This window comes from Nioella sp. MMSF_3534, from assembly GCF_030732985.1.
GTDB lineage: Bacteria > Pseudomonadota > Alphaproteobacteria > Rhodobacterales > Rhodobacteraceae > Nioella.
In genome coordinates this window covers 1-43,098 of sequence record NZ_JASHJX010000042.1, presented here as the reverse complement: position 1 = coordinate 43,098, position 43,098 = coordinate 1, and the positions used below count along the sequence as shown (strand labels likewise).

The following is a 43,098-nucleotide window of genomic DNA, read 5'->3' as shown; positions in this document are numbered from 1 at the left end:
GTGATGGGGGGGGCTGTCGTGTCAGATTACGCCGCAGCCAAGGACCATGTTGCCGCCACGATCGCGGCCATCGAACCCCATGACAGCGAGGAACGATTCGAAGGGCTTGGCGTCAAGGTCATCCGCGAATTCGGGCGCTTCACCGGACATGACACCGTTCAGGCAGGTGAGACTGAGATCACCGCGCGCCGTTTTGTCATTGCCACGGGCTCGCGCCCCCTTGTGCCACCGATTCCGGGGCTTTCGGATGTTCCCTACCTGACCAATGAAACCATCTTCGATCTGCGCGAGCGGCCCGAGCATCTGGTCGTCATTGGCGGTGGTCCCATCGGTATGGAAATGGCGCAGGCGCATCGGCGGCTCGGGTGCGCGGTGACGGTACTGGAGGGGGCCAAAGCGCTCGGCAAGGACGACCCGGAGATTGCCGCCATCGCACTGGAGAACCTGCGCGCGGAAGGCATTCGGATCATCGAGGGCGCGATGGTGTCCAGCGTGTCCGGTGGCGACGGTGACATAACCGTCACCACCGAAGACGGGACCGTTCACAACGGCAGTCACCTGCTGGTGGCCGTCGGGCGGACCGTGAATATAGACAAGCTCGATCTGCACAAGGCCGGGGTGGAACGCGCAGGCGGCGGCGTGAAGGTCGATGCCTCCCTCCGCTCGCCCACCAACCGCAAGGTCTATGCCATCGGCGACGCCGCCGGTGGCCTGCAATTCACCCATGTGGCGGGCTATCATGCGGGGGTGATCATCCGGCAAATGCTGATGGGCCTGCCGTCAAAGGCGCGAACCGATCACATTCCATGGGCCACCTATACGGACCCTGAAATCGCTCAGGTCGGGCTGACCGAGGCCGAGGCCCGCGAGGCTCATGGCGACAAGCTGACCGTGGTGCGCTTCCCCTATTCCGGCAATGACCGCGCGATTGCCACCGGCCAGACCACCGGACTAATCAAGGTGATGGTGGTCAAGGGGCGGCCTGTCGGGGCCTCTATCGTCGGCGCGCAGGCCGGTGAGTTGATCCAGACATGGGCGCTCGCCATTGCCAACAAGCTGAAAATGGGCGCTATTGCCGCGATGGTTGCCCCCTATCCGACATTGGGGGAGATTAACAAACGGGCCGCGGGCGCCTATTTTAGCCCCAAACTGTTCGATAGCCCGTGGGTCAAGCGGATCGTGCGCCTTGTGCAGCGGTTCTGAGCCCGACGACGAGGGAAGGTAAACAAACCGCGTGCTCAACTCGCTCTCAGGCCGATTGCTGACCCTGACCGTCATCTTCGTGATGCTGGCAGAGATCATGATCTTCGTGCCCTCCATCGCGCGGTTCCGGGAGGATTATCTGCTCGCACGGATCGAGCGGGCTCAGATCGCCTCGCTGGCGCTCCTGGCCGATGATGCGATGATGATCGACGAGGCGCTGGAACAGGAGCTGCTGGACAATGCGGGCGTGCTGAACGTGGTGCTGCGCCGCGATGCGGTCAGCCAGCTGATCCTGTCCGTCGACCGAATACCCCCGATCTCCGGGCAATATGACCTGCGCGACGTGTCTGCCTGGACCTTGATCCGCGATGCCATGCTGCGGCTGGCCGAACCCGAGAACCAGGTGATCCGGGTCTATGGCAACCCGGTGCAGGATGCGGGCATGTTGATTGACGTGACGCTCTACACCCAGCCCATGCGCGACGCGATGATTGAGTATGGCCTGCGCATCCTTCTGCTGTCGGCGGTGATCTCGGTCATCACGGCGGCCTTGCTGTTCTTTGCCGCCCGCCGTGCCATCGTGATGCCCATTCAGCGGGTGATCGATTCCATGCGCGCCTATTCGGAACGGCCGGAAGACGCGACCCGTATCATCCAGCCGTCAGCCGGGGTGACCGAACTGCATACCGCCGAGGAAACGCTGCAAACGCTGCAAACCCAGTTGACCGCATCCCTGAAGCAACGCGAACGTCTTGCACAACTGGGCGAGGCCGTGGCCAAGATCAGCCACGATCTGCGCAATATCCTGACGGTGGCCACGCTGATGGCGGACCGGCTGGAGGGGTCTGACGACCCGACCGTTCAGCGCACCGCGCCCAAGCTGCTGTCGTCGCTGGCGCGTGCGGTGAACCTGTGCGAAGGCACCCTGGCCTTCGGCCGTGCAGAAGAGCCGCCACCGGCCTTGTCCCGATTCGAGCTTGGCCCGCTGCTGGACGATGTTGTCGAGCAGGAACAACTGGCCGTTTCCGGCGACGCGGTTCAGATTGAAGCCACCTGCGCACATGGGATGATCGTGCGTGCCGATTCCGAACAGCTGTATCGTGTGCTTGGCAATCTCTTGCGCAACGCGCGACAGGCCATTGCGGCCAGTGGCAAGCCGGGCCGGATCTCGCTGGAGGGGTGCGAGGACGCGGAAGGCTGGGTGATCCGGATCACAGATACCGGACCGGGCCTGCCAAAGCGGGCGCTCGATCATCTGTTCCAGCCGTTCCAGGGGGGCGCGCGCAAGGGCGGCAGCGGGTTGGGTCTGGCCATCGCGGCCGAGCTGATCCGGGGCCATGGTGGACGGCTGGATTTGAAACAGACCGGTCCGCAGGGAACCGTCTTCGAAATCCATCTGCCTGCCGGTCAAAAAGTCTGATTTCACCCTTGCGCCGGTCCGAGGACAGGTCTAAACACCGCCCTCACGCGCTGGTAGCTCAGTTGGATAGAGTACTTGACTACGAATCAAGGGGTCGGGGGTTCGAATCCTCCCCAGCGCGCCATTGAAAAGGCTCAGCGACCGATCGCTGAGCCTTTTCTTGTTTCTGGCGTCCTGCAACAGGCCCTGCCATTGGCGAGGTTCAAAACGCCTTGCGGGCGCGCAGCGCGGCCGAGATTGTTCCGTCGTCGAGATAGTCCAGTTCTCCGCCCACGGGCACGCCCTGCGCCAGAGAGGAGACGGTAACACCGCTGCCCTCCAGTTCTCCGGCGATATAGTGGGCCGTGGTCTGACCATCCACTGTTGCGTTGAGTGCGAGGATGATCTCGCTGATGCCATCTGACCGGATCCGGTCGAGCAGTTTGGGGATGCGCAACTCTTCGGGGCCCACGTCATCCAGCGCCGACAGGGTGCCGCCAAGCACGTGATAGCGGCCCTTGAACGCATGGCCGCGTTCCATGGCCCAAAGATCCGCCACATCCTCGACCACGCAAATCTGCCCATTTGCACGCTCGCTGTCGGAGCAGATCGAGCAAGTGTCGGAGGTGCCGATATTGCCACAGGTCAGGCATTCGCGGGCGGTGGCGGCGACCTGTGTCATCGCATCGGCCAGCGGCTGCATCAGAAGGGCGCGTTTCTTGATCAGGTGCAGCACGGCGCGGCGGGCCGACCGGGGGCCGAGCCCCGGCAGCTTGGCCATGATGTCGATCAGGGCCTCTATGTCTTCGGTGCCGCCAGCCATGCGCGGGGTGCCACCCTCAGAAGGGCAGCTTCATGCCTTCGGGCAGGTTCAGCCCCTCGGTCAGACGCGCCATTTCCTGCTGGCTGCGGTCTGCCGCCTTGGCCTGCGCGTCCTTGATCGCGGCGAGGATCAGGTCCTCGACGACTTCCTTTTCGTTTGGGTCGAAAATGGTGGGGTCGATATTCAGCGCGGTCAGTTCGCCCTTGGCGGTCGCGGTGGCGCGCACCAGACCCGCGCCGGATTCGCCTTCGACGGTCATGGTGGCCAGCTGCTCCTGCATCTCGGCCATCTTGCCCTGCATTTCCTGCGCCTGTTTCATGATCTTGGCCATGTCGCCAAGCTGGCCCAGTCCTTTGAGCATGTCGTCGCCTCCTGTTTGGCTTCCGTTGCCCTGCGACATAAGCCGCGCGGTTCGCTCAGGCAAGTTTGGATTGACTTGACAAAAACAGTCGGAATTGCAACACCCCTTGCAGGCACCGTGTGAGGCACCCAGTCGGATGAACCCACAGACACGGAGATATTCCATGTGCCCACGTAAACCAGTCCTTTTGACTGCCCTGATGATGCTGGCCCAGTCGCTGCCCGCTCATGCCGATCCCCTGCCGCCCGAAACGCTTGTCGAACGTCTGACGGAAGGGGGATATGTGCTCTATATCCGCCATGCGCAGACAGAGAGCGATTATGCCGATCAGGTGACCGCCGACCCTGAAAACTGCGCCTCGCAGAGGGTGCTGAGCCGCACCGGATGGGCGCAGGCCCGGGCCATCGGCGCAGCGATAGACGCGGCCGGTATTCCGGTGGCCGAGGTCTTGTCGAGCCAGTATTGCCGGGCATGGCAAACCGCGGATCTGGCCTTTGGATATCATGAGGAAACAGCAGCGCTGAACTTTGAACCGGCGGAGGACTACACCGATGTACAGATCGCGGCGATGCGGGACCGGGTGGCCCCGTTGGTATTGGCCGAGATGCAAGGCGGCAGCAATCGGGTCATTGTCGGCCATGATGACCCGTTCGAAGCGCTGACAGATATCTATCCCGAACCGCAGGGGGTGGCTTATGTGTTGCAGGTCCGTGACGGGGCAATCGAGGTGCTTGGCGCGATTGCGCCGGATGCGTGGCCGGGCATGTAGCCCCGGTCAGGAAACGGCCCCGCCCCGGATGTCTTGCCGGGGCGCGGTTTTCAGTCCTCCTCGAACGGGTCCCATTCGTCCTCGACCTCTGGCAAGGCCTGCAGTTCGGCCTGTGCATCCAGTTCCGCCCGGCTGCGGATTTCGGTGATTTTTGCCTGCGGGAAGGCCGCCAGAACCGCCTGCATCATCGGATGTTGCCGTGCGGCGTCTTCCAGTTCCCGCACCTTGGCATTCTCCACCTCTTCGATGGTCTCACCGCCGCCCTCATTGGCCAACGTCACGGTCCAGCGCACGCCGGTCCAGTTCTTCAGGCTCTGTGCCAGCCGGGGGGCGAGATCCCTGGGCGCGCGGTCCGTGGGTTGGAAGGTGATCCGACCGGGCGTGTAGGAGACGATGCGAACGCAGGTCTTCACCTCGATCAGCAGCTTGATGTCACGGTTCGACTCGATCAGCGCCACGACCGTATCGAAATTGTGGTAATGTGCGAGCGCCGTTTCGGGGGCCTCTGCCAGTGCTGTTGCTGCCCCACCCGATGGGCCACGCGGGGCGGAGGCACGCGGGGCGGGGCCGCTGCCGCCTTGCGGGGCAGGCGCGTGACCACCACCGCCGCCACCAGCGGGGGGCGGGGTCATGTCCTTGAGCTTGCGAACCAGATCCTCCGGCGGGGGCAGGTCGGCCACATGGGTCAGGCGGATGATCGCCATCTCGGCGGCCATCATCGCATTGGGGGCGAGCGCCACTTCCTCCAGCGCCTTCAGCAACATCTGCCATGTCCGGGCGAGAACCCGCATCGACAGCTTCTGCGCCAATGCCTGTCCACGGGTACGTTCATCGGGGCCGATCGTGGGGTCGTTCGCCGCCTCGGGCGTGATGTTGATGACCGAGAGCCAATGGGTCAGCTCCGCCAGGTCGCGCAGAACCGCCATCGGGTCGGCCCCGTCGGCATATTGCGCGCCCAGTTCATCGAGCGCGCCCGCCGCGTCGCCCGACATGACCTTCTCGAACAGGTCCATCACGCGCCCCCGGTCGGCCAGCCCCAACATCGCGCGGACCTGGTCGGCGGTGGTTTCGCCCGCGCCATGGGAAATCGCCTGGTCCATCAGGCTCATCGCATCGCGGACCGAGCCTTCGGCGGCGCGGGTGATCAGCGCCAGCGCATCCTCGTTGATCTCGGCCCCTTCCTTCTGCGCCACGCCCTGCAGATGGGCGATCATCACCTCGGGCTCGATCCGGCGCAGGTCGAAGCGCTGGCAGCGGGACAGGACCGTGACCGGCACCTTGCGGATCTCGGTGGTGGCGAAGATGAACTTCACATGGGCTGGCGGTTCTTCCAGCGTCTTCAAGAGCGCGTTGAAGGCGCTGTTCGAGAGCATGTGAACCTCGTCGATGATATAGACCTTGTAGCGCGCCGAGGCGGCCCGGTAGTGCACGCTTTCGATGATCTCTCGGATATCATTCACGCCCGTATGGCTGGCGGCGTCCATCTCGATCACGTCCACATGGCGGCCTTCGGCAATGGCCTTGCAATGGTCGCAGATGCCACAGGGTTCGGTTGTCGGTGTGCCGGTGCCATCCGGGCCGGTACAGTTCAAACCCTTGGCCACGATCCGCGCCGTAGTGGTTTTCCCGGTGCCGCGGATGCCCGTCAGGATGAAGGCCTGCGCGATCCGGTCCGCCGCGAAGGCGTTCTTGAGCGTGCGCACCATGGCCTCTTGCCCGATCAGATCGGCAAAGCTGGCGGGCCGGTATTTGCGGGCCAGAACCTGATAGCCTGTGTCGTTGGTCTCGGACATGGTGCCTCGCGTCGGGATGCGTTCGGGTCAGGTTAGAGCGTTTTGTCCGGGGGGTGAACAGGGGAGTTGAGCCTTGCGCGGGCTGAGAGGGCTGGACGCCTCCGGCGGGAGTATTTGGACCAAGAAGAAGGGGGCAGGGCGCCGCGTTAAGGTTAGGCAATTGTATATTTGACAAACCCACGTCTTGAGCGGGTATGTATCGTGCCCAAACGGAACGAACCAGACGCCCTCAGTCGTCTTGCTTCTCGTCCGGCTTCTGCTTCGCCAGCCGCTTCAACTTCTCGTCAAACCGTTCTTCGTCGTCGTTCGTCTCTAGCTGGCGGGCAGCTTCCTTGAACTTGTCGAGTTGACTCTTTTCTGTGTCGGGTGTTCCCATGTCATATGTCCAGTTGTTCAGAGCCTTATGAGTACGTGCTTTACATTGACGAGGCCGGAGACGATGGCCTTAGGCGAGTTAAGCCTATAGACCCAAACGGGGGAAGTGAATGGCTTTGCATTGGCGGCCTGCTTATTCGATCTCAATTTGAGACTGAAGCAGTGGATTGGGTCAAAGGTATCCGGACCGACATAAACGCCACTCAGGGTCCGGCACTTCATTATCGCGATCTATCTCCGACAAAGAGGAAGCGAGCCTGCGAACTCCTCGCAGAGCACCCATGTAGGCTATTTGCGGTTGCTTCGAACAAGAAAAACATGAGGGGGCACGACAACTCGCGCGCGGCGCGGCGTGGCGGGAAGCAATGGTACTACAACTACTGTGTTCGCTTACTTATGGAACGAGTTACAGATTTCTGCTTGCGCGATAGCTCTAAGCGCTTTGGGGGGCCGCGAAATGTTCGTGTCATATTCAGCTTACGAGGGGGGCACTCTTACGGCCAAACGAAAGCATACTGGGAACTATTGAAGGCTCAGGCGATAGGCAAAACGACATACCTCAACAAAAGGGAAATCGCCCATCAGGTGCTTCGCTTTGGCTTGGTAGAGTACGTTCCACACTATAGCCTTGCTGGTCTACAATTGGCTGATGTCGTCGCCAGTTCGTTTTATCAAGCCGCAGACGCCCTAGGCCCCAAATGGGCCATTGAGCCTGCCAAGGCCCTTGAGCCACGCATGGCGCGTGAATCTGGAGTGGTCGCTGACTATGGCCTAGTTTTGCAACCATCGCCACCTTGGAAGGCTGCACTCACCAACGATCAGAAGGCGATATTCTCGCACTACGGGTATATGTTCTAGGGGCGCGTGGGCCCCGGACCCAAGTTGCTTGGAGTCTAATAGGCTGTCATCCATATGGACAACCGTACTCCAAGCCGCCAGAGCCGCCTATCGCGCTCCAACATGGGTTATTCCCGGCGTATCCCACGCACTGAATCCTCGCATATATTGCGGAATCTGTCACGAAAATTCTCAGAAGGCGCGACATCTAGTCTTTATCTTCTTAGTCAAGCCTCGTTAGCCCGGTGATAGGTCAGACGTTTCCCTGCTGCCCCTGACAGCGCGATCACACTGCGCTCAGCATCCTCGACGCCGTTGGCCGAACGGTTGTTGTAGCGAAACTCAAACTCAGCCGCGTAGCGGTGCAGGTGCTTCTTGGCGCAGTGCTGGTAGACGCCCTTCATGCCGCGCTTGAAGATGCTGAAATAGCCCTCAATCGTGTTGGTGTGGATCGTGGCGTCACCCTTGCGGACATATTCGTTAGCGCGGTGCTGCACCGTCTGGTGATCTGCGAACTCCTTGCCGAGGGCCTTATACCAACCGGCCTCGTCGGTCATGATACGGGCTTCACGGGCAAGGTTTTCTTCAAGGATCGGGCGCAGGGTCTTCTGGTTGATGTTGTCCACGACGAAGTTGCGGGCCTGACCGGTGTTGCGGTCCACCAGCGTGACCAGCTTCATCTTGTGGTGATAGTGGCGCTGGTTCTTCTTCTTGCGGCGCTCGGGATCGTTGCCGATGAACGTCTCGTCAACTTCGACCATGCCGCCGCCAGCGCCGAAATCAAAGTCGCCATCGGTGCGCATCGCTTCGCGGATACGGTGAGACATGAACCACGCGGATTTATGGGTGATTTCCAGAACGCGGTGAAGCTGGTGGCTGCTGATGCCCTTCTTGCTGGACACCATCAGGTGGATCGCCTGGAGCCACTTGAACAGCGGGATATGGCTTTCTTCGAAGATGGTGCCCTTGCGGACGGTGAACTGCTTACGGCACTCGCGGCACTTCCAGAGGCCGTGACGCTCTTTGCCTTCCGGGTTCTTCTTGGAGGGCTTGGTGCGGACGCCCTCAAGGCGATAGGCGCGGTCTACAACACCGCAGTGAGGGCAGACTGGGCCATCGGGCCAGATGATGCTTTCAACGTGCGCAAAGGCTGCGGCTTCGTCGTGCATGTAAGGCTTGGACAGAACGGACATGGCGTTTCCCTCAACTTCTTGATGTTGATATGGGAATCCGCTATGGGTTTGTCAAGTATACAATCGCCTAAGGTTAACGTGTGGGGCGTTGTGATTTGGTAACCATGATGGGCTTGGCGCGGCGGATGCTATGAGCTAGGGTTGATCTGCCGCAAGGGGCGGCATCCAGGTCCGCGGAAAGCCGTCATCGGCGCCCCTGAACGATCGGAAGACCGAGCCTATCGGATTTTCTCATGCCCGGATCAGCGGACCGGCGGGCGCTATCGTGAGGAAACCGACGATGAAATCCCTCGACCAGTTGCGCCGTGACGCCAAGGCGTTGCGCAAGGCCCATGAGGCCGGTGATCCGCTTTCCCTGCAGCGGCTGAAAGTCCATCCGCCCCGCACCGGAGATGAGGCGCTCAAACATGCCGACTATCTGCACGTGATTGCCCTTGAATCCGGCTTTGCCAGCTGGCCCGCCCTGAAAGAGGCGCAGGAGCTTCAGGGGCTTGACCGGGCGGCGAAGCTGCAGAAGCTGAAGATGGCGCTGGCCCATGGTCAGAACGCTCGGGTGGACCGGCTGCTGGCCGATGTGCCGGATCTGGCGGAAGGTGTCTTTGGGCTGCAGGTGGCCCTGCTGAACCGCGAAACCGTGGAACGCATGCTGGCCGAAGACCCGGAGAGCGCAACGCGGGTTGTGGCGCATCAGTCGCCCCTGTGTTTCCTGGCCTTTTCCAAGCGCTTTCAGGCACAGCCCGAGCGGCAGGGCGATATGATCGCGATTGCAGAGCTGCTGCTGGCGCATGGCGCCGATGTGAATGACGGCCGCCCGGTCAGCCCGGACAGCGACCATCGCCTCTCGGTGCTCTATGGGGCGATCGGTCATGCCGGGAACATGGTTCTTGGCCAGTGGCTGCTCGATCACGGGGCCGATCCCAATGATGGCGAGTCGCTCTATCATGCGACCGAGCTTGGACATCACGACGGGCTGCGGATGCTGCTGGAGGCCGGGGCCGACCCCAAAGGCACCAATGCGCTGCTGAGGGCGATGGACTTCAATGATCATCAGGCGGTGCGGATGCTGCTCGATCATGGTGCGCGGGCTGATGATTTCGATGGCACCCATGTGGGGGGCGAAGCGCCCTGGGTGGTGCCGGCCCTGCATCAGGCGGCGCGGCGGATGTGCGATGCCGAGATGATCGACCTGCTGCTTGAGGCCGGGGCCGATCCGGGCCGGGTGTTCGAGGGCTGCACCGCCTATGGCTATGCGCGGGTCTTCGGCAATTCCGATCTGGCGCGCGCCATCGAAGCGCGCGGGGATGTGCCGGACCTGACCGAAGAGGAACGGCTACTGGCGATGGCGGCAGATGGGGAGGTGCCCGCGGGCGTCTATATTGACCCGGCGAAGTTGCCCGAGGCTTATCGCAATATCATCCGTATGATCCTGCACCTGCCCGGCAAGCTCGACCATGTGAAGCGGTTGGTTGCCATGGGGATGGAATATGACCGGCCGGACAACGAAGGACTGACTCCCGTACAGATTGCGGGTTGGGAAGGGCTGCCCGAGGTGATGGATTACCTGATGTCGCTCAGACCTGATCTTGCGCATGTGAACGGCTACGGTGGGACGCTGCTATCGACCATCCTGCATGGGGCGGATAATTGCCCTGCGCGGGCCGAGCGGGACTATGTCGCCTGTCTGCGGCTGGCGCTGGAACACGGGGTTGCCCTGCCCAAGGCCGCAATAGAGTTTGCCAATGAGGAAGAGATCGCCGAATTCCTGGCGGATTGGGCCGAGGCTCATCCCGGTGCGGTCGTGGATCAAGGAGCGTTCTGAACCATGGCAGGATTCTCAATATCAGAGCTGACGGCGGCGGGCGGGGTGCTTGGCATCTGCCCGCTGCCCGGACGGTTCCGGGACTATGGCACCGATCTGGCGGACATGCTGGACTGGCGGCCAGACGTCGTCTTGACCATGACAACCGTGCCCGAAATGGCGCGGCACGGGGCGGACCGGCTGGGGCAGGACCTGATGCAGGCCGGTGTTCGATGGGTTCACCTGCCAGTGGAGGATTTCGGGATTCCCTCCGATGATGTAGGGGCGATATGGCCGGATCTGGGTCCGGTTCTGGCGCGGGGCGGCCGGGTGCTGGCCCATTGCTACGGCGGCTGTGGCCGGTCCGGCATGGCGCTGCTGCGGTTGATGGTCGAGGCGGGCGAGTCCGGGTCGAAGGCGCTGTTGCGTCTGCGCGCTGCGCGGCCCTGCGCGGTTGAAACCGAGGCGCAGCGGGTCTGGGCATTCGCGGGAGGCCCGGCATGACGGCCTATATGATGCCGACGATGGAAGCGGGCGCAGCGCTGGCCCGGCGCGGGATCGAGGGGCCGGTCGTCATGCTGAACCTGCTGCGTCTGCGGGACGTGGCGGACTATTCAGCATCGCCTGAGCTTGCCCCGGAAACACCGATCTCGGGCCGGGATGCGTTCGACCTCTACATAGCTCATACCCTGCCATTGCTTCGGGACAGCGGCGGGGAGCTTTTGTTTTTAGGGGATGGTGGGGCCTTCCTGATCGGACCGCCAGAGGAGAAATGGGAGCTTGCCATGCTCGTCCGTCAGCATTCGGTCGAGCGATTCTTTGCCTTCGCTCAGGATGAGGCGATCATGGCAGGGATCGGCCACCGGACAGCCGCCATAAAGGACGCGCGCTTGCTGCCGCTGGTGGAAACCGGGTTGGCGGGGTAGGCTGTCGCCATGACGGGAACGCGACGACATACCGGCCTGAAACTCCTGCTGCTGCTTTGGCTTGCGGTCATGGCGGGATCGTTCCTGGCCTTTCAGCTGACAGCCGAAACGGGCGACGGGTTCACACGCGGCCTGAACCGGGTGCTGGCGTTCGTCGGCTGGCAATTCGCCGGGCTGATCATCGCGCTGATCTGCCTGTTTTTGAGGGCACGGGTAGAATGGGGCCGGCCCCTGCGCTGGATCGCGCTGGTGCCGGCCCTTGTGGCGGGGGCTCAGGTCTTGGCCTTCGTGGTCATGTATCTTGCGGCCTCTGCCGATATGCTCTGACCCAGGTCAGCGCCGGTATCGGTCTTTCTCCTGCTTCACGCTCTTGACGAGCTTGGCGAAGCTTTTATCCCGTGCGCGAGCCTCAGCCAGCGTTCGGGAATTGCGGGCGTCCTCGGCTTGCAGCTTGCGCCAGCGATTCAACCTCTCCGCATCCACTTGTCCCTCCTCGATGGCCGCCCTGATGGCGCAGCCCGGCTCGGTCTCATGCGCGCAATCGGAGAAGCGGCAGCTCTGTGCCAGATCATCCAGATCGGCAAAAACCGCGTCCACGCCGTCGCGCGCATCAGACAGGCGCAAGGCGCGCATGCCGGGCGTGTCGATCAGCCATCCGCCTGCGAGAGTCCGATGCAGGCCTCGCGCGGTAGTGGTGTGGCGGCCCTTGGCGTCATCCTCCCGAATGCCTGCGGTGGCGACGAGATCATCGGTCAGCGCATTGGACAGGGTCGATTTGCCAACGCCGGACGACCCGACAAGGGCCAGCGTCTGCCCGCCTTTGCACCATGGCGCCAAGAGTGCCGCATCCTCTGCGTCGGTGGCATTCAGCGCCACGGCCGTGACGAGCGGGGATAGGCGTTCGGCCCGCCGGACATAGCTGCGGGGGTCGTCCGTCTGATCGGCCTTGGTCAGGATCACCAGCGGCAGGCACCCGGCACTGGCGGCAAGCGCGAGATAGCGTTCCAGCCGCGCCTCGTTGAAATCGTCATTGCAGGACGTGACGATGCCGAGCGTATCGACATTGGCGGCAATCAGCTGCCTTTCCGCCCCGGTGCCTGCCGCACGGCGGGTCAGTTCCGTCAGCGGATCGAGGCGGCGGGTCACCTTCTGGCCGGTCGGGTCTGTCAGGACCCAATCGCCAACAGCGAACGCGCCGGTGGTCATGTCAGAGGGTGGCACCAGAAGGTGCTCCCCCGCAGGGGATAGGCCGGTCAGCCGGTCACGCGCGACCGAGGACAGGCGACAGGCAAGGGCGGGTTGCGCAGGATCATCGGCGATCTGCGCGGCGAAATGGGCCGACCATCCGAGGTCGGCAAGAGTCAGGTGTTTCAATGATCTGGTTCCCGGAACACACGTAAGACAAGCCCCAAGGGGCGGTTCGCTTTACGGCCGGGCGGACGGTGCCTAGGTCAGATCGTCTGACGGATCAGGCAGCGCGGGCCCGGAGGGATGTGACAATATCCATGAATCCTCCGGCGGCTGGTGTGGTGGTGAGAGGCTGGACATCGACCCAAGCGGGGCTCGTTGTGGCTGCTACCTTCCGGTCCTGACCAGGTTGGCGAGGCGCTTGCCCGCGCCAACCTCTCGACTCGGGATGTAGGCGATCTGAGATCGTTTCGCAAGGGCAGGGCTTCCCCGATTGCGCACCATGGCGCTAGACTGCCGCACGGTATTTGAGACAGGAGATTTCCCATGCGCCTTCGAGGAGTGACCCGCAGCCGCAACGTGATCGACAGGCGTGGCCGGGGTGGCCGGACCGCGGGCGGCATCGGTGGCGTGGGGCTGTTGGTGGTGCTGGCCATCGGCTATTTCACCGGCGTGGATGTGACGGGCCTGCTGGATCAGGCGGCCCCGTCGCAGCAATCGTCCGAAGTGCGTGAATTGACCGAGGCAGAGGAGCAGGCGGGCGATTTCGTTGCGCGGGTGCTGACCACGACGGAAACGGTCTGGACCGATGTTTTCCCCGACCAGCTTGGCCGCAGCTACCGTGCGCCGCAGCTGGTGCTGTTCAGCGAGGTCACGCAAAGCGGCTGCGGCGGGGCCTCGGGATCATCGGGGCCGTTCTACTGCCCGGCCGATCAGCGTGCCTATCTCGACACCGCGTTTTTCGGCTTCATGTCTCAGCGGCTCGGGGCCGGGGGCGATTTTGCCGCCGCCTATGTGATTGCCCATGAGGTCGCCCATCACGTGCAGAACGAGCTTGGCATTCTGGGGCAGGTCCACCAGCTGCGCGCCAGCATGAGCGAGCGCGAGGCGAATGCCCTGCAGGTGCGGGTAGAGCTTCAGGCCGACTGCCTGTCCGGGGTCTGGGCCTATCACGTCTCGGACCTGCTCGAGACGGGCGATCTGGAGGAGGCGCTGAATGCCGCAGAACGGATCGGGGATGACTACCTTCAGGCCCGCGCCGGTCGTCAGCCCAACCCGCATACGTTCACTCACGGCACCTCTGCGCAGCGGATGCGGTGGTTCCAGAACGGTCGTGCGTCTGGCGCGGTGGCGGATTGCGACACGTTCAGCGCCGCGCAGCTATAGGCGCGTCAGAGCGTCATTCCAAAGCGGTAGAACCCGTTCGGGGCGGGCCCGAGCGGGCGCAGGCCCAAAGCCGCCGCGCGGTCGGAATGCGCCACCGCGCCGGGTCCGGTGTCGTAAGTGACGTCCGTCCCGCCCAGGGGCGCGAAACGCCATGTCGGTTTTGCGTGCGGATGGATCGGAGAGGTGTCGCCGATATGGTCAGCCAGCAATTTGCGCACCGCAAGCGGGCTTTGCAGCACAGTCTCGCCCCGCGCCGCTGCGGGATGGTGCCCACCCCCCGCCGCGCGATAGCTGTTTGTGACGACAAGGAACTCATCCCCACGTGCCAAGTTCCGATCATTGTAGCGCAGGTCACGGATGCGACCGGGGCCGGGGAAGACCTGCTCCCCGTCTGCCGAATAGCGCGCGGGTTGTGAGACGTCGATGGTATAGCGCAACCCGACCAGCACGTCGAAATTGTAGCTGGAAAAGCCGGGGTCGAGCAGCGCCTGACCCTGCGCGCCGGGGGTGATCTGCAGAAAGGCGCTGGCGCTGCGTTCCAGCCAGTCGGTCAGGTCCGCGCCGGTCACGCGCAGCACCTGCAACGTGTTGGGAAAGGCGTAGAGATCGGCTGCGTTCCGGATGGTCAGGGGGCCTTCGGGGATGTCCGTGTAGTATCCCGGCCCGCCTCGCCCTCCACCCTTGAACGGGGCCACGGCGGACAGAAGGGGAAGACCGGCCAGCTTGTGCCCTTCCAGCGCGCGGCTGGCATGGGTCAGGGTTGCCTCTGCCATGAAAGCGAGCGTCGGGCTGTCCCCGGCCAGCGCGAAATAGGTTTCCAGCGGTGCACGGGTTTCCCCGATTGGCCGTCTTGTGTGGGCAAGCGTTAGTTCGTGGCGATCTTCTGACAGAGACAGGATGGCAGGCGAGGCCGGAACCGGCCCCTCCTTTGGCAAAACCGGATGAACGCAGGAGCAGGCATCGTTGATCTGCCAGCCGTCCCGGTAGATCAGATCGAGCGTGATCTGCCCCAGGTGCGACCCGAAAAACCCCGGCTGCACGACGGGCACGCCGTGGATCAGCCCCTTGTCCGCGCCATCGGGCCAGACCCGATGTGTGTGCCCCGCGACGATGGCATCCACCGCGCCCGAGGCGGCCAGGGGCAGCAGGGCGTTTTCCAGATCGGGCGCGTCCTGGTCCGGCCCCTGCCCGGAATGGCACAGCGCGACGACCAGATCGGCCCCAGCTTTTCGCAGGGTCTTTGCCTCTGCCCTCGCGGTCTCGACTATCGGGGATGTCCTGACCTTCCCGGTCAATAGCGTGCTGTCCCATTTCGTGACCTGCGGCGGTGTCAGACCGACTACGCCAATGCGCAGGTTTACGGTGCCGCCATCGGTTGCGTGCAATTCTGGGTTCAGGATGACAGAGCGGGGCATCAGGGATGTGCCGTCGGCCCGATCGACATTCGCAAGCACAACAGGGAAATCCGCACCTCTGACGGACGCCTCCAGAAACGGCAGCCCGTAGTTGAAATCGTGGTTGCCCACTGTCGCGGCGTCATAGCCCATGTGGTTCATCGCGGCGATCATCGGGTGCGGGGCGGTCAGGCCCCGTTCCTGCGCCACATCGCCCAGGGGGGTGCCCTGAAGCGTATCGCCATTGTCGAAGAGCAGACAGTTCGGTTCCGCCGCCCGCAGCCTGTCGACCAGCGTTGCGATACGGGCCAGGCAGGGGTCGTCCGCCTCGCCGTCGAGATAGTAGTTATAAGGGCGCAGGTTCGCGTGCAGGTCGGTTGTTGCCAGCACCACGAGCCGCAACTGCCGTCCCTCTGCCGGAATGGCTGGCCGGTCTGCCTCAGTCCGCATGAGATGTCTTTTCTGCTCGTCCTGTCCTCGGACCAATTAGACCAACTGGCCGGGAAATTACCAGCGACGCGCGGATACGGATTTACGGTTTGCGCCTGTTTCATGCATCTGCGACATTCCTGCCATAGCAACCTTAAAAAAGGTTAACGGATTCAAGCGGGAAGCAGGGATATGAAGCTTGCGGAGACAGTGACCTTCGGGGGATCGGGCCTCGATCGGTCGGCGCTGATGCGCGCGGATGAGGCCGGGCTTGCTGCGGCGCTGGAAAACGGGCGCGGCAGCGTTCTGCCCATCTGGCGCGGCAAACCGTTGATGGAGGAGCATGCGGGAGGCCAGCGGCTGGTCTGGCTGCCGGGGCAGCACCCGATGCTGGCCGATGCGTCTGCCGAACGGCTGTTTTTGGGAAATGACGACGGGGCGTTGCGCTTTGCCGCCGATATCTCTCGTTGGCAGCCGGAGGATCTGGATACGGACCAGCTGAATTCCTTCGCGGATCAGAGCCTGCAGGCCCATCCCGCCGCCTCAGACGGTCAGCTCTTCCGGGAACTGCGCCTTGCCATGACCCTGCTGACCCCGCGCGATGCGGAATTGGCGGCGACGGCCAAGGCGATGCTCAGTTGGCACCGGTCGCACCGGTTCTGTGCGCGCTGCGGGATCGAAAGCCGGATGACCCAGGCGGGCTGGCAACGGACCTGCCCCGATTGCGGCGCACATCACTTTCCGCGCACCGATCCGGTGGTGATCATGCTGATCACCCATGGCAACGACCTGCTGCTCGGCCGCTCGCCGGGCTGGCCCGAGGGCATGTATTCCCTGCTGGCGGGCTTCATCGAGCCGGGCGAGACGATGGAGGCCGCCGTGCGCCGTGAAGTGGCGGAGGAAACGGCGGTGAAGGTGGGGCGCGTGGGCTACCTTGCCAGCCAGCCCTGGCCCTATCCCTCGTCGCTGATGTTCGGATGTTGGGGTGAGGCGTTGAGCCGGGACATCACCATTGATCCGGCAGAGCTGGAAGACGCGATGTGGATCAGCCGGGAAGACCTGGCCGAGGCCCTTGCGGGCCGCCATCCGACCCTGCTGCCGGCCCGAAAAGGGGCGATTGCGCAGTTTCTTATGGAAAACTGGCTTGCGGACAGGCTGGACTGACGGGCAAACATTGACAGACTGACGATTGTAACGGGGACGGACCAGTATGATTTTCGAGACCAAAGAAGACGTTGATGTCCCCCGCGATTTCGCGTTCAGCCGCTTTGCGGATTTCACCCGCTACGAGGCATCGGCCCGCCAATACGGGGCCGATATCCGCCGCGTGAACGGGTTCACCGAGGTGGCCGAGGGGTGTTCGTGGCGCGGTTCCGCCGTAATCCGCGGCAAGGCGCGCGGGGTTGAGGCCACGGTCACCCGGTTGAATCGCCCGGAACATGCGCAGATGAGAACCACCGTCGGCGGCATGACCGTCGACGTGGATCTGTATTTCGATGACCTGGGGCCAGAGAAAACGCAGGTGCGGGTGACGGCTCACCTGAAGGCGACCACGCTGGCGGCGCGGCTGATCCTGCAAACGGTCAAGCTGGCGCGGCGCCAGATCCAGGGCAAGATCGATTCGCGGATCGTGGCGCTGGCCAACCAGTATGAAGACGAATACCGCCGTCAGCAGGGGCGCGGCTAGGCGTCAGTCGCGCAGCCGGTCCGCCGGGTAGGTGCCCAGAATGTGCAGATGCGAGGTGAAGTATTTCAGCTCGTCCATCGCAAGTTGCACATTGTGGTCATCCGGGTGGCCTTCGATATCGGCATAAAACTGCGTCGCGGTGAAGCTGCCGCCGACCATGTAGCTTTCCAGCTTGGTCATGTTCACGCCGTTGGTGGCGAACCCGCCCATGGCCTTGTAAAGCGCTGCCGGAATGTTGCGCACCTGGAAGACGAAGGTCGTCATCATGTGATCGGCACGGCGGGTCATGTCGGGCTGCTGCGACATGATCAGGAAACGCGTGGTGTTCTGGTCGTGATCCTCGATATGCCGCGCCAGAACGTCGAGCCCATAGATCTCGCCCGCCAGTTCCGAGGCCAAGGCCGCATGGGCCGGATTGCCCTTTTCCGCGATATCGCGGGCCGCGCGGGCATTGTCGGGGCTGACGCGCCCCTTGATCTGATGCTTGCGCAGGAAGCCCGCGCATTGCGGCAGCAGCACCAGATGGCTCCAGGCATCGGTGATATCGGCTATGGAACTGCCGGGAACCCCGAGCAGGTTGATATGTACCCGCACGAAGGCCTCGTCGACGATATGCAAGCCACTATCGGGCAACAGGCGGTGGATATCGGCGACCCGCCCATAGGTGGAGTTTTCCACCGGCAGCATCGCTTCGACCGCCGCGCCGCTGCGCACGGCCTCGATCACGTCCTCGAACGTGGCGCAGGGCAGGGCCTCCAGATGCGGGCGTGCCTGGTGGCAGGCCTGATGCGAATAGGCTCCGGGTTCTCCCTGAAAGGCGATACGAGCGGTCATTTCACTGACTTTCTTCAACAAGGGCGTTCTGTCGCGCTGACTACACCTTGCAAGCCGGGCAGGAAAGCCGGTAGATACCCGCCAACGCGAAATGTGGATGGGATAACCATGTTTGACACGATGACCCTCACCAAAGCCGTTGGCGGCGTCTGCGCAGCCTGGCTTGTTCTGCTTCTTGGCGGTTGGGCTGCTGACGGCCTTTATAGCGTCGGTGGCGGACACGATGCTCATGGCGAACATCTCGCCGGCTATGTGATCGACACCGGCGACGGCGATCACGCGGAAGAGGAAGAGGTGGAGGCAGTGCCCTTCTCCGAATACCTCGCCGCCGCTGACCCCGCCGATGGCGAAGGCGCGTTCCGGGCCTGCCGTAGCTGCCATTCGGTCGAACCCGGCCAGAACGGAACCGGCCCGTCGCTCTATGGCGTGGTCAACAGCGATATCGCATCGGTCGAAGGATTTGGCTATTCCGGCACCCTGGAAGGGCTGGAAGGCAACTGGACCCCGGAAGCGCTCAATGGTTTCCTAGAAAACCCGCGCGGATATGCGCCCGGTACCGCCATGTCCTATTCTGGTATGCGCGACGTGGAAGATCGCGCGGCGATGGTGGCCTACCTGGACTCGCTTGACGACTGATTCGTGACAGATGCGCAGGATTTGGCCGCCTTCCGGGCGGCCTTTTTCATTTCAGGGTCACGAAATTGTAATTCGCCTTGAACGAAGGTGGGGCTGGTCCTTAGGGTATCTGCACCCATAACTATACAAAGCAGGATATTTCGCAGTGGAGCGCAGCATGACCCGAACCCGCCAAGCGACCCGACCCGCCGTTTCCTGGTGGATGGCTTTGCCCCTGCTGGCCGCGTCCGTTCTGGCCACTCCCGGTTTTTCGCAGGAGGACGATCTGATCGTCACCCACGGCGTCTCGACCTTCGGCGATCTGCGCTATGGCCCCGATTTCGAACATCTGGACTACGTGAACCCTGATGCCCCGCAGGGCGGAGAGTTTTCCTTCGCGTGGTCAGGATCGTTCGATTCGATGCATCCCTATACCCGGCAGGGCCGCCCGGCGGTTCTGGCCTCGATCTTCTTCGAGTCGATGCTGGAGGGCACGTCGGACGAGATCGGCAGTTCCTACTGCCTTCTTTGCGAAAGCATCGCTTACCCCGAGGACCGGTCCTACGTGATTTTCACCCTGCGCGAGGAAGCGCGCTTTTCCGACGGCACACCAGTTACCGCCGATGACGTGGTGTTCAGCTATGAGATCCTGCGCGACGAGGGGCTGCCATCCTTCCGCGCCTCGATCGGGCTGACCATTGCCGGGGCGGAAGTGCTGGATGATCGCCGCGTTCGTTTCGATTTCAACCCCGAGGCCCCGCTGCGCGGCCGCATCGACAATGCCGGTGGCCTGCCGGTTTTCAGCCGCGCCAGCCATGAAGCATCCGGGCTGGATTTCGATGAAAGCCGGTTGGAGCCGCTGATCGGATCGGGCCCCTACATTGTGGGCCGTATCGAAGTGGGCGAGCGGACCGTGTTCCGCCGCAATCCCGATTACTGGGGAAATGATCTGCCGATCAACCAGGGCCGCCATAACTACGATGCGATCCGAATCGAGTATTACGGCGACGCCATTGCCGCATTCGAAGGCTTCACGGCGGGCCAATATACCTTCCGTCAGGAAAGCAGTTCCGCCCAATGGGCCACGGCCTATGACTTCCCCAAGCTGGAACAGGGGCTGGTCGTGCGTGAAGAAATCCCGGACGGAACCATTTCCTCGGGCCAGAGCTTCGTGATGAACTTGCGCCGCCCGCAGTTTCAGGACGTGCGCGTGCGCGAGGCCATTTCGTTGATGTTCAACTTCGAATGGACGAACCAGACCCTGTTCTACGGTCTTTACACGCCGAACGTGTCGTTCTGGGAAAACACCGATCTGTCCGCGACCGGCATGCCCTCTGACGCGGAGCTTGCCTTGCTGGAACCGCTGGCCGACATGCTGCGCCCCGAGGTGTTGAGCGAGCCGGTCTATACAATTGAGCCCGCGAACCCGGACCGGTCCTTCGACCGCCGCCGCGCGCGGCAGGCGCTGGCGCTGCTGGAAGAGGCCGGGTGGACGCCCGGCGATGACGGCATGCTGCGCAACGCGGCGGGTGAAACCCTGGAGATCGAATTTCTCAATGCCAGCCCGCTCTTTGACCGGATCATCAACCCTTATGTGGAAAACCTTCAGGCCATCGGTATTGATGCGCGCCTGAACCGGGTCGACAATGCCCAGTTCAGCCAGCGGGAACGGGACTATGATTTCGACATCATCACCGACCATTTCCCGATGAGCTATGAACCCGGATCGGGCCTGCGCCAGTATTTCGGGTCTGCCACGGCAAATGATTCCGTCTTCAACCCCGCAGGTGTGGCCGATCCGGCCGTGGATGCGCTGGTCGAGGCCGTTGTCGATGCGGAAACGCAAGAAGAGCTGAATGTCGCGGTCAGCGCGCTGGACCGCGTCCTCCGGTGGGAACGGTTCCGCGTCCCGCAGTGGTACAACCCCAACCACTGGGTGTCCTATTACGACATGTACCGTTACCCCGAGAACCTGCCGCCCTATTCGCTCGGCTTCCTCGATTTCTGGTGGATCGACCCGGATGCCGAGGCCGCCCTGCGCGACGCAGGAGCGTTCTAAGCCAAGATGGGCGCCTATATTCTCAGACGGCTGTTGCTGATGATTCCGACGCTGATCGGGATCATGGTGATCAACTTCGCCCTCGTACAATTCGTGCCCGGTGGCCCGATTGACCAGATCATGGCCGAGTTGGAGGGCGAAGGAGACGTCTTTGCCGGTATCTCTGGCGGTGGGGCCGAGGCTGGAGGCGCAGAGCTTGCGGGCGAAGACAATTACCTTGGCGCCCGCGGGCTGCCGCCCGATTTCATCGCCGAGCTGGAGGTGGAGTTCCACTTCGCCCGGATCGTCTGTGAAGACGGCTATGCCGGTGAACCCGATATCGAAGTTGAAGAATGCACGACCGAGGATATCCCGGCACTGGAACGCTTCTTCCTGATGATGTGGGACTACCTGCGCTTCGATTTCGGAGAAAGCTATTTCCGGTCCATCTCCGTCGTTGATCTGGTGCTGGAAAAGATGCCCGTGTCGATCACGCTTGGCCTGTGGTCCACGGTGATTGCCTATATCGTCTCGATCCCGCTTGGCATCCGCAAGGCGGTAAAGGACGGCAGCCGGTTCGACACGGTGACCAGCGGTGTCATCATCGTCGCCTACGCGATCCCCGGCTTCCTCTTCGCAATCCTGTTGCTGGTCCTGTTTGCAGGCGGATCTTACTGGCAATGGTTCCCGCTCAGGGGCCTTACGTCCGACAACTGGGAGGAGTTGAGCCTGATCGGCAGGGTGCTGGACTATTTCTGGCACATAACGTTGCCGGTTCTGGCCTCGACCATCTCGGCCTTTGCGACGCTGACGCTGCTGACCAAGAACAGCTTCTTGGACGAGATCAAGAAGCAATACGTTATGACCGCCAAGGCCAAGGGGCTGAGCGAGGGCAAAGTGCTCTATGGCCATGTCTTCCGCAACGCCATGCTGATCGTAATCGCGGGCTTTCCGGCGGTCTTCGTGTCGGTGTTCTTCGGCGGGTCGCTCATCATCGAGACGATCTTCTCGCTCGACGGCCTTGGGCGGCTTGGGTTTGAGGCGGCGGTCAGCCGGGACTACCCGGTGATCTTCGGAACACTCTTCGTCTTCGGCTTGATCGGGCTGGTGGTCGGGCTGTTCTCCGACCTCATGTATATCTGGATCGACCCCCGGATCGACTTTGAATCGAGGGAGACCTGAACCATGCGTCTTCCCCGCCTCTCCCCCCTGAACCGGCGCCGCTGGCGCAATTTCAAGGCCAACCGCAGGGCGTTTTGGTCGCTGTGGATCTTCGGCATCCTGTTTGTCCTGTCGCTCTTTGCCGAGCTTCTGGCCAATGACCGCCCGCTTCTGGTCAGCTATCGGGGAGAGCTTTATACCCCGATCTTCGCCTTCTACCCGGAAACGGAGTTCGGCGGCGACTTCCGAACCGAGGCCGTCTATCGCGATATCGAGGTGCAATGCCTGATCATCTCTGGCGGCATAGAGGATTGCTGGGATGACCCCGATACGGTGATCGAAGCCGCCCGGAACGGGGCACTGGCCGAAAGCATCGAGGATTTCCATCGCGGTTGGCTGATCTGGCCGCCGGTGCCTTATAGCTACAACACGGTCAACGATATCGGCGGTGCGGCCCCGTCCGCACCCGATGCGGACCATTGGCTTGGCACCGATGACACCGCGCGCGACGTGCTGGCCCGCGTGATCTACGGCTTCCGGCTGAGCGTGGCCTTCGCCTTGATCGTGACCTTCCTCACGTCGGTCATCGGCATCGCGGCAGGCGCGGTTCAGGGCTATTTTGGAGGGCTGGTGGACCTGCTGTTCCAAAGGGTGATCGAGCTGTGGGGGGCGACCCCAAGCCTATACATCATCATCATCGTCGCGGCGATTTTCCGAATGGATTTCTGGCTGCTGGTGTTCCTCATGACGCTCTTCGGCTGGACAGCGCTAGTGGGCGTGGTCAGGGCCGAATTCCTGAGGGCGCGGAATTTCGAATATGTCCGCGCTGCTAGGGCGCTTGGCGTGTCCAATCAGGTCATCATGTTCCGCCATGTGCTGCCCAATGCGATGGTAGCGACGCTGACCATGCTGCCCTTCATCGTGACGGGCACCATCGGATCGCTGGCCGCGCTCGATTTCCTGGGCTTCGGCCTGCCATCCTCGGCCCCTTCGCTCGGGGAACTGACGCTTCAGGCCAAGAACAACCTTCAGGCCCCGTGGCTCGGCTTTACCGCCTTCACAGCCTTCGCCTTCATGCTGTCGCTGCTGGTCTTCATCTTCGAAGGCGTGCGCGATGCGTTCGACCCCAGAAAGACCTTCCAATGACGTTGCTTCAGGTCAGAAACCTGTCGGTGAGCTTCACCCAGGACGGTGCCACGACCGACGCCGTGAAGAATGTCAGCTTCGAGGTCGGCCAAGGCGAAACCGTGGCTTTGGTGGGCGAATCCGGGTCGGGTAAATCGGTCACGGCGCTGTCAACCGTGTCGCTGCTGCCGGAAAGCGCCGAGGTGTCGGGATCGGTTCGGTACGAAGGCACCGAGATGATCGGCGCACCGGAGGCCGATCTGCGCCGGGTGCGGGGCAACGACATCAGCTTCATCTTTCAGGAGCCGATGACCTCGCTCAACCCGCTGCACACGATCGAGAAGCAGTTGGGGGAAAGCCTGGCCCTGCACCAGAACCTGACCGGCGCCGCGGCCGAAGCGCGTATTCTGGAATTGCTGCGCAAGGTTGGCATCCGCGACCCCGAAACCCGCCTGCGCGCCTATCCGCACCAATTGTCGGGCGGGCAGAGGCAGCGGGTGATGATCGCCATGGCCTTGGCCAACGGGCCAGATCTGCTGGTGGCGGACGAACCCACAACGGCGCTCGACGTGACCATTCAGGCGCAGATCCTCGAATTGCTGGCCGATCTGAAACGGTCCGAAGGTATGAGCCTGCTGTTCATCACCCATGATCTTGGCATCGTGCGGCGCATCGCCGACAAGGTTTGCGTCATGAAGGGCGGCGAGATCGTGGAGGCGGGCCCAACCGAAGACATCTTCGCCAACCCGCGACATCCCTATACCCGCTCCCTGCTGGCGGCAGAGCCTTCGGGCGAACCCGACCCGGTGCCGGACAACGCAGAGGAGATTGTCAGCACGGAAAACCTGCGCGTCTGGTTCCCGATTCAGCGCGGGTTGCTGCGCAAGACGGTCGGCCATGTGAAGGCGGTGAATGAGGCCACGATTTCCGTGCGTCAGGGCGAGACGCTCGGGGTCGTCGGTGAATCCGGGTCCGGCAAGACCACACTGGCGCTGGCGATTCTGCGACTGCTGTCCTCCGAGGGGCGGATTTCCTTTGTGGGAAATGAGATCGCTGGCTGGAATTCCACCCGCATCCGACCGCTGCGAAAGGATATGCAGGTGGTGTTTCAGGACCCTTACGGGTCGCTGTCGCCGCGAATGACCATTGAACAGATCGTTGCCGAGGGGCTGAGCGTTCATGAGGTTGCGGGCAATCACAATAGTTATGAGCTTGTGGCCGATATCCTGACAGAAGTGGGGCTGGACCCCGACATGATGCACCGCTACCCGCACGAGTTTTCGGGCGGCCAGCGGCAGCGCATTGCGATCGCGCGGGCGATGATCCTGAACCCGAAACTGGTTGTGCTGGACGAACCGACCAGCGCGCTGGACATGACCGTGCAGGTGCAGATCGTCGACCTGCTGCGACGGCTGCAGAAGCGGCACAACCTGGCCTATCTGTTCATCAGTCATGACCTGAAGGTGGTGCGCGCCCTGAGCCACAAGGTGATCGTCATGAAGCAGGGCGATATCGTCGAGGCAGGCACGAATGCCGAGATCTTCCGTAACCCCCGAACGGCCTACACGCGGGAACTGATGGCAGCAGCCTTCGGGCAGACCCGCGTCTGAGATGGGCCGCCCGGTTCAGATGGCCGAGCTGTGGCCCTCTTCGCGCATCTCGTATTCATCGAAGGCGCGCGCGATCAGCCGGGTCAGCGCACGGCCTTCCTGCCGGACGTGAAAGCCTTTGGCATCCCATGTCACCATGGCGGGAAATGCCTGCTCTGCCGTGCGATACAGAGCCTCCAGCTGCTGATCTCCGATCCCGAAATCGCGGCGGATTTCGGCAGTGTCGATATGAAAATCGCACATCAGTGCCTCGATTAGCCTTGCGCGCAGGCGGTCTTCGCCCTTGAAACAATGGCCCCGGCCGGTGGCGAGTTCCCCGGCGCGCACGGCTTTCTGATAGTCGGCAGTGCCCGAGGCGTTCTGCGCGAAGCCCTGCGGGAACCTTGAAATCGCCGAGGCTCCAAGGCCGATCAGCACGTCACATGTGTCGTCGGTATAGCCCTGGAAATTGCGCCTCAGATGCCCGGTGCGCGCGGCAACGGCCAGCCCGTCATCGGGTTTGGCGAAATGGTCGATGCCGATGTCCTGATAGCCATCCCATTTGAACAGGCGGCGGGCGGTTTCAAAGAGTTCCAGCCGTTCTTCCGGGCGGGGCAGGGAATCCGTCGGGATCATCGCCTGCCGCCGCGCCATCCACGGCACATGCGCATAGCCGTAGAGCGCCACCCGGTCAGGCGAGAGCGACAGAAGCATCTGGACTGAATCGGAAATCCGCTTCTGGTTCTGTTCCGGCAAGCCAAACAGGATATCGGCATTCAGCGAGGCGATGCCACGTGCGCGCAGCTGTTCCACAGCATCGCGGGTGACCTCGTAGCTTTGGATGCGGCCGATGATCTTCTGAATGCCGGGGTCGAAATCCTGCACCCCGATCGAGGCGCGGTTCAGCCCGGCACCGGCCAGCGCGTCCAGCCGCGCGGCGTCGATCTCGTTCGGGTCGATCTCGACGGAAAACTCCATGCCGTCGGAATAGGGGAATGCGCGCGCCAGTTCCTCGGCCAGATCGGTGATCATGGCGTCCGACAGCAGCGTCGGGGTGCCCCCGCCCCAATGCAGGCGCGCGACCTCGACCCCTTCGGGCAGCATTGCGCCGATCTTGCGGATTTCCTGCTTCAACGTCTCCAGATAGGCGCGGACAGGTTCGTCGCTGCGCACACCCTGGGTGCGGCAGGCACAGAACCAGCACAGCCTGCGACAGAAGGGCACGTGCAGATACAATGAAACCCGCGTTCCGGCGGGGATTGTATTGATCCAGTCCGCGTACACGCCTGAATCCACGTCGTTCGAGAACTTCGTGGCAGGCGGATAGCTCGTGTAACGCGGGACTTTTGCCTCGAAGAGTCCGAGGCGACGAAGTTGCGCAAGATTTTCCATTGCGATAGCTTTAGGGGGCGCAGGACAGACTGTATTTGATCGAGATCAAATGTCGAAATTTCGAGCGGAGCTCAAGGAAACGCAAATGCCCAATCGATCGCTGGCCGTTACAGAAATGGCGTGTGCGGATTGCCCGATCCGGCACCGCGCCGTTTGTGCCCGTTGCGAAAGCGATGAACTCGAAAAACTTGACGCGATCAAGTATTACAGGCGTTTCGAGGCCGGGCAGACCATTGCCTGGGCCGGTGACAAGATGGATTTCGTGGCCTCTGTGGTCGAGGGCGTTGCCTCGCTCACTCAGACCATGGAAGACGGGCGCCGTCAGATGGTTGGCCTGCTTTTGCCAAGCGATTTCCTGGGTCGTCCGAACCGCGAATCAGTGTCCTACGATGTGACCGCTGCGACCGATGTCATGTTGTGCTGTTTCCGTCGCGTCCCGTTTCAGGGTTTGATCGAAGAAACTCCGCATCTCAGCCAGCGGCTTCTGGAAATGACGCTCGATGAATTGGACGCGGCGCGGGAATGGATGCTGCTTTTGGGGCGCAAGACCGCAAGGGAAAAGATCGCGAGCTTCCTGTCGATTATCGCGCGGCGCGATGCGAGTTTGAAGAACTCGAAAAATGCTATGGAATTGGCGTTCGATCTGCCCCTGACCCGTGAGGCAATGGCCGACTATCTTGGCCTGACGCTGGAAACCGTGAGCCGCCAGATGTCTGCGCTGAAGCGCGACGGCGTGATCGAGTTGAAGGGCAAGCGCCATATCATCGTGCCGGATGTCGAGGCGCTGATGGATGAAACCGGCGATGACGCGGATGGCGGCGTCTATATCTGACCGGATCCTGAAATCTCATATGCTGGCGAAATCGGTGAAGATCTGACCGGGCGCGCGGGGCTTGTCGGCGGCAACGCGGACGCGGCGGTCGGAGGTGCGGGCGATGTCGGCAGTGGCGGGGCGCGGGCGGGGCTGGTGATGGGCGGTGCAGAACATGGGTTTGGGTCCTATGGGTTTGTGGTCGGTCTGTACGACTCACTATAGTGTAAAATAAACACTTACACAACAGGAAATTCAGCTTCCTTCAATTTTCGTTTGAGTTCAGCCTGTTGCCCAAAGGAAAGGGGCACCCTGCGGATGCCCCTCCTACCGATGCCGTTGGATCGACGCAGCCTAGTGAGCCATCAGCACCGGAACTTCGGCCTGCTCCAGAAGATTGCGGGTTGCCCCGCCCAGAATCGCCTCGCGGAAGCGGGAATGCCCGTAGGCCCCCATCACCAGCAATTCTGCATTCTGATCGGACACATGGCGCAGGATCATGTCAGACACGCGCGGCAGGGTCTTGGCGACAATCGAAACCTCGACCTTCACACCATGGCGGTTCAGCATCTCGGACAGCTCGCTGCCGGGGTCGGCACTGTCCGTACTATGGGTCTGCGGGTCGATGATCAGGATGTTGACCTCGCCCGCCGCAACCAACAGGGGCAGGGCACGGCGTACCGCCGACATCGCCTCGGCGCTTTCGTTCCAGGCGATGACGACCTTGGAGGGCGTGGTGCCGGGCGCTGCGTCGCCGGGCAGGACCATCACAGGCGCTTGCCCCTGGAACATGGCGGATTCGACGATCACCGGCGCATCCATCGTGCGGTTCGGCCCATATGGTTTGGGTAGCATCACCAGATCGGCAAAGCGTGCACGCCGTGCCACAAGCCCCGCGACCGTGGCGGTCTGGGCAACCACGGCATCGACACCCCAGCTGACCTCGGTGCGGCCAAGCCGTTCGCGCACGGCCGCTTCGATATCCTTGGCCTCGCTTTGTGCCTGCATCAGGGTCTCTTCATGCATCAAGGCAGTGGCCCCTGCAAAATAATACCCGGTCTGAGTCCGGTCGATGCCAAGGCAAAGCACGTTCAGATGCGCCCCCTCGGCCCGAACGAAGGGCAGAGCGGCTTCCAGCACCGGCCCCACATCGGCAAGATCGGTGATGACGGTGAAAACGGTTTTATAGGCCATGATTGGTCCTCCGTGGCTGCTGATTAATCATTATCGTGCACGTCACGGGCACACATTGACCTGCATCAACAGGAACCTTCGTCAAACTTGACATGGATCAAGGCCCCAATGCTGCAGCTGCGCGATTTGGGGAGCAGATGGAACAGTCCCGGATGGCTCGAGTCGAGTCGGTACCGGGGCACGACGAAGGGACGATCGATGCTTGATTACGTAAAGCTACTGATCCTTGGCCTGGTTGCGGTGCTGGCCGCGATCGCGGCCAGTTATGCCCGGGACATGATCTATATGATCCATATGATCCTGGTCATGGTGACAGCGGCAGGGCTTTTCCTGTGGCAGCTGCGCCGCACAGATGAACCGGTTCCGGCTGCGGTACTGGAAGCGGAATACATGGATGGCCCGGTTCGGGTCGGTGTTGCGCTGACCGCCTTCTGGGGCGTTGTGGGCTTCCTTGTGGGGGTCTTCATCGCGTTTCAGTTGGCCTTCCCCGAGCTCAACTTCGAATGGGCGCAAGGGTATCTCAACTTCGGTCGTCTGCGCCCGCTGCATACGTCAGCGGTGATTTTCGCATTCGGTGGCACCGGCCTTCTGGCCTCGTCCTTCTATGTCGTGCAGCGGACCTCTGCCGCGCGCCTGTGGGGCGGTGGTCTGGCCTGGTTCGTGCTGTGGGGCTACCAGTTCTTCATCCTGCTGGCCGCAACGGCCTATGTGCTGGGTGGGACGCAGGGCCGCGAATATGCGGAGCCCGAGTGGTATATCGACCTGTGGCTGACCATTGTCTGGGTGGCTTACCTGCTGCTCTTCCTCGGTACGCTGCTGAAGCGGAAGGAACCCCACATCTACGTGGCTAACTGGTTCTACCTCAGCTTCATCGTCACCGTTGCCATGCTGCACGTGGTCAACAACCTGGCCGTGCCGGTGTCGATCTTCGGCTCGCGCTCCGTCTCGCTGATGTCAGGCGTTCAGGATGCCATGACCCAGTGGTGGTACGGCCACAACGCCGTGGGCTTCTTCCTGACCGCGGGCTTCCTGGGCATGATGTACTACTTCATTCCGAAGCAGGCTGAGCGTCCGGTTTACTCCTACAAGCTGTCGATCATCCACTTCTGGGCCCTGATCTTCCTGTATATCTGGGCCGGTCCGCACCACCTGCACTACACCGCGCTGCCAGATTGGGCCTCGACCCTTGGCATGGTGTTCTCGGTCGTGCTGTGGATGCCCTCCTGGGGTGGCATGATCAACGGTCTGATGACGCTGTCCGGCGCATGGGACAAGCTGCGCACGGACCCGATCCTGCGGATGATGGTGACCTCGGTCGCGTTCTACGGGATGTCCACGTTCGAAGGCCCGATGATGTCGATCCGCGCGGTGAACTCGCTGTCGCACTACACCGACTGGACCATCGGTCACGTGCATTCCGGTGCGCTCGGCTGGAACGGGATGATCACCTTCGGGATGCTCTACTACCTGGTTCCCAAGCTCTGGGGCAAAGAGCGCCTCTACAGCCTGCGGATGGTCAGCTGGCACTACTGGCTCGCCACCATCGGCATCGTGCTCTACGCGGCATCCATGTGGGTGACCGGTATCATGGAAGGCCTGATGTGGCGTGAAGTGGACGCGCAAGGGTTCCTCGTGAACAGCTTCGCCGACACCGTGGCCGCCAAGTTCCCGATGTATGTGGTCCGTGGCCTGGGTGGGACGATGTTCCTCGGCGGTGCGCTGATCATGTCCTACAACCTCTGGATGACCGTGCGGAAAGGGGCTGCCAAGGCAGACACCACCGTTGCGGCACCCGCAGAATAAGGAGGGAACCAAGATGGCTTTTCTCGACGGACACAAGAAGATCGAGACCAACGCGACCCTCCTGCTGGTGCTGAGCCTTGGGGTGGTCACCGTCGGCGGGATCGTGGAAATCGCCCCCTTGTTCTACCTGGACAACACGATCGAGGAAGTGGAGGGCATGCGCCCCTACTCCCCGCTCGAACTGACCGGGCGCGAAATCTACATTCGCGAAGGGTGCTATGTCTGCCACAGCCAGATGATCCGCCCGATGCGGGACGAGGTGGAACGCTATGGGCACTACAGCCTCGCGGCAGAGTCCATGTATGACCACCCGTTCCAGTGGGGATCGAAGCGGACGGGGCCCGACCTTGCCCGCGTCGGTGGCCGCTACTCGGACGAATGGCATGTGGATCACTTCACCGATCCGCAGTCGGTGGTGCCGGAATCGGTGATGCCGTCCTACGGCTACCTCGCCGAGACCGAGATCGAGCCCGGCTATATCGCCGATCTCATGGCGACGCACCGGATCGTGGGTGTGCCCTATACCGACGACATGATCGAACAGGCGGCCTACGACTTTGTCGAACAGGCCACCGATTTCGGTGATGACGCGGTGGCGGAACGCTATCCCGGGGCGCAGGTGCGCGATTTTGACGGAAATCCGGCAGTGACCGAGATGGATGCTCTGATCGCCTACATGCAGATGTTGGGCACGCTGGTCGACTTCTCGACCTTCACGCCCGACGAAAGCCGGTAATGGGGGCCTGACAGATGGAAGATACCTACACCATCATGCGGGTCTTCGCGGGAAGCTGGGGACTGGTTTTCATGTTCCTCGTCTTCGTCGTTGTGATCCTGTTCACCTTGCGGCCGGGTAGCCGCAAGGTCCATCAGGACACCGCGAACATCCCCTTCCGCCACGACGACAAGCCGGCCCGGGCGCCTTTGCCCGGCGCCCAGGACGCCCATCTTACGGAGGCGCGGCAATGACCGAAGAAAAACATCCCGAAGAACAGATCCTGCAAGAGGGTGATCCGAATACCACCGGTCACATCTGGGATGGGATCAAGGAGTTCGACAACCCGATGCCGCGTTGGTGGCTATGGACCTTCTATGCCACGATCGCATGGGGCGTGGTCTATACCGTGCTCTATCCGGCCTGGCCCTTGGTCAGTTCCGCGACATCCGGTGTTCTGGGGTACTCGACCCGGGGCGAAGTGGCTGCCGATATCGCAACCTTCGAAGAGATGAACGCCCCGATCCGCGCGCAGATCGAAGAGGTGGAGCTTGCGGCAATCACTGCCGACGAGAACCCCGACCTCTACAACTACGCAATCCAGGGCGGCGGCGCGATCTTCCGCACCTGGTGTGCGCAGTGCCACGGTTCTGGCGCGGCTGGTGCGGTCGGCTATCCCAACCTGCTGGACGATGACTGGTTGTGGGGCGGATCGGTCGACGAGATCCACTATACCATCAGCCACGGCATCCGGAACGAGGACGACTTCGATGCCCGCTACTCCGAGATGACCGCCTTCGACGAGATCCTGTCGGACGAGGAAATCACGAGCGTGGTGCAGTATGTCCGCAACCTGTCGAACCAGGAACATGATGCGACGCTTGCCGCCGCAGGCGAAGAGGTGTTCCTCAACAACTGTGCATCCTGCCACATGGATGACGGCACCGGCGACCGGTTCCTCGGTGCCCCCAACCTGACCGATGCCATCTGGCTCTATGGCGGGGATGAGGCATCGCTGGAGCATACCGTTCGCTTCTCGCGGTTCGGCGTCATGCCGCCGTGGTCGGCGGAAGCCAGCGCTGCCGGTCGTCTCAGCGAAGCCGAGATTCGTTCGGTGTCCATCTACGTCCATTCTCTGGGCGGCGGGGAGTAATCCCCGACACAAGATCCGAAGACCCCTCCCGGTCTTCGGTGCACGGTGCCGGCCTTGGTCCTGTTCGCGCGTTTCCTACAGGGCCGGCACCAAAACAGACAAGAGATCCCAAAGGCCCCTCCCGGCCGGCGGGACTGGTGTCGGCCCTGGTCCTGTTCGCGCGTTTCCTGCAGGGCCGACACCACAAGAGACAAGAGATCCGGAGGCCCCTCCCGGCCGATGGAAAGGGTGTCGGTTCTGGTCCTGTTCGCGCGTTTCCTGCAGAACCGACACCTCCCTTGTCCCGCGCGGCACCTATCGTGACACCTTATCCCTTGTGCAGGACGCAGCAATCTCGCGTGGGTTGATCCACCCGCAGGTCCGATCCCGTTGCGCTTGTCAAATGCCAACCTTTCCCTGAGGCCGGTTGTTGCGTTTCTACGGGTGAATTGTCGCATCAGACTGCAAAACCTATTCCGGCAACTCATCTTTTTTGCAGTGCAGCGGCGATTCTTGATCCACGTCAAAGTTTACAACCGCCCCCGCGCCTAAACACCAGACAAGCCAAGGCAATCCGCACGTAAAGGGACGATCCCGTCATGAGTTCCACAGAACAACCGAAAAAGCTCTACGCCGCCCGTGAACCTGTCTTTCCCAAGCGCGTGAGTGGCAATTTCCGGAACCTCAAGTGGATCATCATGATCGTCACCCTGGGCATCTATTACCTGACGCCCTGGATCCGGTGGGATCGCGGCCCCTCGCTGCCCGATCAGGCGGTGCTGCTGGACCTTGCCAACCGCCGCTTCTTCTTCTTCTGGATCGAGATCTGGCCGCATGAATTCTACTTCGTCGCGGGCCTTCTGATCATGGCCGGGCTTGGCCTGTTCCTGTTCACGTCGGCGCTTGGCCGGGTCTGGTGTGGCTATGCCTGCCCGCAAACCGTCTGGACGGACCTTTTCTATACGGTGGAACGCTGGATTGAAGGCGACCGCAACGCGCGCCTGCGCCTGTGGAAAGCCAAGTGGGACGGCAGGAAGATCCGCCTTCGGGTGTTCAAGTATATCAGTTGGTTCCTGATCGCGGTCGCCACCGGCGGGGCCTGGGTGTTCTACTTCACCGATGCGCCGACCCTGCTGGTTGATCTGGTCACCTTGCAGGCGCCCTACGTGGCCTATGTCACAATCGGCATCCTGACCTTCACCACCTTCGTGTTCGGCGGTTTCATGCGCGAACAGGTCTGCATCTACATGTGCCCCTGGCCGCGGATTCAGGCGGCGATGATGGATGAAGACTCGCTGACTGTCGCCTATCGTGACTGGCGGGGCGAACCGCGCGGCAAGCACCGCAAGGGCGCGGATGCCGACCAGCTTGGCGACTGCATCGACTGCATGGCCTGCGTCAATGTCTGCCCGGTGGGCATCGACATCCGCGATGGTCAGCAACTGGAATGCATCACCTGCGCGCTGTGTATCGACGCCTGCGACGACATCATGGCCAAGATCGGCAAGCCACGCGGCCTGATCGACTACATGGCCCTTACGGACGAGGCGAATGAGCGAGCCGGGAATGCCAAGAAACCGGTCTGGCAACATATCTTCCGCCTGCGCACGATCATCTACACCGTGCTGTGGTCCGCAATCGGCATCGGCCTGACCGTGATGCTGTTCATCCGTTCCGACATCGACATCACCGTGTCGCCGGTGCGCAATCCGACCTACGTGACCCTGTCGGACGGAACCATCCGCAACACATATGATGTGCGGATCAGAAACATGCAGCACGATGCAACGGACTTCCACATCTCGCTGACTTCGGACGAGATCCTGCGGGTGGAACTGGAGGGCACCGACCTCCTGACCGTGACTGTGCCCGCCGACACCACCCAGTTGCAGCGGGTCTATGTCCTGGCACGCCCGGGCGATCCGGCAGCAAGCCTGGACCGCACCGATTTCCGCCTTTGGGTGGAAGACCAGAGCAGCGGCACACGGACCTTTGAGGACACCGTGTTCAACGGACGGGAGAACTGACATGAGCGATGCAGACCAACAATCGGGGGGGCGGGAACTGACCGGCCGCAAGGTTCTGATGATCTTCATTGCCGGATTCGGCATCATCATCGGTGTGAACCTGTTCATGGCGTTCAATGCAGTCAGCACATTTCCGGGGCTGGAGGTGTCGTCTTCCTACGCGGACAGTCAGGATTTCAATCTGAGGCGCGATGCGCAGGAGGCGCTTGGCTGGAATGCTTCGGTCGAGGTTGATGCCGAGTCCGGTGTGCTGACCCTGCATCTGGTCGATGACAGCGGCCAGCCTGTCGCGCCTGCGGAATTCGAGGCGCTTCTGACCCGCCCCACCAACCGCGAGGAAGATCAACTGCTGGAGCTGACCCGCAACGCCGGGGCCTTTACCGCACCGGTTGAGGTGTCCGAGGGCCGCTGGCGTCTGCGCCTGACCGGCACCGCCCGCGACGGCACCGATTACCGCCACAACATCACCTTCACCGTGCGGGGATAGGCCTGCCATGACTGCCACGTTCGAGCATCCAAGCCCCGCCGTTTGCCCCGCCTGTTCCGTCACCCCGGCGGCAGAGGCGCTGGCGGCGGTGCCGCAGGACGCGCGGCTGATGCTGTCGCTGCCGGGCATCCATTGCGCGGCCTGCATCTCGACGGTGGAGAAGGCACTGGCCAAGGCACCGGGCGTGCATTCCGCTCGGGTCAACCTGACGCTCAAACGCGCGATGGTCGAGGCCGATGCAGACGTGACGGCAGAGGATCTCGTGCAGGTGCTGGATCACGTGGGGTATGAGGCGCACGAGCTCGACCCCGGCGTGCTGGCCACGACCGAGGCCGACAGGGCCAGCAAGGACCTGCTGATGCGGCTGGCCGTGGCGGGCTTTGCGATGATGAACGTGATGCTTCTGTCGGTTGCCGTCTGGTCGGGGGCCGAAGGCGTGACCCGCGACATGATGCACTGGATCTCGGCCTTCATCGTGCTGCCCGCGATCGTGTTCACCGGCAAGCCCTTCTACGTAAACGCGTGGTCCGCGCTGAAGAACGGGCGGCTCAACATGGATGTGCCGATCACGCTGGCGATCCTGCTGGCCGTGGGCACGTCGCTCTATGAAACCATTCATTCCGGCGAACATGCCTATTTCGACGCGGCGATTTCGCTGACCTTCTTCCTGCTCGCGGGCCGCTATCTCGACTATCGCACCCGCGCCTCGGCCCGCTCCGCCGCTCAGGAACTGGCGGCAATGGAAGTACCGCGCGCATTGCGCCTGTCAGGGGATGGAGAGACCGAAACCGTGGGTGTTGCGGAACTGGCTGTGGGCGACATCGTTCTGGTCAAGCCCGGTGGCCGTGTGCCCGTGGATGGCGTGGTGCGCGACGGCACGTCAGAGATCGACCGCGCCCTGATGACCGGCGAAAGCCTGCCCGCCTTCGCGGGGCCCGGCACGGCCGTGTCGGCAGGCGAGGTCAACCTGACCGGGCCGCTTACCGTCGAAGTGACGGCGGCAGGCGAAGACACCGCGCTGCACCGTATCGCCGATCTCGTCGCCATCGCGGAATCGGGGCGCAACAACTACACCTCGCTCGCCGATCAGGCGGCGAAGCTCTACGCGCCCGGCGTCCATATCCTCTCGGCCCTCGCGGCCGTGGGCTGGTATCTCTACACTTTCGACCTGCGCGTGTCGCTGAACATCGCCGCGGCGGTTCTGATCATCACCTGTCCTTGTGCGCTGGGCCTTGCCGTGCCTGCGGTGACCACCGCCGCCTCTGGCCGATTGTTCCGCAAGGGGATGCTGATCAAGGACGGCACCGCCATGGAGCGGCTGGCCGAGGTCGATACGGTCGTCTTCGACAAGACCGGCACCCTGACCATGGGCGCGCCGCATCCCGTGGGACTGTCCGATCTGCCCGCAAATGCGCAGGGCGTGGCCCTGGCTCTTGCAACGGTTTCGGGACACCCGCTGGCCGAAGCGCTGGCCCGCGGTCTGCGTGACCTGGGCCGTTTGCCAGAGACACTGAGCGACGTGCGTGAAGTGCCGGGCTATGGCGTCGAGGGCCGCTGGAATGGCAAGACCGTCCGCCTTGGCCGCGCCACATGGGTGGGGGCCGAAGCGCCCGACATGACGGCAACGTTCCTTCAGATCGAGGATGAGCCTCCTCTGCCCATCACCTTCACGGATTCCATGCGCCCCGGTGCGAAAGAGGCCGTTGAAGGGCTGCGGGCGAACGGTCTGCGCGTGATCCTGATATCAGGCGACGCCAGGGGTGCGGTGGAACGCTTTGCAGCAGACATCGGGATCGACGAGATTATGGCCGAAGCGCTGCCCGATCAGAAAGCCGCCCGCGTGGCGGAACTGGCCTCCGGCGGAGCGAAGGTGCTGATGGTGGGGGACGGGCTGAACGACACGGCGGCCCTGACCGCGGCGCATGTCTCGATTTCTCCAGCCTCGGCTCTGGATGCAGCGCGCGTTGCCTCTGACATGGTTCTGCTTGGCAAGGATCTGGCGCCGATTGCCGATGCGTTCGAAACCTCGGTCAAGGCCCGCGCGCGCATCCGCGAGAACTTCTCGATCGCCACGGTCTACAACATCATCGCCGTGCCCTTCGCCATTGCCGGGTTCGCGACGCCCCTGATGGCGGCCTTGGCGATGTCGACAAGCTCGATTACCGTGTCGCTCAATGCGCTGCGCCTGCGCTGATCCGAAAGAAGGCCCCCGATGGATGTTCTCGTCATACTGATCCCCGTGTCCCTGTTTCTGGGCGCGCTTGGGCTGGTCGGGTTTTTCTGGCTGCTGAAGCGGGGGCAGTTCGACGACCCCGAGGGCGACGCCAACCGCATTCTCAGCGGCGACTACGACGACCACCCGAAACGCTAGGCGCGGGAAAGGTTTTTGCAAAAACCTTCAAAGGATCTTGCAAGATCCTTCCAGCGCCACATGGCAAAGGAATCTCAGGGTCCGTAAGTCGTGCAGGTGATGTTCCGCGACATCAGCCGTGCGCAGGCCCGCTCCGCCTGCTCTTGCCCCATGCCCGCGAATTGCGCTTCGAAGCCGCCGGTGCGTTGCACGACGTTGCGCAATGCCTCGTCAAAGGTGCCCAGTTCCGCCAGCGCGGTCCGCAGCAGCAGCTGTTCGGCGGCAAAGCGCGACGGGTAGCGCCCGAGTGACACACCGTAAAGTCTGCTTCCGCTCGACGAGGCCCGCGTGACGATCTCCTGCACGGGCGGTTCCGGGTCGGGGTCGATGACTGCAAGTTCGATTTCGGTCGAGTCGTAGGCTACGATTTCCGGGCGCTGGACAGGCGTCACGCTTGCCAGAAGCGAGTCATCGCTCCCTTGTTCGATCTCTGTCTCCGTCTCCAGCACCTCGGCCTCGGCCATGGCTTCGGTGCCCGCGTCATCAATCTCTTCCGGGCGTGGTTCGGGTATGGGGATCTCGCTCAGGTCTTGTTGCGGTGGCTCGGCCAATGCGTCTTCTACCGCGTCTTCGACAGCAGCGATCAGGTCTGGCGAAACCTCGGGAATCTCTTCGGGCTCCGCCACCGGCAGCGGACGGGGAAGCGGCCTCAGGCTGCTTGTCACCAGGCCATTCGGCCGGATCGTATGCCCGGCCCGGCCATCCCCCGGACCATAAGAGGGGAGTTCCGGTCGTCGGATCGTGGCATTCGCCGGAGCGCGGGCAAATCCCATGTCCAGCAGTTCCATGATCCGTTCATTCCGGCTGGCTGTGGACCTGCCGCCGAACACCGTCGCGATGATGCGGACATTGCCCCGCTCTGCCGATGCCACGAGATTGTAGCCCGCCGCGCGCGTGTAACCCGTCTTGATCCCGTCCGCCCCGCGATAGGCGTCCAGAAAGCGGCGATTGGTGTTGCGCACGGTGGCAATCCCGGCATCCGCCGTGCGGCGCGAGAACAGGTTGTAATACTGCGGATAATCGAAAAACAGCCGCCGCCCCATCGTGGTCATGTCGCGGGCCGTGGACAGGTGGCCGTCTTCAGTCAGGCCATGCGCATTGCGGAAGGTCGTGCGTGTCATGCCGAGCGCTTCGGCGGTCCGGTTCATTCGCCGGGCAAAGGCCGCTTCCGAGCCGGAAATCGCCTCACCGATCGCGGTGGCCGCATCATTGGCGGATCGCACCGCAGCGGCCCGGATCAGGTAGCGCAGGCGGATCGTGCTGCCTGCCTGCAATCCGAGCCGGGAGGGTGGCTCTGCCGCCGCGTTGCGGGAAATCCGCACCTGCGTATCCAGGGTGATCTCGCCAAGACGGACCGCCTCGAACGCGATGTAGAGCGTCATCATCTTGGTCAGCGAGGCCGGGTGCAGCCGCGTGTCGGCGTTCCTCGAATGAAGGACTTCACCAGTGCGCGCGTCGATGACCATGGCCGCATAGGGGGCCGCCTGTGCCGGGGAAACCACGGCCAGGAGTGTGCCCAATAGCACAACAAGACCCGTCAGGGTCGAAAGGAGCGTTCTTCGGATCACGAAACTGCTCTGTCTGCCTCTGTTGCCGTCTGTTGCGGCTTTGAGACGAGACTAGGGGATAATTTCATAAGAATCCATCATTAACCGTGATTCAATTTGTGGTCATTTTGAGGCAATCGACATGTCGGGGCGCGCGACGATCTGGCCGCAATATCTGCACCTGCGCCTCTGGACCTGCGCTGGCCGATTGGGCACAGTCCCGCCGACCGCGAAAGGAGACCCCGATGAGCGACCCGTTTGATCCCAGAAAAGCCCGCGCCTCGGCCTGGTTCCGAGAGCTGCGCGACCAGATCGTCGCCGCCTTCGAAGCGCTGGAGGACAGCCAGTCCGAGGGACCCTTCGCAGGCCAGCCCGCGGGCCGGTTCGAGGTGACAGACACCAAGCGTGCCTCGGAGGATGGATCGGATGCGGGTGGCGGGTTGATGAGCGTCATGCGCGGCGGGCGCGTGTTCGAGAAGGTGGGCGTCAATGTCTCGACGGTCTTCGGCCAGCTCGGCGCGCAAGCGCAAAAGGCCATGGCCGCGCGCGGTGTGCCGGGGATGGAGGACGATCCGCGCTTCTGGGCCTCGGGCATTTCTCTGGTGGCGCATATGCAAAACCCGCACACCCCCGCCGTGCACATGAACACACGCATGTTCTGGACGCCGCACGCCTGGTGGTTCGGAGGCGGGTCCGACCTGAACCCCTGCGTCGAATATGACGAGGATACCGCGCATTTTCACGCCGTGCAGAAAGCGCATCTCGATCCCCATGGGGACACGCTCTACCCCGAACTCAAGGCCTGGGCGGACGAGTATTTCTTCATCCCGCACCGGGGCCGCGCGCGGGGCGTGGGCGGCATCTTCATGGACGACCGTAACAGTGGCGACTGGGAAGCGGATTTCGCCCTGACGCAGGACATTGGTCGCGCCTTCCTGCCCGCCTTCCTGCCGGTGACGGAAAAGCGCCGCAACACGCCCTGGACGGAGGCCGACAAGGACACGCAGCTGGTGCACCGGGGGCTCTATGCCGAATACAACCTTGTGTATGACCGGGGCACCAAGTTCGGGCTGGCCACCGGGCATGACGCGAACGCGGTGCTGATGAGCCTGCCGCCGCTGGCCAAATGGGTATAGCACGCTGCATCCAGATCGAGGCGTTCCTGCCGACGGAGAAAGCCCTGACGGCCGCACGGATTGCCGAACGCCTTTCCGAAGATCTGGCTCTTGCCCAGGTGCACACAGCCCCACATCCCGAAGGTGGTCACATCGCGCGGTTTACCTCTGCGATTTCCGGGGAAAGCTGGGCCGAGGATGTGCTTATAGCCTTGACGCTCGCCGGTCGGTTCGGGCGGGATATCCGCGTGAATGGAAGGGCATCCGAAGCGCTGACCATCGCGGTGATCGCACCCACCGTTGTCGGGGTGGAGAGCGTGACGCTGGACCTTGCACGGGAAGGAGAGCCGGAATGACCGGAAAAACCGCTATCGTCACCGGGGCTGCGCGCGGCATCGGCCTCGCCACCACGAAGCTTTTTCTGGAGGAAGGTCGCCGCGTCGCGATGATTGACCGGGACGTGCCTGCGCTGATGGAGGCCGCGTCTGGGTTGGACAACGTCCTGCCGGTTGTCTGCGACGTGTCGCAGCCCGATCAGGTCACCGCCATGGTGGCCGAGGTGCAGACGCAGTTCGGCCGGATCGATGCACTGGTCAACAATGCGGGCGTGGCCGATTTCGGCCCCATCGACGAGACCGATTTCGAGCGCTGGCGCCGGGTGATGGAAACCAATCTCGACGGGGTTTTCCTGTGTTCTCAGGCCTGCGCCCCGGCGCTGAAGGCGGCCAAGGGGACCATCGTCAACATCGCCTCGATCTCGGGGCTCAGGGCCTCGACCCTGCGCGTGGCCTACGGAACGTCGAAAGCGGGCGTCATGCACCTGACGCAGCAGCAGGCGGCGGAATGGGGTGAGTTCGGCCTGCGCGCGAACTGCATCTGCCCCGGCCCGGTGGCGACAAAGCTGGCCATGGCGGTGCATACGCAGGACATCATCGACGCCTATCACGACGCGATCCCCTTGAACCGCTATGGCAGCGAGGAGGAGATTGGCAATGTCATCGTGTTCCTGTGCTCCCACAAAGCAAGCTACGTGACCGGTCAGGTCATTGCCGTCGATGGCGGGTTCCAGTCGACCGGGATCGGGCTGCCGTCGCTCCGGGTGTGACACGCGGAAATTGCCTGCCCAATTGTATCGGTACTATCTGGAAGGAAGTGCCGATCTATGAAAAAACGTGACGAAGGGCAAATTTATGTGTTTTCTGGTCAGTTATCGGAGATGATAATTTTCATGAATTGACGGGAGAGCATCCATGCTTTTTCATCGCAACGGAAATTTGCAGAATTCGTCCTCTCGTATGTGGTCATCATACAAGATCGGACTCGACGTTCTCAATCAGCGGCTCAATAAGCTTGAAGATGGCTCGTTTAAGAACGAAGAAATCAACAAGCTTTTGTCCGATCCCGAGGACGGTGTCAGAAGCTGGAAGAATCTATTCAAAGCAAAGCGCTTGCTTGTACAGCATATGGAGCCTGAGCAAATACAGGCCGAGATCGTAAGCAGCCTTGCACAGGCTCGGCTTTGCGGGGTTCCGGAAGTTGAAGATCTGGCGGTCGAGCTCGAAAACTCAAAGGAAGATCCAAAGGCGCAGCGGGCCTATTATGATCAGCTTTTGGACAGCCTGCACTATCGCCACTACCAACGCATGCTGCAGGATGAAACCAGAACGAATACGGCTTTTGCGCTTAATTGGTTCGGGGTCATTGTCGTCTTGGTGACTGCGCTGGCGTTTCTTGTTCTGACACTTGCCAACAAACTGGATATCTTCGCGCATCATAGCTTCCTGCTGGTCATGTGGTTTGGGATGCTTGGGGCCTACCTGTCGCGAATGATTGCTTTTCAGGGGGCATTTCGCCAACTCGACCATTCAAGCTTGAGAATAGATTTTTCTCTCATGTCACTCGGGGTCCGCCTGATCGTGGGGGCGTTGGCCGCACTTATCTTTTATCTGCTTATTCTGGGCGACCTCGTGGGTGGAGAATTCTTTCCGGAATTGGCGGAGGAACCGTTTCTCGTAGATCGAGATATTTTCCGGGAACCGCGGGGCCCGGATGGCGCCGATCAAGTGCTGCTCGATGATGAGGGCGCTGGCCAGCCTAAGATCGAAGGCGCATCCGAATCCGAGGATCAATTGCTCTCCGAACAGACCGGCGATGCCATTGCCGAGGCCTCATCTCCAACTCTGCCTGAACCGGCGCCAGACACGAGCGGCGACGCCGGTACCACTGAACGTAACACCAAGATCAACCTCTTCTCTTCCGCTTTCGCAAAGCTGTTGATCTGGGCCACCCTTGCAGGTTTCTCGGAAAGACTCCTGTCCGACAGGTTGCAAGGGATATGGCGGGGAAACCGCCGCGGCGACAATGGTTCAACGTCAGAAATGAGTTAGCGCTTGGGCGTATCGCGCACCGTATCGATCATCAGTTGCACATTCTCGGGATCTGCATCCGGCGTGATCCCATGGCCGAGGTTGAAGATATGGGGACCACCCCGGAAGGCCTCTACGATATGGCGGGTTTCATCGACCAGCGCCTGACCGCCCGTCACCATGTGGCCCGGTGCGAGGTTGCCCTGGATGCAGCTGTCGGGCTGCAGATGCTCTGCGGCCCATTCAGCCGAGACCGAGTTGTCAATGGCCAGGCAATCGGCCCCGACCGCCTTTGCGAAGCCGATATAGTTGTCACCTGCCTCTCGCGGAAAGGCGATGACGGGCAGGCCCGGATGGCGGGCCTTGAGTTCCGAGATGATGCGCTTCGCGGGGGCGAGCGCGTATTTGGCAAAGGCATCGCCCTTCAATGACCCGGCCCAGGAATCGAAGAGCTTGATCACCTCTGCCCCGGCCTCGACCTGCATGGACAGGTATTCGATGGTCGACTCCGTCAGCAGGTCGATGAGCGCCTCAAACGTCGCGTTATCGCTTTCGCGCAGCGCATGGGCCGGACCCTGATCCGGCGTACCGCGCCCCGCGATCATGTAGGTCGCCACCGTCCAGGGCGCCCCGGCGAAGCCGATCAGCGTCGTCTCCGACGGCAGTTCCCGCGACAGGATGCGGACAGTTTCATAGACCGGCGCGAGGTGATCGTGGATGTCGTCCTTGCCTTTCAGGCCGCGCAGCCCTTCGGGGCCGGTGATGGTCGACAGGCGTGGACCCTCGCCGGTGACGAACCACAGATCGGCCCCAAGCGCCTGCGGCAGCAGCAGAATATCCGCAAACAGGATGGCGGCATCGAACCCATAGCGCCGGATCGGCTGCAGCGTGACTTCGGCGGCGAGATCGGAATTGTAGCACAGCGACAGGAAATCCCCCGCCTCGGCCCGCGTCGCGCGGTATTCCGGCAGGTAACGGCCCGCCTGCCGCATCATCCAGATCGGCGGTGTGGGCAGCGTTTCTCCGGCAAGGGCGCGCAGCAGGGTCTTGGTCATCTTGGGCCTCCGTCACAGTCGGCGCACCCTTTTACGCGCGGCCCCCGGTGTCAAGCAGGTCGCGTTGTCACGGGGGCAAACTGCGGCTAGGAAGGCGGGCATGAATCACATGCTGCCCACC

The 43,098-nt window shown here is 62.4% G+C and carries 42 protein-coding genes, 1 tRNA gene and 1 other RNA gene; 30 read left to right on the top strand and 14 right to left on the bottom strand.

Annotated features, from left to right (window positions below):
* The 3 genes from RBB16_RS16325 to RBB16_RS16315 all read left to right on the top strand — a co-directional run.
* Positions 1-1,203, top strand: a 1,203-nt coding sequence (locus tag RBB16_RS16325) for an NAD(P)/FAD-dependent oxidoreductase (protein WP_306047168.1), incomplete at its 5' end; no start/stop codon positions are given.
* A gap of 31 nt (positions 1,204-1,234) precedes the next feature.
* Positions 1,235-2,623, top strand: coding sequence for a HAMP domain-containing sensor histidine kinase (locus RBB16_RS16320; protein WP_306047167.1), 1,389 nt, complete (start codon positions 1,235-1,237; stop codon positions 2,621-2,623).
* A 47-nt stretch (positions 2,624-2,670) separates the two neighbouring features.
* Positions 2,671-2,747: transfer RNA gene (locus RBB16_RS16315), tRNA-Arg, on the top strand.
* Between the two features lie 78 nt (positions 2,748-2,825).
* On the opposite strand, the gene recR is transcribed toward RBB16_RS16315, so the two are convergent.
* Both recR and RBB16_RS16305 read right to left on the bottom strand, forming a co-directional pair.
* Positions 2,826-3,425 carry a recombination mediator RecR gene (gene recR, locus RBB16_RS16310; protein ID WP_306047166.1) on the bottom strand — a complete coding sequence of 200 codons (600 nt, stop codon included), beginning with the start codon at positions 3,423-3,425 and terminating at the stop codon, positions 2,826-2,828.
* Between the two features lie 16 nt (positions 3,426-3,441).
* A complete protein-coding gene (locus tag RBB16_RS16305; RefSeq protein WP_306047165.1) occupies positions 3,442-3,786 on the bottom strand; it encodes a YbaB/EbfC family nucleoid-associated protein in 345 nt (114 codons plus the stop codon).
* 163 nt (positions 3,787-3,949) lie between these two features.
* On the opposite strand from RBB16_RS16305, the gene RBB16_RS16300 reads away from it, so the two are divergent.
* Positions 3,950-4,555, top strand: a complete 606-nt coding sequence (locus RBB16_RS16300; protein WP_306047164.1) for a histidine phosphatase family protein — start codon at positions 3,950-3,952, stop codon at positions 4,553-4,555.
* A gap of 50 nt (positions 4,556-4,605) precedes the next feature.
* Here RBB16_RS16300 and RBB16_RS16295 read toward each other — a convergent pair whose 3' ends face one another.
* Together RBB16_RS16295 and RBB16_RS16290 are read right to left on the bottom strand one after the other, a co-directional pair.
* Positions 4,606-6,348, bottom strand: coding sequence for a DNA polymerase III subunit gamma/tau (locus tag RBB16_RS16295; RefSeq protein WP_306047163.1), 1,743 nt, complete (start codon positions 6,346-6,348; stop codon positions 4,606-4,608).
* Positions 6,349-6,577: 229 nt separating this feature from the next.
* On the bottom strand, positions 6,578-6,724 hold the full coding sequence (locus RBB16_RS16290; RefSeq protein WP_306047162.1) for a hypothetical protein: 147 nt from the start codon (positions 6,722-6,724) through the stop codon (positions 6,578-6,580).
* A 5-nt stretch (positions 6,725-6,729) separates the two neighbouring features.
* On the opposite strand from RBB16_RS16290, the gene RBB16_RS20710 reads away from it, so the two are divergent.
* A complete protein-coding gene (locus tag RBB16_RS20710; RefSeq protein WP_371931260.1) occupies positions 6,730-7,581 on the top strand; it encodes a DUF3800 domain-containing protein in 852 nt (283 codons plus the stop codon).
* A 206-nt stretch (positions 7,582-7,787) separates the two neighbouring features.
* Here the strand turns inward: RBB16_RS20710 and RBB16_RS16285 are convergent, their stop codons facing one another.
* Positions 7,788-8,753 carry an IS1595 family transposase gene (locus RBB16_RS16285; protein WP_306047161.1) on the bottom strand — a complete coding sequence of 322 codons (966 nt, stop codon included), beginning with the start codon at positions 8,751-8,753 and terminating at the stop codon, positions 7,788-7,790.
* 280 nt (positions 8,754-9,033) lie between these two features.
* Here RBB16_RS16285 and RBB16_RS16280 point away from each other — a divergent pair, with 280 nt between their 5' ends.
* The 4 genes from RBB16_RS16280 to RBB16_RS16265 are packed head-to-tail and all read left to right on the top strand — an operon-like array spanning position 9,034 to position 11,804.
* Positions 9,034-10,572: an ankyrin repeat domain-containing protein gene (locus RBB16_RS16280; RefSeq protein WP_306047160.1), complete on the top strand. Its 1,539-nt coding sequence runs from the start codon at positions 9,034-9,036 to the stop codon at positions 10,570-10,572.
* Positions 10,573-10,575: 3 nt separating this feature from the next.
* Entirely contained in the window at positions 10,576-11,055 is a 480-nt protein-coding gene (locus RBB16_RS16275) for a protein phosphatase (protein ID WP_306047159.1), read from the top strand.
* Positions 11,052-11,477 (top strand): hypothetical protein, encoded by a 426-nt coding sequence (locus tag RBB16_RS16270; RefSeq protein WP_306047158.1) that lies wholly within the window; start codon positions 11,052-11,054, stop codon positions 11,475-11,477. Before RBB16_RS16275 ends, RBB16_RS16270 begins: the two co-directional genes overlap by 4 nt.
* A gap of 9 nt (positions 11,478-11,486) precedes the next feature.
* Positions 11,487-11,804, top strand: coding sequence for a hypothetical protein (locus tag RBB16_RS16265; protein ID WP_306047157.1), 318 nt, complete (start codon positions 11,487-11,489; stop codon positions 11,802-11,804).
* Between the two features lie 6 nt (positions 11,805-11,810).
* On the opposite strand, the gene rsgA is transcribed toward RBB16_RS16265, so the two are convergent.
* Positions 11,811-12,851, bottom strand: coding sequence for a ribosome small subunit-dependent GTPase A (gene rsgA, locus RBB16_RS16260; RefSeq protein ID WP_306047156.1), 1,041 nt, complete (start codon positions 12,849-12,851; stop codon positions 11,811-11,813).
* A 156-nt stretch (positions 12,852-13,007) separates the two neighbouring features.
* Positions 13,008-13,106, bottom strand: an RNA gene (gene ffs, locus RBB16_RS16255) — signal recognition particle sRNA small type.
* A gap of 105 nt (positions 13,107-13,211) precedes the next feature.
* On the opposite strand from ffs, the gene RBB16_RS16250 reads away from it, so the two are divergent.
* On the top strand, positions 13,212-14,051 hold the full coding sequence (locus tag RBB16_RS16250; RefSeq protein WP_306047155.1) for a neutral zinc metallopeptidase: 840 nt from the start codon (positions 13,212-13,214) through the stop codon (positions 14,049-14,051).
* Positions 14,052-14,056: 5 nt separating this feature from the next.
* Here the strand turns inward: RBB16_RS16250 and RBB16_RS16245 are convergent, their stop codons facing one another.
* Complete coding sequence (locus tag RBB16_RS16245; RefSeq protein ID WP_306047154.1) at positions 14,057-15,895, bottom strand: bifunctional 2',3'-cyclic-nucleotide 2'-phosphodiesterase/3'-nucleotidase; 1,839 nt, start codon at positions 15,893-15,895, stop codon at positions 14,057-14,059.
* A 171-nt stretch (positions 15,896-16,066) separates the two neighbouring features.
* Here RBB16_RS16245 and nudC point away from each other — a divergent pair, with 171 nt between their 5' ends.
* Together nudC and RBB16_RS16235 are read left to right on the top strand one after the other, a co-directional pair.
* Positions 16,067-17,038 carry an NAD(+) diphosphatase gene (nudC, locus tag RBB16_RS16240; RefSeq protein WP_306047153.1) on the top strand — a complete coding sequence of 324 codons (972 nt, stop codon included), beginning with the start codon at positions 16,067-16,069 and terminating at the stop codon, positions 17,036-17,038.
* A gap of 46 nt (positions 17,039-17,084) precedes the next feature.
* Entirely contained in the window at positions 17,085-17,561 is a 477-nt protein-coding gene (locus tag RBB16_RS16235; RefSeq protein WP_306047152.1) for an SRPBCC family protein, read from the top strand.
* A gap of 3 nt (positions 17,562-17,564) precedes the next feature.
* On the opposite strand, the gene RBB16_RS16230 is transcribed toward RBB16_RS16235, so the two are convergent.
* Positions 17,565-18,395 (bottom strand): prephenate dehydratase, encoded by an 831-nt coding sequence (locus RBB16_RS16230; protein ID WP_306047151.1) that lies wholly within the window; start codon positions 18,393-18,395, stop codon positions 17,565-17,567.
* A gap of 108 nt (positions 18,396-18,503) precedes the next feature.
* Between RBB16_RS16230 and RBB16_RS16225 the strand changes: the two genes are divergently transcribed.
* The 5 genes from RBB16_RS16225 to RBB16_RS16205 all read left to right on the top strand — a co-directional run bounded on the left by RBB16_RS16225 (position 18,504) and on the right by RBB16_RS16205 (position 24,944).
* Positions 18,504-19,031, top strand: coding sequence for a cytochrome c family protein (locus tag RBB16_RS16225; RefSeq protein WP_306047150.1), 528 nt, complete (start codon positions 18,504-18,506; stop codon positions 19,029-19,031).
* A 157-nt stretch (positions 19,032-19,188) separates the two neighbouring features.
* The gene (locus tag RBB16_RS16220) at positions 19,189-21,069 is read left to right on the top strand and encodes an extracellular solute-binding protein (RefSeq protein WP_306047149.1); all 1,881 of its coding nucleotides are present in this window, start codon (positions 19,189-19,191) and stop codon (positions 21,067-21,069) included.
* 6 nt (positions 21,070-21,075) lie between these two features.
* Positions 21,076-22,230 (top strand): microcin C ABC transporter permease YejB, encoded by a 1,155-nt coding sequence (locus RBB16_RS16215; RefSeq protein WP_306047148.1) that lies wholly within the window; start codon positions 21,076-21,078, stop codon positions 22,228-22,230.
* Between the two features lie 3 nt (positions 22,231-22,233).
* Positions 22,234-23,355: an ABC transporter permease gene (locus RBB16_RS16210; protein WP_306047147.1), complete on the top strand. Its 1,122-nt coding sequence runs from the start codon at positions 22,234-22,236 to the stop codon at positions 23,353-23,355.
* A complete protein-coding gene (locus RBB16_RS16205) occupies positions 23,352-24,944 on the top strand; it encodes an ABC transporter ATP-binding protein (protein ID WP_306047146.1) in 1,593 nt (530 codons plus the stop codon). The genes RBB16_RS16210 and RBB16_RS16205 overlap by 4 nt, the downstream gene beginning before the upstream one ends.
* Before the next feature lie 15 nt (positions 24,945-24,959).
* Here RBB16_RS16205 and hemN read toward each other — a convergent pair whose 3' ends face one another.
* Positions 24,960-26,315 (bottom strand): oxygen-independent coproporphyrinogen III oxidase, encoded by a 1,356-nt coding sequence (gene hemN / locus RBB16_RS16200; RefSeq protein ID WP_306047145.1) that lies wholly within the window; start codon positions 26,313-26,315, stop codon positions 24,960-24,962.
* An 85-nt stretch (positions 26,316-26,400) separates the two neighbouring features.
* Here hemN and fnrL point away from each other — a divergent pair, with 85 nt between their 5' ends.
* A complete protein-coding gene (gene fnrL / locus RBB16_RS16195) occupies positions 26,401-27,147 on the top strand; it encodes a transcriptional regulator FnrL (RefSeq protein ID WP_306047144.1) in 747 nt (248 codons plus the stop codon).
* Between the two features lie 15 nt (positions 27,148-27,162).
* Here fnrL and RBB16_RS16190 read toward each other — a convergent pair whose 3' ends face one another.
* The gene (locus tag RBB16_RS16190) at positions 27,163-27,303 is read right to left on the bottom strand and encodes a hypothetical protein (protein WP_158514300.1); all 141 of its coding nucleotides are present in this window, start codon (positions 27,301-27,303) and stop codon (positions 27,163-27,165) included.
* Between the two features lie 177 nt (positions 27,304-27,480).
* Positions 27,481-28,320 (bottom strand): universal stress protein, encoded by an 840-nt coding sequence (locus RBB16_RS16185; RefSeq protein ID WP_071689249.1) that lies wholly within the window; start codon positions 28,318-28,320, stop codon positions 27,481-27,483.
* A 198-nt stretch (positions 28,321-28,518) separates the two neighbouring features.
* Between RBB16_RS16185 and ccoN the strand changes: the two genes are divergently transcribed.
* The 8 genes from ccoN to ccoS all read left to right on the top strand — a co-directional run bounded on the left by ccoN (position 28,519) and on the right by ccoS (position 36,855).
* Positions 28,519-30,123 (top strand): cytochrome-c oxidase, cbb3-type subunit I, encoded by a 1,605-nt coding sequence (gene ccoN, locus RBB16_RS16180; protein WP_071689248.1) that lies wholly within the window; start codon positions 28,519-28,521, stop codon positions 30,121-30,123.
* 13 nt (positions 30,124-30,136) lie between these two features.
* The gene (ccoO, locus tag RBB16_RS16175; protein ID WP_071689247.1) at positions 30,137-30,859 is read left to right on the top strand and encodes a cytochrome-c oxidase, cbb3-type subunit II; all 723 of its coding nucleotides are present in this window, start codon (positions 30,137-30,139) and stop codon (positions 30,857-30,859) included.
* Positions 30,860-30,873: 14 nt separating this feature from the next.
* Positions 30,874-31,092, top strand: coding sequence for a cbb3-type cytochrome c oxidase subunit 3 (locus RBB16_RS16170; protein ID WP_127562891.1), 219 nt, complete (start codon positions 30,874-30,876; stop codon positions 31,090-31,092).
* Positions 31,089-31,991 (top strand): cytochrome-c oxidase, cbb3-type subunit III, encoded by a 903-nt coding sequence (gene ccoP, locus RBB16_RS16165; protein WP_306047143.1) that lies wholly within the window; start codon positions 31,089-31,091, stop codon positions 31,989-31,991. Before RBB16_RS16170 ends, ccoP begins: the two co-directional genes overlap by 4 nt.
* 578 nt (positions 31,992-32,569) lie before the next feature.
* Positions 32,570-33,997 carry a cytochrome c oxidase accessory protein CcoG gene (gene ccoG / locus RBB16_RS16160; RefSeq protein WP_306047142.1) on the top strand — a complete coding sequence of 476 codons (1,428 nt, stop codon included), beginning with the start codon at positions 32,570-32,572 and terminating at the stop codon, positions 33,995-33,997.
* 1 nt (position 33,998) lies between these two features.
* A complete protein-coding gene (locus RBB16_RS16155) occupies positions 33,999-34,484 on the top strand; it encodes a FixH family protein (protein ID WP_071689242.1) in 486 nt (161 codons plus the stop codon).
* 7 nt (positions 34,485-34,491) lie between these two features.
* Complete coding sequence (locus RBB16_RS16150) at positions 34,492-36,678, top strand: heavy metal translocating P-type ATPase (RefSeq protein WP_306047141.1); 2,187 nt, start codon at positions 34,492-34,494, stop codon at positions 36,676-36,678.
* 18 nt (positions 36,679-36,696) lie between these two features.
* The gene (ccoS, locus tag RBB16_RS16145) at positions 36,697-36,855 is read left to right on the top strand and encodes a cbb3-type cytochrome oxidase assembly protein CcoS (protein WP_306047140.1); all 159 of its coding nucleotides are present in this window, start codon (positions 36,697-36,699) and stop codon (positions 36,853-36,855) included.
* A 74-nt stretch (positions 36,856-36,929) separates the two neighbouring features.
* Here the strand turns inward: ccoS and RBB16_RS16140 are convergent, their stop codons facing one another.
* A complete protein-coding gene (locus RBB16_RS16140; protein WP_371931261.1) occupies positions 36,930-38,360 on the bottom strand; it encodes a D-alanyl-D-alanine carboxypeptidase family protein in 1,431 nt (476 codons plus the stop codon).
* Between the two features lie 326 nt (positions 38,361-38,686).
* On the opposite strand from RBB16_RS16140, the gene hemF reads away from it, so the two are divergent.
* The 4 genes from hemF to RBB16_RS16120 all read left to right on the top strand — a co-directional run bounded on the left by hemF (position 38,687) and on the right by RBB16_RS16120 (position 41,943).
* A complete protein-coding gene (gene hemF, locus RBB16_RS16135) occupies positions 38,687-39,577 on the top strand; it encodes an oxygen-dependent coproporphyrinogen oxidase (protein ID WP_306047139.1) in 891 nt (296 codons plus the stop codon).
* Positions 39,568-39,912: a hypothetical protein gene (locus tag RBB16_RS16130; protein ID WP_306047138.1), complete on the top strand. Its 345-nt coding sequence runs from the start codon at positions 39,568-39,570 to the stop codon at positions 39,910-39,912. Before hemF ends, RBB16_RS16130 begins: the two co-directional genes overlap by 10 nt.
* Positions 39,909-40,661 (top strand): SDR family oxidoreductase, encoded by a 753-nt coding sequence (locus tag RBB16_RS16125; protein WP_306047137.1) that lies wholly within the window; start codon positions 39,909-39,911, stop codon positions 40,659-40,661. Before RBB16_RS16130 ends, RBB16_RS16125 begins: the two co-directional genes overlap by 4 nt.
* A gap of 145 nt (positions 40,662-40,806) precedes the next feature.
* A complete protein-coding gene (locus RBB16_RS16120) occupies positions 40,807-41,943 on the top strand; it encodes a hypothetical protein (protein WP_306047136.1) in 1,137 nt (378 codons plus the stop codon).
* On the opposite strand, the gene hemE is transcribed toward RBB16_RS16120, so the two are convergent.
* Positions 41,940-42,977, bottom strand: a complete 1,038-nt coding sequence (gene hemE / locus RBB16_RS16115; protein ID WP_306047135.1) for a uroporphyrinogen decarboxylase — start codon at positions 42,975-42,977, stop codon at positions 41,940-41,942. The two genes, RBB16_RS16120 and hemE, sit on opposite strands and share 4 nt — an antisense overlap.
* Positions 42,978-43,098: the final 121 nt, after the last annotated feature.

Coding starts and splice junctions, on each gene's coding strand:
- RBB16_RS16305 (WP_306047165.1), bottom strand. CDS start 3,786: ATGCTCAAAGGACTGGGCCAGCTTGGCGACATGGCCAAGATCATGAAA.
- RBB16_RS16170 (WP_127562891.1), top strand. CDS start 30,874: ATGGAAGATACCTACACCATCATGCGGGTCTTCGCGGGAAGCTGGGGA.
- RBB16_RS16205 (WP_306047146.1), top strand. CDS start 23,352: ATGACGTTGCTTCAGGTCAGAAACCTGTCGGTGAGCTTCACCCAGGAC.
- RBB16_RS16265 (WP_306047157.1), top strand. CDS start 11,487: ATGACGGGAACGCGACGACATACCGGCCTGAAACTCCTGCTGCTGCTT.
- recR (WP_306047166.1), bottom strand. CDS start 3,425: ATGGCTGGCGGCACCGAAGACATAGAGGCCCTGATCGACATCATGGCC.
- ccoP (WP_306047143.1), top strand. CDS start 31,089: ATGACCGAAGAAAAACATCCCGAAGAACAGATCCTGCAAGAGGGTGAT.
- hemF (WP_306047139.1), top strand. CDS start 38,687: ATGAGCGACCCGTTTGATCCCAGAAAAGCCCGCGCCTCGGCCTGGTTC.
- RBB16_RS16285 (WP_306047161.1), bottom strand. CDS start 8,753: ATGTCCGTTCTGTCCAAGCCTTACATGCACGACGAAGCCGCAGCCTTT.
- nudC (WP_306047153.1), top strand. CDS start 16,067: ATGAAGCTTGCGGAGACAGTGACCTTCGGGGGATCGGGCCTCGATCGG.
- RBB16_RS16230 (WP_306047151.1), bottom strand. CDS start 18,395: ATGACCGCTCGTATCGCCTTTCAGGGAGAACCCGGAGCCTATTCGCAT.
- RBB16_RS16210 (WP_306047147.1), top strand. CDS start 22,234: ATGCGTCTTCCCCGCCTCTCCCCCCTGAACCGGCGCCGCTGGCGCAAT.
- RBB16_RS16130 (WP_306047138.1), top strand. CDS start 39,568: ATGGGTATAGCACGCTGCATCCAGATCGAGGCGTTCCTGCCGACGGAG.
- RBB16_RS16235 (WP_306047152.1), top strand. CDS start 17,085: ATGATTTTCGAGACCAAAGAAGACGTTGATGTCCCCCGCGATTTCGCG.
- RBB16_RS16185 (WP_071689249.1), bottom strand. CDS start 28,320: ATGGCCTATAAAACCGTTTTCACCGTCATCACCGATCTTGCCGATGTG.
- RBB16_RS16120 (WP_306047136.1), top strand. CDS start 40,807: ATGCTTTTTCATCGCAACGGAAATTTGCAGAATTCGTCCTCTCGTATG.
- RBB16_RS16140 (WP_371931261.1), bottom strand. CDS start 38,360: ATGGTCATCGACGCGCGCACTGGTGAAGTCCTTCATTCGAGGAACGCC.
- RBB16_RS16300 (WP_306047164.1), top strand. CDS start 3,950: ATGTGCCCACGTAAACCAGTCCTTTTGACTGCCCTGATGATGCTGGCC.
- RBB16_RS16250 (WP_306047155.1), top strand. CDS start 13,212: ATGCGCCTTCGAGGAGTGACCCGCAGCCGCAACGTGATCGACAGGCGT.
- RBB16_RS16190 (WP_158514300.1), bottom strand. CDS start 27,303: ATGTTCTGCACCGCCCATCACCAGCCCCGCCCGCGCCCCGCCACTGCC.
- ccoS (WP_306047140.1), top strand. CDS start 36,697: ATGGATGTTCTCGTCATACTGATCCCCGTGTCCCTGTTTCTGGGCGCG.
- ccoO (WP_071689247.1), top strand. CDS start 30,137: ATGGCTTTTCTCGACGGACACAAGAAGATCGAGACCAACGCGACCCTC.
- RBB16_RS16245 (WP_306047154.1), bottom strand. CDS start 15,895: ATGCGGACTGAGGCAGACCGGCCAGCCATTCCGGCAGAGGGACGGCAG.
- RBB16_RS16225 (WP_306047150.1), top strand. CDS start 18,504: ATGTTTGACACGATGACCCTCACCAAAGCCGTTGGCGGCGTCTGCGCA.
- RBB16_RS16155 (WP_071689242.1), top strand. CDS start 33,999: ATGAGCGATGCAGACCAACAATCGGGGGGGCGGGAACTGACCGGCCGC.
- RBB16_RS16275 (WP_306047159.1), top strand. CDS start 10,576: ATGGCAGGATTCTCAATATCAGAGCTGACGGCGGCGGGCGGGGTGCTT.
- RBB16_RS20710 (WP_371931260.1), top strand. CDS start 6,730: ATGTCCAGTTGTTCAGAGCCTTATGAGTACGTGCTTTACATTGACGAG.
- RBB16_RS16150 (WP_306047141.1), top strand. CDS start 34,492: ATGACTGCCACGTTCGAGCATCCAAGCCCCGCCGTTTGCCCCGCCTGT.
- RBB16_RS16220 (WP_306047149.1), top strand. CDS start 19,189: ATGACCCGAACCCGCCAAGCGACCCGACCCGCCGTTTCCTGGTGGATG.
- ccoG (WP_306047142.1), top strand. CDS start 32,570: ATGAGTTCCACAGAACAACCGAAAAAGCTCTACGCCGCCCGTGAACCT.
- RBB16_RS16215 (WP_306047148.1), top strand. CDS start 21,076: ATGGGCGCCTATATTCTCAGACGGCTGTTGCTGATGATTCCGACGCTG.
- RBB16_RS16290 (WP_306047162.1), bottom strand. CDS start 6,724: ATGGGAACACCCGACACAGAAAAGAGTCAACTCGACAAGTTCAAGGAA.
- ccoN (WP_071689248.1), top strand. CDS start 28,519: ATGCTTGATTACGTAAAGCTACTGATCCTTGGCCTGGTTGCGGTGCTG.
- RBB16_RS16125 (WP_306047137.1), top strand. CDS start 39,909: ATGACCGGAAAAACCGCTATCGTCACCGGGGCTGCGCGCGGCATCGGC.
- hemN (WP_306047145.1), bottom strand. CDS start 26,315: ATGGAAAATCTTGCGCAACTTCGTCGCCTCGGACTCTTCGAGGCAAAA.
- RBB16_RS16270 (WP_306047158.1), top strand. CDS start 11,052: ATGACGGCCTATATGATGCCGACGATGGAAGCGGGCGCAGCGCTGGCC.
- RBB16_RS16280 (WP_306047160.1), top strand. CDS start 9,034: ATGAAATCCCTCGACCAGTTGCGCCGTGACGCCAAGGCGTTGCGCAAG.
- RBB16_RS16295 (WP_306047163.1), bottom strand. CDS start 6,348: ATGTCCGAGACCAACGACACAGGCTATCAGGTTCTGGCCCGCAAATAC.
- hemE (WP_306047135.1), bottom strand. CDS start 42,977: ATGACCAAGACCCTGCTGCGCGCCCTTGCCGGAGAAACGCTGCCCACA.
- fnrL (WP_306047144.1), top strand. CDS start 26,401: ATGCCCAATCGATCGCTGGCCGTTACAGAAATGGCGTGTGCGGATTGC.